General features: G+C 34.8%; 59 protein-coding genes, 1 pseudogene and 1 riboswitch (1 of these 61 running past the window's edge). Of the genes and pseudogenes, 35 read left to right on the forward strand and 25 right to left on the reverse strand.

Annotated features, from left to right (window positions below; all coding sequences use genetic code 11):
- Positions 1-14: 14 nt before the first annotated feature.
- From IV57_RS03720 to IV57_RS03755, 8 genes are all read right to left on the reverse strand, one after another.
- Positions 15-596: a TMEM175 family protein gene (locus tag IV57_RS03720; RefSeq protein ID WP_057880158.1), complete on the reverse strand. Its 582-nt coding sequence runs from the start codon at positions 594-596 to the stop codon at positions 15-17.
- A 646-nt stretch (positions 597-1242) separates the two neighbouring features.
- Positions 1243-2169: an ABC transporter ATP-binding protein gene (locus IV57_RS03725; RefSeq protein WP_057880159.1), complete on the reverse strand. Its 927-nt coding sequence runs from the start codon at positions 2167-2169 to the stop codon at positions 1243-1245.
- The gene (locus IV57_RS03730) at positions 2169-3215 is read right to left on the reverse strand and encodes an ABC transporter ATP-binding protein (protein ID WP_057880160.1); all 1047 of its coding nucleotides are present in this window, start codon (positions 3213-3215) and stop codon (positions 2169-2171) included. Before IV57_RS03730 ends, IV57_RS03725 begins: the two co-directional genes overlap by 1 nt.
- A gap of 16 nt (positions 3216-3231) precedes the next feature.
- Positions 3232-4257, reverse strand: a complete 1026-nt coding sequence (locus IV57_RS03735; RefSeq protein WP_057880161.1) for an ABC transporter permease — start codon at positions 4255-4257, stop codon at positions 3232-3234.
- Complete coding sequence (gene opp3b, locus IV57_RS03740; RefSeq protein ID WP_057880162.1) at positions 4257-5189, reverse strand: oligopeptide ABC transporter permease; 933 nt, start codon at positions 5187-5189, stop codon at positions 4257-4259. The genes IV57_RS03735 and opp3b overlap by 1 nt, the downstream gene beginning before the upstream one ends.
- 23 nt (positions 5190-5212) lie before the next feature.
- Positions 5213-6847, reverse strand: a complete 1635-nt coding sequence (locus tag IV57_RS03745) for a peptide ABC transporter substrate-binding protein (protein WP_057880163.1) — start codon at positions 6845-6847, stop codon at positions 5213-5215.
- A gap of 236 nt (positions 6848-7083) precedes the next feature.
- Positions 7084-8379, reverse strand: a complete 1296-nt coding sequence (gene hflX / locus IV57_RS03750) for a GTPase HflX (RefSeq protein WP_057880164.1) — start codon at positions 8377-8379, stop codon at positions 7084-7086.
- A 537-nt stretch (positions 8380-8916) separates the two neighbouring features.
- Positions 8917-9126 (reverse strand): hypothetical protein, encoded by a 210-nt coding sequence (locus tag IV57_RS03755; RefSeq protein WP_057880165.1) that lies wholly within the window; start codon positions 9124-9126, stop codon positions 8917-8919.
- Between the two features lie 135 nt (positions 9127-9261).
- Here IV57_RS03755 and IV57_RS03760 point away from each other — a divergent pair, with 135 nt between their 5' ends.
- Positions 9262-9612 carry a hypothetical protein gene (locus tag IV57_RS03760; RefSeq protein ID WP_157051894.1) on the forward strand — a complete coding sequence of 117 codons (351 nt, stop codon included), beginning with the start codon at positions 9262-9264 and terminating at the stop codon, positions 9610-9612.
- A gap of 12 nt (positions 9613-9624) precedes the next feature.
- On the opposite strand, the gene IV57_RS03765 is transcribed toward IV57_RS03760, so the two are convergent.
- The 7 genes from IV57_RS03765 to IV57_RS03795 form a co-directional block, all read right to left on the reverse strand.
- Positions 9625-9945 (reverse strand): bacteriocin immunity family protein, encoded by a 321-nt coding sequence (locus IV57_RS03765; RefSeq protein WP_057880167.1) that lies wholly within the window; start codon positions 9943-9945, stop codon positions 9625-9627.
- Between the two features lie 31 nt (positions 9946-9976).
- A complete protein-coding gene (locus IV57_RS03770) occupies positions 9977-10552 on the reverse strand; it encodes a hypothetical protein (protein WP_057880168.1) in 576 nt (191 codons plus the stop codon).
- A gap of 21 nt (positions 10553-10573) precedes the next feature.
- Positions 10574-11122, reverse strand: coding sequence for a hypothetical protein (locus IV57_RS03775; RefSeq protein ID WP_057880169.1), 549 nt, complete (start codon positions 11120-11122; stop codon positions 10574-10576).
- Positions 11123-11232: 110 nt separating this feature from the next.
- Positions 11233-11823, reverse strand: a complete 591-nt coding sequence (locus IV57_RS03780) for a hypothetical protein (RefSeq protein ID WP_057880170.1) — start codon at positions 11821-11823, stop codon at positions 11233-11235.
- A gap of 173 nt (positions 11824-11996) precedes the next feature.
- Complete coding sequence (locus IV57_RS03785; protein ID WP_057880171.1) at positions 11997-12746, reverse strand: response regulator transcription factor; 750 nt, start codon at positions 12744-12746, stop codon at positions 11997-11999.
- A gap of 5 nt (positions 12747-12751) precedes the next feature.
- Complete coding sequence (locus IV57_RS03790; protein WP_057880172.1) at positions 12752-14026, reverse strand: GHKL domain-containing protein; 1275 nt, start codon at positions 14024-14026, stop codon at positions 12752-12754.
- 18 nt (positions 14027-14044) lie between these two features.
- Complete coding sequence (locus tag IV57_RS03795) at positions 14045-15340, reverse strand: sensor histidine kinase (RefSeq protein WP_057880173.1); 1296 nt, start codon at positions 15338-15340, stop codon at positions 14045-14047.
- A 418-nt stretch (positions 15341-15758) separates the two neighbouring features.
- Between IV57_RS03795 and IV57_RS03805 the strand changes: the two genes are divergently transcribed.
- Together IV57_RS03805 and IV57_RS03810 are read left to right on the forward strand one after the other, a co-directional pair.
- Positions 15759-16100 carry a bacteriocin immunity protein gene (locus IV57_RS03805; protein WP_057880175.1) on the forward strand — a complete coding sequence of 114 codons (342 nt, stop codon included), beginning with the start codon at positions 15759-15761 and terminating at the stop codon, positions 16098-16100.
- 112 nt (positions 16101-16212) lie between these two features.
- Positions 16213-16515: a bacteriocin immunity family protein gene (locus IV57_RS03810; protein WP_057880176.1), complete on the forward strand. Its 303-nt coding sequence runs from the start codon at positions 16213-16215 to the stop codon at positions 16513-16515.
- 47 nt (positions 16516-16562) lie between these two features.
- Here the strand turns inward: IV57_RS03810 and IV57_RS03815 are convergent, their stop codons facing one another.
- Complete coding sequence (locus IV57_RS03815; protein ID WP_057880177.1) at positions 16563-17159, reverse strand: hypothetical protein; 597 nt, start codon at positions 17157-17159, stop codon at positions 16563-16565.
- 192 nt (positions 17160-17351) lie between these two features.
- Between IV57_RS03815 and IV57_RS03820 the strand changes: the two genes are divergently transcribed.
- From IV57_RS03820 to IV57_RS03865, 9 genes are all read left to right on the forward strand, one after another.
- Positions 17352-17726 carry a GntR family transcriptional regulator gene (locus IV57_RS03820; RefSeq protein WP_057880178.1) on the forward strand — a complete coding sequence of 125 codons (375 nt, stop codon included), beginning with the start codon at positions 17352-17354 and terminating at the stop codon, positions 17724-17726.
- Positions 17719-18459, forward strand: coding sequence for an ATP-binding cassette domain-containing protein (locus tag IV57_RS03825; RefSeq protein ID WP_057880179.1), 741 nt, complete (start codon positions 17719-17721; stop codon positions 18457-18459). The genes IV57_RS03820 and IV57_RS03825 overlap by 8 nt, the downstream gene beginning before the upstream one ends.
- Complete coding sequence (locus IV57_RS03830) at positions 18452-19207, forward strand: hypothetical protein (RefSeq protein WP_057880180.1); 756 nt, start codon at positions 18452-18454, stop codon at positions 19205-19207. The genes IV57_RS03825 and IV57_RS03830 overlap by 8 nt, the downstream gene beginning before the upstream one ends.
- A gap of 15 nt (positions 19208-19222) precedes the next feature.
- Positions 19223-19933 carry an ATP-binding cassette domain-containing protein gene (locus IV57_RS03835; protein ID WP_057880181.1) on the forward strand — a complete coding sequence of 237 codons (711 nt, stop codon included), beginning with the start codon at positions 19223-19225 and terminating at the stop codon, positions 19931-19933.
- The gene (locus IV57_RS03840) at positions 19930-20712 is read left to right on the forward strand and encodes a hypothetical protein (RefSeq protein WP_057880182.1); all 783 of its coding nucleotides are present in this window, start codon (positions 19930-19932) and stop codon (positions 20710-20712) included. The genes IV57_RS03835 and IV57_RS03840 overlap by 4 nt, the downstream gene beginning before the upstream one ends.
- A gap of 71 nt (positions 20713-20783) precedes the next feature.
- Entirely contained in the window at positions 20784-21497 is a 714-nt protein-coding gene (locus tag IV57_RS03845) for a hypothetical protein (RefSeq protein ID WP_057880183.1), read from the forward strand.
- A 762-nt stretch (positions 21498-22259) separates the two neighbouring features.
- Positions 22260-22448 (forward strand): hypothetical protein, encoded by a 189-nt coding sequence (locus IV57_RS03855; protein WP_057880185.1) that lies wholly within the window; start codon positions 22260-22262, stop codon positions 22446-22448.
- 436 nt (positions 22449-22884) lie between these two features.
- Positions 22885-23730, forward strand: coding sequence for a helix-turn-helix domain-containing protein (locus tag IV57_RS03860; protein WP_057880186.1), 846 nt, complete (start codon positions 22885-22887; stop codon positions 23728-23730).
- Between the two features lie 85 nt (positions 23731-23815).
- On the forward strand, positions 23816-24376 hold the full coding sequence (locus IV57_RS03865) for a hypothetical protein (RefSeq protein WP_057880187.1): 561 nt from the start codon (positions 23816-23818) through the stop codon (positions 24374-24376).
- A 42-nt stretch (positions 24377-24418) separates the two neighbouring features.
- Here IV57_RS03865 and IV57_RS03870 read toward each other — a convergent pair whose 3' ends face one another.
- Positions 24419-25909 (reverse strand): MutS-related protein, encoded by a 1491-nt coding sequence (locus tag IV57_RS03870; protein WP_057880188.1) that lies wholly within the window; start codon positions 25907-25909, stop codon positions 24419-24421.
- Positions 25906-27444, reverse strand: coding sequence for a MutS-related protein (locus IV57_RS03875; protein WP_057880189.1), 1539 nt, complete (start codon positions 27442-27444; stop codon positions 25906-25908). Before IV57_RS03875 ends, IV57_RS03870 begins: the two co-directional genes overlap by 4 nt.
- Before the next feature lie 44 nt (positions 27445-27488).
- Positions 27489-27551: riboswitch (Fluoride riboswitch) on the reverse strand.
- A gap of 143 nt (positions 27552-27694) precedes the next feature.
- Between IV57_RS03875 and IV57_RS03880 the strand changes: the two genes are divergently transcribed.
- Positions 27695-28351: a histidine phosphatase family protein gene (locus tag IV57_RS03880; protein ID WP_057880190.1), complete on the forward strand. Its 657-nt coding sequence runs from the start codon at positions 27695-27697 to the stop codon at positions 28349-28351.
- 172 nt (positions 28352-28523) lie between these two features.
- On the opposite strand, the gene IV57_RS03885 is transcribed toward IV57_RS03880, so the two are convergent.
- Positions 28524-29471, reverse strand: a complete 948-nt coding sequence (locus tag IV57_RS03885) for a DHH family phosphoesterase (RefSeq protein WP_057880191.1) — start codon at positions 29469-29471, stop codon at positions 28524-28526.
- A 55-nt stretch (positions 29472-29526) separates the two neighbouring features.
- A complete protein-coding gene (locus IV57_RS03890; RefSeq protein WP_057880192.1) occupies positions 29527-30378 on the reverse strand; it encodes a metallophosphoesterase family protein in 852 nt (283 codons plus the stop codon).
- Positions 30379-30640: 262 nt separating this feature from the next.
- Between IV57_RS03890 and IV57_RS03895 the strand changes: the two genes are divergently transcribed.
- From IV57_RS03895 to IV57_RS03950, 12 genes and pseudogenes are all read left to right on the forward strand, one after another.
- Entirely contained in the window at positions 30641-31393 is a 753-nt protein-coding gene (locus IV57_RS03895; protein WP_057880193.1) for an ABC transporter ATP-binding protein, read from the forward strand.
- Positions 31394-31403: 10 nt separating this feature from the next.
- Positions 31404-33194, forward strand: a complete 1791-nt coding sequence (locus IV57_RS03900) for an FtsX-like permease family protein (protein WP_057880194.1) — start codon at positions 31404-31406, stop codon at positions 33192-33194.
- A 398-nt stretch (positions 33195-33592) separates the two neighbouring features.
- Complete coding sequence (locus IV57_RS03905; protein WP_162261212.1) at positions 33593-34324, forward strand: amino acid ABC transporter ATP-binding protein; 732 nt, start codon at positions 33593-33595, stop codon at positions 34322-34324.
- 12 nt (positions 34325-34336) lie between these two features.
- A complete protein-coding gene (locus IV57_RS03910) occupies positions 34337-35164 on the forward strand; it encodes a glutamate ABC transporter substrate-binding protein (RefSeq protein ID WP_057880196.1) in 828 nt (275 codons plus the stop codon).
- Positions 35161-35799, forward strand: a complete 639-nt coding sequence (locus IV57_RS03915; protein WP_057880197.1) for an amino acid ABC transporter permease — start codon at positions 35161-35163, stop codon at positions 35797-35799. The genes IV57_RS03910 and IV57_RS03915 overlap by 4 nt, the downstream gene beginning before the upstream one ends.
- A 12-nt stretch (positions 35800-35811) precedes the next feature.
- Positions 35812-36465, forward strand: coding sequence for an amino acid ABC transporter permease (locus IV57_RS03920; protein ID WP_057880198.1), 654 nt, complete (start codon positions 35812-35814; stop codon positions 36463-36465).
- Positions 36466-36868: 403 nt separating this feature from the next.
- Positions 36869-38290 (forward strand): Na+/H+ antiporter NhaC, encoded by a 1422-nt coding sequence (gene nhaC, locus IV57_RS03925; protein WP_057880199.1) that lies wholly within the window; start codon positions 36869-36871, stop codon positions 38288-38290.
- Positions 38291-38570: 280 nt separating this feature from the next.
- Positions 38571-39482, forward strand: a complete 912-nt coding sequence (locus IV57_RS03930; RefSeq protein WP_057880200.1) for an efflux RND transporter periplasmic adaptor subunit — start codon at positions 38571-38573, stop codon at positions 39480-39482.
- A gap of 13 nt (positions 39483-39495) precedes the next feature.
- Positions 39496-40173, forward strand: coding sequence for an ABC transporter ATP-binding protein (locus IV57_RS03935; protein ID WP_057880201.1), 678 nt, complete (start codon positions 39496-39498; stop codon positions 40171-40173).
- A complete protein-coding gene (locus IV57_RS03940; RefSeq protein WP_057880202.1) occupies positions 40166-41317 on the forward strand; it encodes an ABC transporter permease in 1152 nt (383 codons plus the stop codon). Before IV57_RS03935 ends, IV57_RS03940 begins: the two co-directional genes overlap by 8 nt.
- Positions 41318-41325: 8 nt before the next feature.
- Complete coding sequence (locus tag IV57_RS03945) at positions 41326-41778, forward strand: hypothetical protein (RefSeq protein ID WP_057880203.1); 453 nt, start codon at positions 41326-41328, stop codon at positions 41776-41778.
- 115 nt (positions 41779-41893) lie between these two features.
- Positions 41894-42381 (forward strand): annotated as a pseudogene (locus IV57_RS03950) (prolyl-tRNA synthetase associated domain-containing protein).
- 27 nt (positions 42382-42408) lie between these two features.
- Here the strand turns inward: IV57_RS03950 and IV57_RS03955 are convergent.
- Positions 42409-43242 carry a LysR family transcriptional regulator gene (locus IV57_RS03955; RefSeq protein ID WP_057880205.1) on the reverse strand — a complete coding sequence of 278 codons (834 nt, stop codon included), beginning with the start codon at positions 43240-43242 and terminating at the stop codon, positions 42409-42411.
- A 278-nt stretch (positions 43243-43520) separates the two neighbouring features.
- Here IV57_RS03955 and IV57_RS03960 point away from each other — a divergent pair, with 278 nt between their 5' ends.
- The 6 genes from IV57_RS03960 (at position 43521) to IV57_RS03985 (ending at position 50030) form a co-directional block, all read left to right on the forward strand.
- Positions 43521-44843, forward strand: coding sequence for a YeeE/YedE family protein (locus tag IV57_RS03960; RefSeq protein ID WP_057880206.1), 1323 nt, complete (start codon positions 43521-43523; stop codon positions 44841-44843).
- An 18-nt stretch (positions 44844-44861) separates the two neighbouring features.
- Positions 44862-46568 carry an FAD-dependent oxidoreductase gene (locus IV57_RS03965; RefSeq protein WP_057880207.1) on the forward strand — a complete coding sequence of 569 codons (1707 nt, stop codon included), beginning with the start codon at positions 44862-44864 and terminating at the stop codon, positions 46566-46568.
- A 19-nt stretch (positions 46569-46587) separates the two neighbouring features.
- The gene (locus IV57_RS03970; protein WP_057880208.1) at positions 46588-47355 is read left to right on the forward strand and encodes an ABC transporter permease subunit; all 768 of its coding nucleotides are present in this window, start codon (positions 46588-46590) and stop codon (positions 47353-47355) included.
- A complete protein-coding gene (locus tag IV57_RS03975; protein WP_057880209.1) occupies positions 47355-48356 on the forward strand; it encodes a taurine ABC transporter substrate-binding protein in 1002 nt (333 codons plus the stop codon). Before IV57_RS03970 ends, IV57_RS03975 begins: the two co-directional genes overlap by 1 nt.
- A gap of 1 nt (position 48357) precedes the next feature.
- On the forward strand, positions 48358-49110 hold the full coding sequence (locus IV57_RS03980; RefSeq protein WP_057880210.1) for an ABC transporter ATP-binding protein: 753 nt from the start codon (positions 48358-48360) through the stop codon (positions 49108-49110).
- A 149-nt stretch (positions 49111-49259) separates the two neighbouring features.
- A complete protein-coding gene (locus IV57_RS03985; protein WP_057880211.1) occupies positions 49260-50030 on the forward strand; it encodes a hypothetical protein in 771 nt (256 codons plus the stop codon).
- A 407-nt stretch (positions 50031-50437) separates the two neighbouring features.
- Here IV57_RS03985 and IV57_RS03990 read toward each other — a convergent pair whose 3' ends face one another.
- The 4 genes from IV57_RS03990 to IV57_RS04005 all read right to left on the reverse strand — a co-directional run bounded on the left by IV57_RS03990 (position 50438) and on the right by IV57_RS04005 (position 55306).
- The gene (locus IV57_RS03990; RefSeq protein WP_057880212.1) at positions 50438-52132 is read right to left on the reverse strand and encodes a hypothetical protein; all 1695 of its coding nucleotides are present in this window, start codon (positions 52130-52132) and stop codon (positions 50438-50440) included.
- A gap of 256 nt (positions 52133-52388) precedes the next feature.
- Entirely contained in the window at positions 52389-53528 is a 1140-nt protein-coding gene (locus IV57_RS03995) for a trans-sulfuration enzyme family protein (RefSeq protein ID WP_057880213.1), read from the reverse strand.
- Positions 53529-53949: 421 nt separating this feature from the next.
- Positions 53950-54609, reverse strand: a complete 660-nt coding sequence (locus tag IV57_RS04000; RefSeq protein ID WP_057880214.1) for a histidine phosphatase family protein — start codon at positions 54607-54609, stop codon at positions 53950-53952.
- Between the two features lie 46 nt (positions 54610-54655).
- Positions 54656-55306 carry a histidine phosphatase family protein gene (locus tag IV57_RS04005; protein WP_057880215.1) on the reverse strand — a complete coding sequence of 217 codons (651 nt, stop codon included), beginning with the start codon at positions 55304-55306 and terminating at the stop codon, positions 54656-54658.
- Positions 55307-55418: 112 nt separating this feature from the next.
- Here IV57_RS04005 and IV57_RS04010 point away from each other — a divergent pair, with 112 nt between their 5' ends.
- The 4 genes from IV57_RS04010 to IV57_RS04025 all read left to right on the forward strand — a co-directional run.
- On the forward strand, positions 55419-56039 hold the full coding sequence (locus IV57_RS04010) for an NAD(P)-dependent oxidoreductase (RefSeq protein ID WP_057880216.1): 621 nt from the start codon (positions 55419-55421) through the stop codon (positions 56037-56039).
- Between the two features lie 7 nt (positions 56040-56046).
- Positions 56047-56487 carry a flavodoxin domain-containing protein gene (locus IV57_RS04015; protein ID WP_057880217.1) on the forward strand — a complete coding sequence of 147 codons (441 nt, stop codon included), beginning with the start codon at positions 56047-56049 and terminating at the stop codon, positions 56485-56487.
- A gap of 110 nt (positions 56488-56597) precedes the next feature.
- Positions 56598-57263, forward strand: coding sequence for a sunset domain-containing protein (locus tag IV57_RS04020; protein WP_057880218.1), 666 nt, complete (start codon positions 56598-56600; stop codon positions 57261-57263).
- Positions 57263-57671, forward strand: the beginning of a protein-coding gene (locus tag IV57_RS04025; protein ID WP_057880219.1) for a DNA/RNA non-specific endonuclease. It continues 422 nt past the right edge of the window; 409 of the gene's 831 nt are visible here — the first part of the coding sequence; the start codon lies at positions 57263-57265; the stop codon falls past the right edge of the window. The genes IV57_RS04020 and IV57_RS04025 overlap by 1 nt, the downstream gene beginning before the upstream one ends.

Consider the following 57671-nt stretch of genomic DNA (forward strand, 5'->3'; position numbering starts at 1 on the left):
TCGGTAATTAAAAATTACCTCCTACTCGATTGGGTGTTACGAATATTAGGCAATAATAATTCTAAGGCAACCCAGAAAAGTGCGGTTACACTGACACCCAAGAAGGCAATTTCAGGCCACCAAATGGCAAGAAAACTAACAATTATTTGAACTCCAATTAAGGACCAAAAGGCTAAATTACCGGCGCTAGGGATAACTCGCTTAGTAATTCCCTTATTAATTTCTGTAGAAAATAGTCGGAATGATAAATTGGTTAGCAGGAATGAAAGTCCATAAAGTATTTCTGGTGGGGCACTGTGTGGAAAACGTCCGACCCAACCAGTAGTGAAAGGAATGAAGGACATGGTCAGCAACAATAGACCATTGATCCATAACACGCGGACATTGGGTTCCTTGAGTTGAACAAGCATCCAATGGTGAGTGACCCAAAATGAAAAGATTAAAATAAAACTGACAACATAAGCGATGAAGGTTGGAATTAATGGTTGCAGTGCATTCCAAGTCGAATGTTCTGGGACCTTTAATTCTAAAACCATGATCGTCAAAATAATGGCAAAGACTCCATCTGAAAAGGCCTCTAGTCGTGATTTACTCATTTATAATTTACCCCCTCAAGTAAACATGTGAATTTCATTTATTATCTTACAATATTTATTAATAGTATGGCATTACAAGCTATTAATAAGTAGAAACTAGGTCGCAAAGTCGATTTTTCTTCACAATTAAGTACCATTTATTTCGTACTTTCCAAACGTTAAGTTCATATTTTCCCGTTATTATATAAGCATAGTCAAGAAACGAAGAGGTAACTCTTCAATGACTATATTAAATAGATAATTAACTAACTGAAAAAATCCTATGAACTAATCTTTTATATATCCTCCCCCAAAAAGACAACAAATAGAATTTAAAAATATATTTCCTCCCCAGAGATATAGTAGAATTTAAAAACGAAAGAAGATAAAGCCTATGAAAAATAATCTAAATACGAAAAGAGCTAGCCAATCGGCTAGCTCTTTTACTTTGTAAAATAATATTTTTGGTATTGGATTTTGTAGGATTTGAATTTGTATCAGATACATTGATCAATGATGTCTGCACGCATCGTTGATTTCCGTTTTCTTATTGAAACGAACTGCAATCAACAGCTTTCTGTGCTTACTACGTATTGGCAACGACTTGCTTTGCAACTCATAACCGATACTAGGTAATGCTCAAAAGCTAAACGTTGATTTCCGTTCTCTATTTCTTATACTTAGCGGCTTCTTCATTACTGCAATAAAGGAAGTGACCAGGTAATACTTCTTGAAGTCTTTGATCGTCCTTGAAAGGACTCTTGTGATCAAAGTCGATTCTTGTTCGTTGCTTTTCAATTTCTGGATCAGGAACTGGAATGGCTGACAAGAGGCTTTGAGTATAGGCATGTAATGGATTGTTGTAAATCTCATTAGATTCAGCCAGCTCAACGATTTTCCCACGATACATAACAGCGATACGATCACTGATGTATTTAACCATGGAAAGATCATGGGCGATGAAGAGGTAAGTCAAACCTTGTTTCTTTTGAATATCTTGCATCAAGTTAACAACCTGAGCTTGGATAGAAACATCAAGGGCTGAGATAGGTTCATCGGCAATGATGAATTGGGGATCAACGGCCAAAGCACGGGCAATTCCGATACGTTGACGTTGACCACCGGAGAACTCATAAGGGTAACGAGTCATATGCTCAGGATTTAAGTTAACCATGTCGAGCAATTCACGGACTCTTTGGTCACGTTCTTGGTCATTTTTGACAAGATTATGAACATCAAGACCTTCGGCGATAATATCCTTAACTTTCATTCTGGGATTCAATGAAGCGTATGGATCTTGGAAAATCATCTGCATTTCACGACGGAATTCCTTCATCTTAGGACCGTGACTCTTGATCTTACTGATGTCTTGGCCGTTGAAGAAAATGTGACCATCAGTTGGGTTGTAAAGTCTGATAATACTACGTCCAGTGGTACTTTTACCAGAACCAGATTCCCCAACGAGTCCAAAGGTTTCACCCTTATAGATGTCAAAGGAAACATCATCAACAGCTTTAACTTCATTAGGTTTACCAATGTTGAAATATTGTTTTAGATTTTTTACGGATACGATTACTTCTCTGTCATCTGCCATTATTTAGCATTGCCTCCTAATTTCTTAAACTTCTCATAACGATTGAGAATTCCTGCTGGTGGTGTAACTTTTGGTGCATCTGGATGAAGCAACCAAGTAGCAGCAAAGTGATGCTTGGATACTTGGAAAAATGGTGGTTGTTGTTCTTCATCAATTTGCATAGCGTACGCATTACGTGGTGCAAAGGCATCACCTGCTGGTGGGTCCAATAGGTTTGGTGGAGTACCAGGAATTGAGTTCAAACGAGCATCTTCGTTGGTATCTAGGGTAGGCATTGAGTCTAACAAACCCCATGTGTATGGATGTTGAGGATTGAAGAAAATATCATCAACGGAACCATATTCAACGAAACGACCGGCATACATGACAGCTACACGATCGGCGATACCAGCGACAACACCCAAGTCATGGGTGATGAAAATGATTGAAGTACCAATTTTTTGTTGTAATTCTCTTAATAGATCGATGATTTGTGCTTGAACAGTAACGTCAAGGGCAGTAGTTGGTTCATCAGCGATTAGTATTTCTGGATAATCAACGATGGCAATTGCGATAACGATACGTTGACGTTGCCCACCAGAGAATTGGTGAGGGTAGTCATTCATTCTGGCTGCAGGGTTAGGAATTCCAACCAAGCGAAGAACTTCTTCAGCACGTTTTAAGGCATCTTTTTTGGAAACGTTATTGTGAATCAAAAGAGGTTCAGCAACTTGTTTGCCAATTGTCATAGTAGGATCAAGAGATGTCATTGGATCCTGGAAGATCATCGAGATTTTGTTTCCACGAAGATTATCCATTTCCTTAGCATTCTTTTGAAGTAGATCATCACCATGATAAAGGATTTCTCCTTTAGAGATTGTGGCGTTTGAGGCCAATAATTGTAAGATTGAACGAACTGTGATGGACTTACCAGAACCAGATTCACCAACAATAGCTAAGGTTTCACCGGCATTTAAATGGAAGTTAACACCACGGATGGCATGGACGACACCATTATAGGTGTCAAAATCGACATGCAAATCTTTTACTTCTAGAATTTTATCCATTACGATTTCTCCTTAGTTAGTGTTCAGATGATTGTGGGTCAAAGGCATCACGTAAACCGTCACCTAGAAGGTTAGTGGCAATCATGATAATACTCAAGATAATAGCTGGAGCCCACATTTGATATGGTAAGAATCTGAAGGCTTTTTGACCATCTGATAAAAGTGTACCTAATGATGCGTTTGGTGCGGGAATACCAATACCAATGAAACTTAAGAAAGCTTCGAAGAAAATGGCATTGGGGATAGTGAACATTGTTTGAATGATGATTGTTGAAGAAAGGTTAGGAATTAAATGTTTAGTAGCAATCTTAGTAGATGATTCACCAAGTGTTCGAGCTGCTAAAATATATTCCTGTTCCTTCAATTGGAAAGTCTGCGCCCGGACCAGACGGGCCATGGTTACCCAACCAGTGATAGCAATCGCAATAACGATTGATGTTAAACCTGGTTTTAAGACGATCATCATCAAGATAACAACGATCAAGTTAGGAACTGATGAAACAATTTCAACGATACGTTGCATGAAGGTATCAGTTTTGCCACCTTTCCAACCAGAAACGATACCGTAAGGTACCCCGATTAGAAGGTCAACTAATGTAGCAAGAACGGCAACGATTAATGAAAGTCTAGTACCATAGATAATTCTTGAAAGAAGATCACGTCCAAGGTAATCAGTACCAAGGATAAATGAAGTTCCCTTAGGTGCACCGGCCTGCTTGTAAGCATCGACCATTTTGCCACCCATATTTTGATATCCATTCATACCAGGGATATTCAAATTACCTAATTTAGGAGGGAGGTTAGACATGGTAACATTTTGAGCATTAGGATTATGTGGAGCAATGATTGGGGCAAAGATTGAAATTAAGACAATGATTGAAATTAAGGTTAAACAAACAACCGCAACCTTGTTTTTAAACAAACGACGACGAACATCTTGCATGTATGTAAGTGCCGGTGTGCTGATTTTTTCTTGTTCAGCATTATTTTCATCATGAACTAATTTAAATTTTTCCTTGGGAGTTTGAGGAATCTGTTCCATTATTCTTTACCTCCATTTCCTAGTCTAATTCTTGGATCGATTAGTCCGTAAAGGATATCGACGATCAAGTAAACTATGATTAATAAGAATGAATAGAAAATTGTAAGACCCATGATTGTAGGGTAATCATTTGTTGTAATAGATTTAACGAATTGTTCACCAATACCAGGAATTGAGAAGATGTTCTCAACAACCATTGAACCAGTCATAACTGAAACAGCCATAGGACCAATGATAGTAACAACTGGAATCAACGAGTTACGAAGTGCATGTTTAGTAACTACTTTCCAAGAAGAGTTACCTTTGGCTTTGGCTAACTCGATGTAATCACTACTCATAACATCGACCATCTCAGTTCTCATGAACCGGGCGACAGTACCTAATGGTAAAGCTGCCAAGGCGATTGTTGGTAGGATACTTGATTGGAAGTTATCCCAAAGAGCAACTGGGAAAATTCTCCATTTGTAAGCTAGGTAGAATTGAAGTAGTACGGCTAAAACGAAAGATGGAATTGATAGTCCAAGGATTGATACGAAAGTTGCCAAGGTATCAGCCCATGTGTTCTTACGAATAGCAGCAACGGCACCTAGTAGGATACCGAAAACAGTACCAACGACCATTGCTTGGGCACCAATTTGCATTGATGGAGCAAGTCTTTGACCGATTAGAGCTGTAACAGGTTCATTGTTAAATTGGAAAGAAGTTCCAAGGTTACCTTGTAATAATCCACCCATATAACGAACATATTGAACAAATACCGATTGATCTAATCCATACTGCGCTTTAACGATCTTCAATTGATCCGGTGACATCCGGTTCTGGTTAGAGAACGGAGTACCAGGAAGCAACTTCATTAAGAAGAATGTTAATGAGGCAATAATGAAAAGGGTCAAAAAGAGGTAAAAAATTCTTTTGAGAATATATTTAGTCATTATTTAATCTCCCTCGCCTTTGATTATTTTTTGAAAGTAGTAACAAGGTTATAACTACCATTTGGTGTAATTGTGTAGTTCTTAACGTTAGTTCTAGTTAAGTTAGCTTGACTAGATTGATACAAAGGAATGGCACCTTGTTCATCGTTCAAAATCTTAGTTGCTTGTAACATATCTTGCCATCTAGCTTCTTCGTTAGTGGCATCAGTTGTAGCGGATTTATTAACTAAATCGTCATATTGTTTATTTGAGTACTTACCATTATTTTGAGGATTACCAGTTGTGAAGATACCTAAGAATGTGTATGGATCTGGGTAATCAGCATTCCAACCGGTAACAACCATGTCGAAAGCACCTGATGTAGATTTATCTAGACGTGATTTAAATGGTACGTTTGATAAGGTGATGTTAATACCAGGAAGATTTTTCTCCATTTCACCTTGTAAGTATTCGTTTTGTTTCTTAGAACCGTCAGTATCATCACCTAGAAGTGTGAAATTGAGATTCTTTTGACCGGTTTCAGCGATACCTTCCTTCCAAAGCTTCTTAGCTTCGGTTGGGTTGTAGGTTGAATACTTGCTAGTTGATTGAAGAGCTTTTTCCTTAGTGAAATCAACCTTAGTCTTAGGATTGTATGACATACCTTCAGGAATAATAGTATTTTCAATACTACCAGTCTTACCAAGCACATTATTTGTTAATTGATCACGATTGATCGACATTGAAATAGCCTGTCTGATTTTGGCATTTTGGAAGAATTTGTATTTCTTTTGGTTAAGTTCGATATAGAAGTTAGCTGCTTGTTTATCAATAGAGAAAGTCTTGTAATTGGAAACTTGACGAGCAGTGTCACCACTGATTTTTTCAAGACGGTTGATACGGTTAGCATCGTAAAGGTTTAAACCAGTATTAGCATCCTTAACAACGTAGTATTGAACCTTGTGTAGTTTAACTGCTTTAGCATTCCAATACTTGTTATTCTTAACTTCAGTCCAACTGTTATTTGAAACAGTCCAGTTAACTAGTTTGTAAGGTCCGTTGAAGACCATACCAGCGCTCTTTAGACCATATTGTTTGCCGGCCTTTTCTACAGCTGGTTTGTATTGAGGGTAGAATGTTGAATTACCCATTAAACTATTGAAATATGGGATAGGATCTTCAAGAGTAACTTGAAGTTTGTAAGGTCCTAAGGCTTTGATCCCCAAAGTATCTACGGGCTTCTTACCAGCATTGATCTTATCAGCGTTGAGAATACCAGAATAGATGTAGGCATATTGAGAAGCTGTTTTAGGATCAACAGTTCTGCGCCATGCGTAAACGAAATCGTTAGCTGTAACGGGTTTACCATTTGACCAGTTAGTATGTTTCAAGTCGAAGGTATAAGTTTTACCGTTATTAGTAGGCTTAACAATCTTCTTAGCTATGGCAGGTTTTAATTCTTTACCATCAAATCGGTAGAGACCTTCCATAGTGTTGGTAATATTTTGAGCCCCGATAACATCGGTGTTCATAGATGAATCCATTGTTGCAATAACATCACTGGAACTGATTGATAGGGTGTCTTTGCTATCTTTTTCAGAAGCGGAACCACAACCACTCAGAACTAAAGCTAATAGAAATATCGGTAACAATGTAAGTAAATACTTCTTGTATTTCATTGTTCAACCTCCCTAAAATAATTATTATTAGAATACACTAATGAATATTAAAAACAAGTGCCCTTAATTAGAAAAAATCTAATGTTTATAAAAGAATAATACATTTTGGGATAAATTGCAAAGAAAAACGTGGTTAAAGTGAGATTCATTCAACATTATTATAACAGCAAAAAAAAGACATCCAACCCAATTTTGGATTAGATGCCTTAAAATTAAGATTATTTAATTAGAAAAAATTAATTCTGTTCCAAATCAGTTTGGACGTATTTATTAAATCTTTCTAATTCTTCGGGACTGAGGTTGGCCTTGATTAAGGAACCATCATTTGTAAACTCCTTTGTGAGCACTTGTGAGTTTCTAAGAACTTCTTCAGCAAGTTTTTGATCACTATAAGGAATCAATAGTTTAGTTTCTTGGTAATGAGCGAAAACCCTTTGTTTGATCAACCCAACTAGCTTACTGATTGAATCTTTGTCGATAGCTGAGTAATAGATATTATCTCCCTCAATAGAAGGGAATTCTTGACCAGGTTTCAAATCAGCTTTGTTGAAAGCATAAATCATTGGCTTATCAACGACACCGACTTCCTTCAAGGTCTTCTCTGTAACTTCGATCATATTTTGCCAATGTTCATCAGAAACATCGATAACTTGAATTAAGAGATCAGCATTTTGAGCCTCTTGCAAAGTAGTTTTAAATGATTCAACTAAATTGTGAGGTAGTTTGCTAACAAAACCAACAGTATCAGATAATAGGAAACTTGAATTATCCTCAAGATCTATTCGGCGAACACTAGTGTCAAGGGTAGCGAAGAGCATATCTTTTTCAAAAACCTTACGATCTTGAGAGTCTTCTTTATTGAAGTTCAAGATACCGTTCATTGTAGTTGATTTACCAGCATTGGTATAACCAACTAATGAAACTAGAGGCAAAGTCGTATTAGTTCGACGTCTACTTTGAATATCCACAGTTGTATCGACCGTTTTGAGTTCGTTACGTAAAAGGGTAATTCTATTTCTGATAACACGGCGATCCAATTCTAGTTTAGATTCACCAGCACCACGGTTAGCTAATCCACCGGAGGCAGATTGTTGATCCAATGGGTTACCTGATGGATGAATTCTAGGTAATTGATATTTTAATTTAGCAATTTCTACTTGTAACTTAGCTTGCTTAGTTTGAGCACGATTAGAGAAGACTTGGAGAATCAATTCTGTTCGGTCCATGAAGATCAGACCAGTTTCTTTTTCAAGATTTCTGATTTGTGAAGGGGTCAATTCATCGTTTAAAACGATAATTTGAATGTCGTCAGCATTGGCGATTTCCTTGATTTCAGTAACTTTACCAGAACCAAAGTAAGTTTTACCACTGACACTGTTCACATTTTGGACAATTGTGTCGGCAACTTCCATATTATTTGCTTCCACTAGGGCAGCTAGTTCTTGCATCGTATATTCAAAGTCAGGCTGTAGATGGCTGACACCGGCAACGATGACGCGTGTTTTTTCAAAGGTTAATTTAGATTCTTTCATGTATCCTCCTGGTGGCACTTATTACCCCGGGGATAAGAAATGCCATTTTATTATATAGTTGTTGAAATGATATTAGTCTTTAAGCGCATGATGAAAATACCATCCTTTCATAAGCTGTAATAAATAATAACATGTAAGAGTTTGAAACGCCATATAATAGGTAGGAAGCGATTTCTAACGTTGTTAAGAATTCCGCCTTCTCCAAAATTGGGATTTGGCTGGAACGTAGTGGGCACAACTTGAAGGCTCTTGTCCCAAGAGTCTTCAAGCTTGGTCTTATGCTAAGCCAGCAGAGTTCACTGACCAAGAATAATTTCACTACTGAGCCAATCCCAGTTTTTGCTCCAGGCTAGTGTCTTAGTATTTATGAAATATATTTAAGGATATAAAAAGGGTTATTCCGATTAATTTATCTAATTAGAATAACCTGATATTTTCCTTTAAAATGACTACATAAGTTAAATTGAATTCAAATATCTTTTAATTTAAACAATAATTTCGATTTTTGTGGAAGACGGCAGTGAATAATCCAAAAAATTACAAAATAGGAGTTTGGTCATCTTCTGATTTTTTAGGCTTTGGTGTGTGGAACAGGCTCAACAAAAAGAACACAACGGCTGAAATGATAAAAATAGCATCAACTAAGATCCAAGTTGATTTGATTGAATGGTTGATAAAAATTAATCCAACAACGAGCATGGTAACGCCGTACCAGAAGTTGATAGTTTTATAAAATTGCTTATTCATATAATTAATCTCCAAATATATTTCTCAAAAATGTATACGTTTTATTATACACCATGGAGCATTTGAAAAATGTTTCACTTAGTCGTATCTATTATTGAAAAAATCAGTTATATTTGTATATGGGTGAAAAGACAAATGGATTATTCAAAACAAAAGTTACTACTATCAATATTAATTGAATTCAAAATTTCGTTTAACAAACAAATTAATGAATCAATAATTAATCAAGAGATTGATGGATTTATCAAACAGTCAGTTGATGAACTCGCTGACAAACAATTTCGAGGTTCATTGTTTGATAAGGAAGTTGATAAAATAATTACCAAAGTTAATCAAGCAAGGACTGAGGATGAATTGGTCTTTAATGATTATACTGGTCGTCTCTGGGAAGCTATTCTCAAAATAACTGAACGGACAACTAGTTTTGAAACAGCTTATTCTTTGATTGATATCTTGGGTTCAAAAAATGCTTCTCTTAAATTATAAGAGAGGCATTTTTTAATTGAGTGATCCAAAGGTAATATGAGTTGCAATCAAACCATAACCAAGGTTTAAATCACGTAGGCGTTTACGATCCATTGTTTTTAATTTTCCTTTGATATATGAATAAAGAGTTCGATTGGCCGTTGGTAATGACATCGGTGCTATAAAATTATCATGATAATTTTTGTAAATCTCAACACAAACGTCTATTTCATCGGTACCATTTAATAGCCTTTGAGCACTTTTGAAAAGGTCTTTTTTGTATTCCTGAGGTTGATTGGAAAGGTCTTCTTTGTATGAAGCATCGATTAAATCGAACAATTGTGAATTTTCCAATTAAAAGCATCTCCTTAAATATTATTTTGACCTAGAATTTTTCCTTAACTAAATTAACTTTTGTATTAGTGTTGGTTTCCAATAAACTAATTACTTGTTTAATACTCGTTTTATCCTTTGCATTTTTTGATAAATCCAAAGCTACTTCTTGATTATTATTTAATTTAAATGCCAAATAATAAGGGCTTTCGAAATGTTCTACCATTGAACCAACAACATAAAAGCTAGCTGAAATGGGACCATTAGGACCAATTCCCTCAGGAACAGTCATTCCTTCTCCGACAACTAATGAAATTGACTTAATTGTCGGATATTTTACTAATGATTCCTTAGTAACAATAGGTAATAAAATTGCTTTGATTTTTTTACCTATCGTGGTGTAATCATAATAATGCAGTCCTTGATCATCCACTTTCCAGTAACCATAGGAACTACCAATATTTAGAGAATAAATAATTGGTACTATTATCAGAGCAAAAACCCCAAATACTGTTGCTATAGTCAGTTGATGTGATACTAAAAACATTATATAACCAACGATTAGACTAATAATTAGGCATAATAGTAAAGGAAAATAATTAATCTTTCGACCAAATTGTAAACTCATATCAATCACTATCCTTAATTTTTATTCTTGACCTAAAACTTTGAGTAATAGATTCAATTTATCAATTGTTTTGTTGCGACTGTAGGTATAATCACGAGCAATGCTCATATTAACGGTTGAACCATCAATCAGATTTAATCTGACAAAATCAGGATGATGCGCCATGGAAATTGCACCGGTAAAGACCCCGACAGCAGCTGTGTAAGGCAAAGCCATTGGTATTTCAAAGCGGTTGTCTAGATCACCAATGAAGGTAATCGATTTGATAGAATTTTTGTTAATCGTGGTATATTTTGATAATGGTGGCACCAACATACTTAAGAGACGATTGTTCCATTTATCAACATCGTAATATCTAATTCCATCACTATTGACGTCCCAATAAACGAAGAGAATGGGAACATTTAGAAAATAGTAGCCAAAGAAAACGATACAGAAAAAGACAAAGCCGACGCCTAATCCATAGAGACCAGAGTTAAGTACATCAGCGGTTGGATAACCAGCGATTAAACCAATTAACAAACTAATTATTAATGGACGATAAGAAACTCTTTTACCAAACTTCAACATAATATGACCCTCTTTTAAATTCAAGTTTTATTATCCGTACCAGTTAAGAATAACCTGTTTGAGAACTGGTAAATGTATAACATCTTGAATGCCTATTTTTTATTCCTGAATTAACTTAAACTGACGTTATGATTGTTGTGGTAGTTGATTTTAATCTGAGTATTATCAAGACTGTCGAAGAATTGATCTAATTTTTCGAGGGTCTTTTTAGAGCCGTAAACATAGTCACGAGCAATACTTAATTCGATTGTCTTGCCATCATTCATAGTTAGAACTAAAGTGACAGGTTTTTTGATCATTGAAAGAACAGGTGTTAAAACAGCATAGAAAGCTGAATACTGGGCGGCATAGGTAACTTGTTCGGGTTTTACCAACTTACCAGTAACGGTGATTGATTGAATGTCCTTTTTATTGATGGTTATCAATTGATTTTTGAATGGTAAGAAAATCATTGAGAGACGATGAGAAATACTAGTCATATCGTTATATTTGATAATATCTTGATCGGCTTCCCAATAGTTAAAGGTGACAGGTAAACTAGGTAAATAATAACCAAATAATACGATTGAAAAGACTGCTAAACCAATTAATAATCCTAGACCTAAATCGTTAGTTACTCCAAGTGCAATGATAGGAATCAAAGCATAATAGAAGCTAATTAAAATAGGTCTGTATGAAACTTTTTTTCCAAATTTAAACATAAGATTACCTTCTTTGAAATTTTAATTAATAGTTTTAAATCAAAATCCAATCAGTGAAAAGGCCTTTTCGTTTCCCTCTTGCACCTTGAGTATAGTTGCTGTATCAAGGGAAATGCACGCACTTAATGGTTGCAAAATTCCAAACAAAAAGCACACCGTTATAACGGTGTGTTTTAAAGTGTCTGCTGAATAATATTTTTAAGCTTCTTGGATTTACCAATTGAGAACTTCCGAGAACTACCATCAGCAAAACCAACTTCTCTAATTGAGAAATCGACATGGTGGATATTTTCAGGATTGATCAAACAGGAACGACTGATTCGGAATAAGAACGTATATTTAGTTTCTAGTTCACTCAGTTTGCCGTAAAATTCAAATTTGCCATTAGTTGTATAAAGATTCAGGCGATGGGGGATATCAGATGCTTCTAAGAAAACCACCTCTGATTTATCTAAATTAAAAACTTGTGTCCCAACTTCAAAGGAGAAGCCTTTCTTTTGAACGGTTCTGGTCTCATCAATGATTTGCTTAGCGTAATCTAAAGTATCGTAAATCTCTTTGCGATAATCATCTAGTGGTTGGTCCTTGGCAATGAAATCGAGGGCAGCCACTTTTCTTTTTAAGGTCAAAGGGGCTAATTCATCATGAGTGGTTACAAAAATAATTTCGGCTTGAACGTCTTTTTTACGAATGATCTCCGCTAATTGAATACCATCAATCTCAGACTTTAAGTCGATATCTAAGAAATAAATACCATTTTGTGGTTCAGCTTCATTGAGATAGTTGCTGACTTGTTCTGGTTTGGAAGCTTGTAATTCAACTTTAAAGAGGTCGCTATGAAATAGGATATAATTTTCTACTAAAGTATCCAGTTGTTCTAATTGAATCGGATCGTCTTCGCACATGATGATAGGATAACTCATAATAATTAATCTCCTTTGGTGATTAGTGTGATATGAAATCTAAACCACTTGTCATTTTTACTATATTGGATAAAAATATTGGAATACTTTTTTTTCAAATTTTTAATATGTAATTTTTCTAAACCATCAGTTTCCTTCTTAGTTGTCGGTACCTTGCTGACGGTGTTATTGATTAAAAAGGCCAACTGTTGATCTTCTTTAGTGATGGATAATTGAATTGCACCATGTTCTTGATCCTTAGTGTACTCGATAGCATTGTCGATTGCCTGACTTAGCAGATTGATCAAATCAAGGATATTGATCGGAACATCGGTTAATTCATCGTAGCAATTGAAGTAACTGACAATATTATTTTTATTGATAGTATTTAATTTACTAATAAAAAGACTCTTTAAATACGGATTTTTGACGTTATTCAAATCTTTATAAAGATCCATCGAGAGGTTGTTGAGATAGTCGTCGGAGTAATTTTCCAGATTATCTAAAGCTTGGTTCATCGCGTCATAATCTTGTTCATCCGCAACTGTTCGCAAACTAAAGAGTAAATTTTTATAATCGTGTTTAAAATGACGTAATTTTAATTGATCTTTCTCGAGACGGTCAGTATATGACTTGAGATTTTCAACCTGTTCCTCAGTAAATTTATCTTGATAAACTTTCTTTTGGCGCCGACGAGAAATGAAGAAAATAATGATGATAAAAAAGGCCTGAATTAATATAAAAAGTAGAATTCCTGCAATCAAGATGGCATATCTAAGATTGAAATGTTGTAGGAATAAATACATCATGTCGAAAGTTATATAGATATAACCCAAAATAATACCGGTAATAGCTGACTTTCGAGTTTGGAAGTAATTAGTTAGTTTAAAGTAATTGAAAAAATAGACAAAAGCTGAAGCAATGACAAAATACATTAGATTAATTACCAAAGAAATCTCATAAGATCCTGACAAATTAGTAGAATAAAAATGAATTAAAATCGCTATTGATATCATTGTGATGAGAAATCTAATCAAAACACTTAGAACGATGATATTAATCAAATAATAATCGGTTCGTTTGTGATTCCCAAAGCTAAAGTACATCAGAATCATAATGAAGAAAATCCCATAATCTCGTAAAAAAACATTTAAAATAATCGAAATAATTAAGAGTATCAAGGAAGTGATGATTCTTCGTTGGGCTGATATTTTGGCATGATAAAGTAAATTAAAAATGTAATAAAAAATTGACCATGATAAAAACATTACTAATAAATTTGGTCCAATAATAGATGGCATCGGATATCCTCCTCTCGATTATTTGATAATGATGATACTCAAGTTAAACCATTTATTATTATTGTGATATTGCACAAACAGGCTGGGATACTTTTTCTTGATATCTTGAACGTTAACTAAACCAAAACCGGAATGATGTCGCTTAGTTGTAAAACCTTCCTGCATGATTTCTTTAACATCTGTTTTAACAGCAATCGTATTATTAATAATGAAAGAAAGTTGTTTCTCTTCTTGAATGATTGCGATTTGAATTTGACTATTAGCTTGTCCCTTAGTTGCTTCCAAAGCATTATCCAGTGAAATTCCCAGCAGACGAACTAAATCAAAGATATTGATAGGAATTTCGTTGACGACATCACGACATTCAAAGTGGCAATCGATATTGTTTTGGTTAATCAAGGTTAATTTACTAATGAAAAGACTTTTTAAATAAGGATTTTGAACATTGTTGAGATCTTTAAATAGTTGCATCGAAATATTATCAAAATAACTATTGGAATAATCTTCCAAAGTACCTAATGAATCCTTCATTTTCTGATAATCACCAGCATGAGCAATCGTTCGAAGGCCTGAAATAGTTCCTTTATAATTTTGTTCAAAAGCCCGTAATTTAATCTGATCATGTTCTAATTGGTCAGTATACATTTTGAGATTTTTCAATTGTTCCTTAGTAAGATCACGTGAATAGGCTTCTTTTTGATTTTGATTACTCTTCAAAAAGATGATTACGATGAAGGTGCATTGAATCAAAATAAACATTAAAATCCCCGAAATTAAATCAGAATAAGCTTGGTCGTGTTGAATGATACGCATGAAGATGTACAGGACAATAAATAAATAACCTGATAAAAGACTAAAAAGACCAGACTTTTTCAAACCCCAATTTTCTTCGATATTGAAATATTTGTATAAAACTACAAAAATAATGGCAAAAAATAGTTTGATTAGGGCATTTGTTAGGACAAACATTAAACTACCGGCGATATTATGTGTTGAAATATTATGAGCGTAGAAAATAATAATCGCAACGTTAGCCAAGGTTTCAGAAATTAGCCTAACTAGTGAGGTTAAGAGAATCGTATTGATCAAAAGTAAATTTAATTTTTGATGATGCTCGAAAGCAAAGTAGATCATTAAAGCAACGATTGGATATGATAGGTCATTTAAAAACATATCTGCCAGAACAGATAGAATAAAGAGAATTATTAGAGGATAGAATTTTTGTGGCCGATAGAGTGATTTAAAGACAAAATAAAAAATCACCCATGTCAAAAGACGTCCCAGAGCGTAAACACCCGGATCAATGTAAATCATTTTTATCCCCCTATGATAATTAATATATTAATTATCACATATTTTACTAATGAAAAAGTAAGGACATCATGAATCCGATTAAATTTCGTCTTGAATTTGTATTCAGGAAGAGAAATCCACCAGTTCAGGATATTTTGATATCGCTTTATTCAGTAGATGGTACATTAGGGTCAGAAATAGAAGGGGAGCGTTTAAGATGATCTTGAAATATATAGTTGGTATTTTAGCGGTTCTATTTGGAATTTATCAAATGGTGAATTCATACAAGTACGTGAAAGTTGAGCAACATTATGGCAATAAAACGACTTCTAATTTTACAGCGTTTACCGTTTGGTACAGTTTTTTATTTGGATTATTTTTTTTCATTTTTGGAGTAGCCTTTCTTTTGACTAAAGGTACGCTATTTTAAGGAGAAATTATGGATATCAGAGAAGACGCTAAGTTACACATTCACAATTTATATAACTCATTGAACCAACGTCAGGAAAAACCCTCTTATCTGTTAAATATTACTGATGTTTTAGCACAGGTTTATCTAAAAATGGATACAGCTAAGAATCCAGAAGTATGGCTTAATCGTTTGGCCAATTATATTTATAATGAAGAATTTAATCGGATTCATTTAACCCGAGAAGAAGATAAAGATTTAATGGCATTAGGTAATTTATCTAAGAGTGCTGGATGGAACGGGATGAATCGTGGTAATTTCAATGATAAATCACAGTTTTATAGCATTTTTGAAAGGATGCCACGACGTTAAAAGACGGTTCGTCTAATTAGGACGGATAGTTGATGGTTAAAATATTTTGATTGTAGACTGAATTTGGTAGCAAACCTATTTTATGTATCGTTTTGTGAAGGAAGAATAAAAGATGAAACGTGAAGAGAAAGTAACATTATTAATGGATCAAATGAGTGAAGCATACGCTGATCCAGAAGTTAAAAAAAATCCTGAACTAGCACAATCCATTTTGAACTCAGCTAAGGAATTAGAAAAAAATGGTAACGTCGATTTAGTCTCAACCAGACTTTGTAAAAAAATTTGGTTGAGTGATATTGGAAATAATAATAAAATCCCTAAGGCAGCACTTGTTTTATACAATCAATGCAAAGGTAAAGAAATGAAGTACGATGGTATTGCAACAGCAGCAATTATGTCAGGATTTTGGTTCTAAAATAACCTAAGTTCATTTGATTTTAAAAATGAATTTAGGTTATTTTTTTAGTATTGATAAATATTAATGGCCTTTCTAGTTGCATTGGATAAATGGATTATTTCAGGATTAAATTCATTTAAAAATAAATTTAATTTACCAATGGTTTCATCTTGATGTGCAACGTAATCGCGGGATAAGTCGAGATCAATATGACTGTTATCAGTCATAATTAATCTAATTTTAACTGGATCATTGATCATCAAAATTAGATTATATATAAAGCCGCCTTCTTCAGAAACGATTAATTCTGAAGATAAACTAGGATTATGTTGGGGCAATCCCAAAATAGAAATAGAGATGATTTTGGCCTTATCGATAGTGTGTATAGGCAAGGTGATTGGTAAGAAGATAGCTAAGAAGCGATGGTTTAACTTTTTGATATCGCTGTAATGGATGCTAGTTTTATCTGAATCCCAATAATTAAAAAGCACTGGTAAAACCAAGAGGTAATGTCCCAAAATCATTAGTAAAAACATGATGGCGCCAATTTTTAGACCGAGGGATTTAGAAATATTCAATCCAAAGAGTGCTCCGATGACTAAAGCAGTGCTCAGACTGATTAGGAGCGGTCGATAATTAACTTTTTTTCCGAATTTTAACATGACATATCAGTTCTTCCATTTCATATCCAATCCCAATTCATTCTAAATTTAGCATGAATTGGGATTGATAATGTGAAAGATAGATTGACGTTTAGTATAAGAAATATTTAAAAGTAATCACTAGAAATGATTGCTTTTTTATTCCGCCTGTTATACTGTATTAGTGTACTAGAACAGTAAGAAGGTGAAGAAATGGAATATATAGACAACATTCCCATTTATCTCCAAATCAAGGACATTTTATATCGTAAAATAATTAGCAACGAATATGAACTAGGATCTCAGTTGCCCTCAGTACGACAACTAGCAGTTCAATTTTCAGCTAACTCAAATACGGTTCAAAAGGCACTCAAAGAGATGACCGAAGAGGATGTCATTATTCCTCAACGTGGTAAGGGAAATTACGTAACTGAGGATGATGCTATCGTGAATAAATTAAAAGATCATATCGTGACTGAGATGTTTGATACAACTTACGACAAGCTGCATTCGTTGAATATGAACGATACCGAGATAACCAATAGTTTTAGCGAATATGTCAAACAGCGGGAGGACAATCATGAGTAAGGTATTGGAAATTAACAATTTAAGATACAAAAAGAACAATAAGTTAATTTTGAATAATATTAATCTTGATTTAGAAACTGGCAAAATCATCGGCCTATTAGGAGCTAATGGTGCTGGTAAAACGACTCTGATGCGTTTGATTGCGGGAGTAAATTCTAGAACATCTGGTAAAATCACTGTTTCTGGAGTCGATAGTAAAGCTGCTATTAAGTCATGTGTCAGTATGACCTATTCGTTAAAAAGTTTTAAAAGCTTAGCTGGTGGTGGTTGGTCCAAGCGTTCCGACCGAGTAAAAGATGTTATCAAATTTTATTTAGAAGTTTATCCTGATTTTTCATTGGAAAAGTATCAACAGATGGCTAAATTTTTGACAATTGATAATAATCAAAAAATTGAGGCTCTTTCAACCGGTGGACAAGAGAAGTTGATGATTGCCTTAACTTTAGCTAGACAGGTTTCATTGTATTTGTTGGATGAACCGTTGAACGGGGTCGATATTATGACTCGCAAAAAGATCATCAAAAGTATTATTCAATGGAAAAGTGATGATTCAACTATTATCATTAGTTCACATTATGTGACTGAAATTGCTAGTCTGTTAGATGACGTGGTGATTATCAAAGATCAGACTGTTAACCAAGTGATTTCCGTCGAAGAAATTCAAACTAAGTATCGCTTAGGCGTTGAAGATTATTACGAAAAAATTTATGAAGGAGGGCTGAAAGATGAGTAGTTTAGGGCGTATCAGCAAAGGTTTAATGCGAGAAAGATTCCGAATAATTAGTCTCATTTTAGGCCTCCACATTGTGATAATCGTGGCTTCAAAACTATGGACGACTTTATTTTCACATAATTCGGAGCCGGTCAGTTACATCGGTGGAAGTTTTATCGCGCTAGTTTTGGGAATAGTTATTTTAACGGTAATGAATGAGGGCATTTATAGTCGTGATAAATATCGTTTGATTCCAGTGACTGATGGAACTCTGTATTTCGGCAGCATGTTAACAGCCATTGTTTCATTTGTTTATCTGATGGCGGGAGAAATCGTAATTTACATAGTATCTTATAAAATTGCCCCCAATCCTTACGACAAAATAATGATTGGTGATTTCAATTCCGTTCAACAATATCTCTTTAAATTTGAAGCTTTAGTAGCTTTTATTTTAGGCGTGATCTTAGTTTGGTCAGGAATCACACTCTTGCATTTATTGGTTGAAGGAATCAACGATTTCTTGCCATTTAGAAATCAAAGTTTTGTAAAAATTATTTTGGCAATCGTAATTATTTGGATCTTTATGATTCCTTTTAATTTCATTACTGAAAATGTTTTAAGACTAATGGGTATTAATAATTTGGATAGTAGTTTCAGTGCAGTTACGCATGTAATGTATGCCAGCATGGGAATGATGGTTATCTGGACTATCATCTTTACTATTATCAATCTGTATTTATTAAATAAATGGTCTGAAACAACTAAATAAAGAGGGGAGAAAATTATGACAGAAATTCTCAAAATAAATAATTTGAACTATAAAAAGAACAATAAAACTATCTTAGCTGATATTAATTTGAATATAGATAGCGGCAAAATAATTGGTCTCCTTGGTGAAAATGGAGCCGGTAAAACAACCTTGATGCGATTGATTGCTGGTATTAATTCAGTGCCTGAAGGCGTTATAACGGTTAATGATATGACTAAAAAATCTGCAATCAAGCAGAATGTCAGTTTTAGTGATCATTTGGATGGTTTTGGTAAGAGCGTTAAATTGAGTGAGATCGTGCGTTTTTATCAAAATGTTTATCCTGATTTTTCGCAAGCTAAATATGTCGAAATATCCGAATACTTGGGATTAGATGAAACGAAACGTTTGTCAGCACTCTCAACTGGTACTCGCGGTAAATTGATTGTGGCATTAGCATTATCACGTGAAACTAAATTGTATCTTCTCGATGAGCCACTTAGTGGAATTGATAGTATGTCACGTAAAAAAATTATCAGCAGTATAATTCGCTGGAAAGATGATGATTCAACTATCATCATTAGTGATCATTATGTGACTGAGATTGCTAGTCTGTTAGATGATGTCATTATTATCAAAGATGAAACCGTCTATGAAGTTAGTTCAGTGGAAGATATCCAAGAGAAACATCATTTGGGTGTTGAAGAATACTATGAACAGATTTATGAAGGAAGTGTTACGAAATGACCGAATTTATGGGCTTAAGTAGAAATTTAATCCATGAAAAATGGAAAACAATGAACTGGATCGTCGGAATTGAATTAATTGCCTTTGTAGTTATTTATTTACTTAGATTAGTTACTGGTGGTTGGAATGGCTCAATTATGCCGGGATATTTTGTCGGTATTTATGCCTTTGAAGCGGGGATCGTCAGTCTGGTAGGGTTTGTTATGTTGTCACGGAGTAACGAACAAGTTTTTACTAGTAATAATTATCGTTTGATACCAGCATCAGATACAAAGTTATATTTCAGCAATATTTTAACAACTGTCGTAGCTTATCTTTATCTCCAAATTTTGGAAGCTATCTTGGGAAATATCGTCATGTTTGCTAGTGGAATGGGCAAAAGTTTAATGATGAGTCCTGAATTTGGTGGGTCAAACTTTTTAATGGGATTTGAATTGTTTTTAGTTCTTGTTCTAGGCGCATTGCTCTTATGGACAGGTATTACCGTAATTCATTTTCTAATTAATTGGATTAGTGGCTTTTTACCATTTGGTCGCCAAAAACTAGTAACATTTATTCTTTATTTTGTAGTAACTTGGATAGCTTTAGTGATTTTTAATTTCACAACTGGAAAAGTTATTTCATTCCTTTACAAGAATATCAGTTTACAAGGAATTTCTAATATGGCTCAATTCAGTAGAATTATGTGGCTCAGTATCGCCATTACTTTTGTTTGGGTTGCTATTTTCACAGCGGCAAATATCTATCTTTTAAAGAGATGGACAGAAACAACTCGTTAATAGCACTACAAAATAAAGACTATGGGATGGTCCGAGAAATGAGTAGCGTACTGGGTATAAGTAGGGATTTAATGAAAGATAAGATCAAATCCATCAATTTGGTCTTACTGATTCAAGTAGTAGCAGTTTTAATGATTGAAACTATTAGAAGGAATAATAAATATTTCCTTTATTCAGAAGGGAAAGTAACTTTCAGCACGATGTTGATGTTATTGTTAGCAGTTGTTTTATTGGTTCGAAAGAATGAACAAATTTTTAATAACAGTAAATATCGTTTGATACCAATGAGTGAAACACGATTATATTTTGGGAATTTAGTGACATCATGTTTGACCTATTTATATGTAGTGTTTGGAGAATTTATCATTTTTAATATTGCCTTTTATATGGTGACTGATGGGCAGAGATATGCCTTTACCGTCGCTAATTTAACTGATACGAGGCTGTTAGCTTATCGTCTTAAACTTGTTTTGATTGTTAGTTTAGGTGTGGTATTAGTTTTGACCATTAGTACCATGTTTCATTTCTTGACTAATATGCTGAGTAATTTTATAGTTTGGAAAAATTTAAAAATAATGATGACGATGTTTTATAGTGTTATTTTGGTAATTACATTTTTGACTTTTTATCAAACCATAAGATTTGTTTCCCGATTGTCACTGGAACAGTATGGGGGAATGTCTGATTCATTTATAAAAATAATCTTAATTTATCTAATACCAATAATTATTTTGACAGTTGTAAATATTTATTCACTGAATCGCTGGTCAGAAACAATTCGTTAAATTACGTTCATGACGAAAAAATGGACGTTCATGATTTAGTTGGCACGTAAATAATTTTTAGGAGTATCATCAAGTCAATGACAGAGTAAAGAGGGAATCGTTGTGAGATTTAATAATGATTTTTATAGAGGAAAATACTTTTGGTTAGGCGTTGTAGGAATGTCGTTTGTAATAGATTTCCCGTGGAATAATGTCTGTACGGTCAGTGGCATTATCTCCTCAATAATGATTGTTATTGGTTTTGTTTCGATTATTGGTTCGATGTTTAGCTTTTCGAAGTATTTTTCTTGAGATGAGTTTAATTTAATAAATATATTTTTTTAATATTAATAACATTAAAATAGCTCTATATTGATTGGGTATTTAAAAGACAATTAATATAGGGCTATTTGTATATAATGATTTTTTAGTAGGACTTTTTCTTATCCTAAAATAGGTATCAGGCTTTAAAATAAGGTAAGAAATCAAGATAAAGAAGTGTGAGTGTTATGAAATATTTCATTGCGCTGATTACTTTGGCACTAGGAGGCGGACAGATATTTGTCACAATTAAAGCTTTACGGAATTTGAAATATCGTGACAAAAGGATAGTACCTAGATTTGTTTATTTTGCTTTGGCATATGGTTCGCTTTTTGGTCTGCTATTAGTATTTTCAGGATTTGATATTATTTTTAAATGGATATAAATAATTAGGGACGAATTTGATTTTAAGATCAAATTCGTTTTTTAGTTTATGATGGAATAAGAAAGAAGCTGGTCTGATGACAACTGAAATTTTTGGAATTTGTATAATTTTAATCGGGATTCTCCAAATTTATACTGGTCGAAAAATGTACTTTAATATCAAGAAAAATGTTAAAAATACTCAATCCTATATGTTCATGGGTGTTTATGTCTCTCTAATTATCGGAATCGTCTTTTTAGTTTGGGGAGCATTTTTGATTAAATAACAGTTTTTGCTCATGATTGGTTAAAGCGTAAATCAACGAAGTTGTTATTATATTGCCGTCTTCCACAAAAATTGAAATTTGGCTGGAGCGTAGTGGGCACGACTTGGAGCCAACAAGAACCATGTTGTCTTCAAGCTCGGCCTTGTTCTAAGTGGGTTCCCCACTAAGAACAACTTCACTACTGAGCCAATTTCAATTTTTGTTCCAGACTGGATAGCTGTTTCTATTTTTAGTAATTTGAATCCAATTTAGTAGATTTTTTGTTTATTCAAATTTACATCAGTTAATATGGGAACTTACTTTAAAAGTAATCATATAAAACAAATTATTCAGCAACCAATCATGAGCAAGAGCCAAATAGTGACAAAACTAATAAGTGCGTGCATTCTTGACTAACTAGTATCTATAATTTAGGTAGTAAAGGGGTGTGTGTTAAATGGCTTTAGCAACTAATATTGTTAAATATCGTAAAAAAAACCAGCTGTCACAGGAACAATTGGGCAAAGCTCTTAATATTTCTAGACAATCAATTTCAAAATGGGAGACGGGGGAAAATCTGCCTAGTATTGATAATCTGATTTCTTTAAGTGGTTTATTGGATATTTCTTTGGATGAGTTGATCACAGGGGAACCATATCTACATTTCCCATTTAACTATGGTAAGCCAAAGAGCAAGGGGCCAGTCATCTTTTTGATAATTATGATTCTATTGGGAATTATATTAGGTTCATTTGGCAATATTCTGATTGGTTTGGTGGTTGGATTGGGGATTTATGTTGCAATAGTCTGGGCATATCCAATCGATTATAAGAAATACTATAATTATTGGAACCTGGAAAAGAATGGTATTAGATATTTAGCTAAGAGTACTAATGTGGATAGTGCTGGTCAAAACCTGATCATACCAATCAAAGCTCTATTACATCTTCGCAAAACTCAGTTTATTACCTACAAACAAATGAAAAAAATTGAAATTAAAGTTGATCTCTTTGGTTATCAACCGACTAAATCGGACTATAATGCTAACACTCTACAAATGATGACTGAACCATTTTATTTTGAGATCACGACTGCTGATGGACAGATAATTTATCTTAATCTCAAAGAATTTTATTGGAAAAATTCTCGGGAACGAAAAATGTTACCAACGATTATTTCTTTTTTAAAACGAAAAAATATGGAATATGTTGATCGACAAGGTATCTCTGATTTGGTAACTGATCCAGAAATTCGCTTGGTTGAAAAATTGTATCAACTAAGAGAACAGAGTCGACAAGTCTAATTAGAATTGCATAGCTTTTCTTAAAAGCTGTATGATGGAATTACAAAAATATTTTTAAAGTTAATTACGGAGGATATTTATTAGTATGAGTTTAAGATTCGGTCGTAAAATCAGTTATTTACCATTTTTAGTTTGTTTATTTGCTGGAGTTGTCATTGGATTTTGTCTTTATTTTTTGTCAGGTAATGTTGTTATTGGGATATTATTTGGAATTCTTGGATTTATTGTGGGTGCTTATATTTATTCAATTAATTTATCTAGCTATTATGGTTATTGGGAAGTGGATAATGACGGCGTCCACTATTATGATTATGGGACAACTAGTAAAAGAGTTAGAGCCATTTTGTTACCAACATTTGCTAAAAAAATGATCATGCAATTTGATGATATCAAGTCTTCAGCGTTAGTTGTGGGCAAAGGAATTCAAGCTCCTAAAGGTACGTTTGGGGGCGTTAACTATGCACCTGATGTAGTTCTATCACGATTTCCAACAGCCTACTTTTTAACTATTACCTTAAGTAACGGGCAAGAAGTTGATCTTGATTTGGCAGAACAATCTAATAGCAAAGCTGATATTCAAGAAATGGTGAAAGTATTTAATGAAAAAACTGGTAGTAAAGTAAAATTTTTAGAACAAAAAGCTTAATAAAAAGACACTTAATTCGTAATTTGAATTAAGTGTCTTTTGTTATTTAGTATTAGTTCCGAAAACACGATCGTAAATATCAATGCCAAAACTAGTTTTTAATGGAGTACCTTTGAGTAATTTGAAGCTGCGATGACCATTTTGATCTCGTTCGGGTCTCAGAAAGATGGGTTCAATATCATCATTCAAAGATAACATCTTAGAGAATTCGAATTGATGAGTAACAGAAATCACAGTAGTGCCACTGTTGACTAGGCCAGAAACAACTTGGGCATTGATTTGGGAACCTTCGTGTTCATTAGTTGAAGAGAATGATTCATTCATCAAGACTAAACTCTTGGACTTGATGTTTTTAACGATATTAGACATCCGAGATAATTCGTTATCTAATTTACCGCTAGTCAATCTGGAGTCCTCCTCGCGTTTAAAGTGAGTACAAATTTGATCATAAAGTGGTGCCTGATAGTTGTCGGCGAAGACATACATACCAGCATCCATCATTAATTGTGCTTGGCCGATACTTCTCAAGGTAGTAGTTTTACCGCCTTGGTTGGTTCCGGAAATAATTACTAATGACATGTTAGGACCTTCAAGATCATTACCGACTACCATACTAGGACTGTCTTCACTGATTAATAAGACTACATTTTTTAAACCAGTGATAGCAGTTTTAGAATTGACAGTTGGGTAGGAGATATTAATATTAGGTAAGGAATTTTTAAGACGTACGCTACCAAGTAAAAAGCCTACTTGAAATTGTAATTCATTAAAGAATTTTTCCAATTCGTATTTGGTGTTAACTACCTTGGTAGCTAAGCTCAGGTCGGCCACGTTATTGTAATGTCCCAAAGCATTGCTACTGTCATCATCACGTTCAGGAATCATAAAATTAGCTTCCTTTTTATCAAAGCGGGTCATAACGGACCCCATCATGCCACTAAAACGCCCAGCTTTTTTGTTAAAATCTAAATCTGATATGTCGCTACCAAAATTTTTATTTAGTTTAACAGGATAACTATAAGTGCTATTGGTGACAATGTTGTCAATCAAAGCATGCATTGTATTTAAGGCATCAGGTGGGAAGATTTGAGTCAAACGAGTAAAAAATTCTTGGAAATTTTTTGATTGCCAATCAGTATTAGAAAATTCTTTGAGTTTGGCAATGTAGTTCAAATAAATATCGATTTGGCGGGAAAAACTATGCAATTTATAGGATGCCGAACCAGAATCCAAGGACCAAAACTCACTTCTAACGGTCTTGATCGTGTCGATTACTACTTGATAGAGATCATGAATTTCTTGGGGATGAGTTACTGCATCTTTGACAGCGGCTTGGCGATAAAGCAATTCTTCGTTAGTTTTTAGTGGTGTAAACCAAGTTTTTAAAATTGTATTGTTAAGAAATTTATCTTTATCAGACATGGTTTCTAAAATAGGCTTTAACTCAAGATCTTCGAAGACATCTTCTTGAAGGTCACTTAATTCAAATTTGGATAAATCGAGATCAGTGGGTGAAATCAAGGTGGTTTTCATTTTGATAACTTCCCTTCAATATCAGCTTGGCTAAGTTGATATTTCTTTAATAGAATATCTGTGTAGGCTTTACCATTTAAATCTTCAGGGATAACTTTGAAGGTTCTTTCAGCGTCTTTAGTAACTTGACTCATTAATGGTTGAACGTGGGAATTGTTACCTAATGATTCTAGGAAGGTAACGTAAATTCCTGAAGCTTGACGGTCATTTAAGGCATTGAGGACGCGGTTGCCTAATTCAGTTGCATCCTCTTCTGAAGTTGAAGAAAAGAGTTCGTTTAAGATAATAAAACTATTATTATCGACTTTTTCAATGATTTGATGAATTCTTTCAACGTCGGTTTCGAGTAAACCACTAAGTTTATTGCTAGATTCTTGTCGGTCGAAATGGGTGAAGATGGCTGAACGTGTCCTAATTTTGGCTGAAGTTCCGGCAATGGCAATACCTAAGGTGGCCAAGTATAAATTTTGACCAACCATGCGGGCATAGGTCGTTTTACCACCTTGATTAGGTCCGGAGATGACTAAAAATGGCTTGTCTGGTTCCAGTTTGAATTGGTTAGTAACAATTTTGGGATTGTCATGACCGTGATCCAATTTAAGTGCTAAACGAAAGTCAAAACTATTATCGATTCGTTCAGAACCAGAATCTACAAGGATTGGGATAGTAAAAGCCAAATTTGTATCTTTTTGAATCAAATGTTCAATCTTTTGCCAAGCTAGAAAAAAAGTTAATTCTTGAACAGTGTTTTCAATCAACAAATTAGTATAGTCAGCGTACTTTTGATAAAAGTCGCTTAACTCGGCGAATTGCTCTGGATATAATTTTGCCAATTCAGAAATAATTGAAACTTGTAAATTATTCATATTATAAGCAGCGTGAATATCTTCCATTTTGACGGGAGCGGTCATGTCATTTAAACTGTCGAAAATTGGGGCGAAGATTTCTCTAAAGTTATCGTCCATACTTTCCTTATGTTCTGGTAAAGCTTCGACAGTGACGGAACGTCCATTGAGGTATAACCGATAATAAATATCACCAAAATCTTTATCGATTTTATCGATATAAGTTTTGATTTCTTTAACTTTGTCAGAATTGTCATATTGTTCTAAATAATCGATAAATTTAACTAATCCCTTAGAATCAAGCGATTCATTCGTTAAAGTGCTCAATAATTCATGGATAGCATTAAATTCACTGTCTAAAATATTAACCAATTTATGTTCTTTATATGCTTGAGGGTCTAAATGGCTTAACTCTTGATGATCTTTGAATGAATAAAGCATTTGTTTAGTAAATTTTTCAAAGGCTTGATAAATTATGCCATTTTGAAAATCTTTAAAGGTTTCCTGTCGATATCTAATTTCATCATTATCAATTAATGGTTGGTGGTTAAATTTGGTGATATTGTAACCAGTTAATTGATTTACTTGAGTAAAAAGATCTTCCAAATCAAGATCCTGAAAAATGGGATCACTTGTTAATAATTCTTTAGGTTGGTTATTCGTGTCTTTAAACAGTAAGCTGTCAAACATCATAAATACCTCCTGAAATATAAAAAAACGACGTCTACCTTTATTTAAAGGTAGACGTCGTCAAATTCTCACGAATTTTTACGGTGAACGTCATCACCGGTTCTCTGGTGTTAATAATATTACTAATTTCTTTTTACGACAATTAATTTGAATTATCGATAATTTATTTTGAAATTCTAAAAAATTGTCTTTTAATTCTAGCAAGTCTACACTTATTTTGAAATAGATTTTAATCTAGGAGTGATAAATTATGGATGTATATTTCATTCGTCATGGAGAAACATATTTTAATAAACTTGGTAAAATGCAAGGTTGGTCTGATACTCCGCTAACTAAAGCAGGTCACGAAGAAGCCTATCGTATGGGCCGAACATTGGGTAATTTAGGTGAAGTAGCTGATACGATTTATTCAAGCGATATGAATCGATCTGTCCAAACGGTTACTGAGTTAAATAATGGAATTAAGGCTGCTGGTGGCAAACCACTCAAGATGTTAACAATGCCAGAATTAAGAGAACAATTTTATGGCAGCTTTGAAGGTCAATCTAAAAAAGATACTTATGCTAAAATTTCTGGAAAATCAGTTGAAGATACGCTTAAAGAAATGAGTGCCAATGATATGCAAGATAAACTGGCTAAGTTGGATCCAACACATTTGGCTGAAACTAGTAAACAATTCTGGAATAGATTTGCTAGTGGAATTAAAAAAATTAGTGAAGTTCAAACTAAACCAGTAATCGTGGTAACTCATAGTGCCATTTTGACAGCGCTAGTTAATACCTACGCACCATTTTTATTAGATCAAGTTGAACCTAATAATTTGTCATTAACTAAAGTACATTTTGATGGCGATAAATTTGAACCTAAAATTGTTTATTACAATGAACAGGTGGAGCAAGATATTTAAACTTATAGGATACTGATTTCATCAAGAAAAAATTATTCTTCTGATATTTTGTTGGAATGATGTGAATTTTAGCGCCTTTAAGTTGGCCTACTGTGTTCCAGATAAATCAGATTTACTCTCAAACAACATAAAAACAGGTCATTACATTAAATTGTAATGACCTGTTTTGGTATTAAATATTTTCTTTTTGTTTATTCAAATTATCCATATCGTCCATCAAAGCATGAACATCATTCATACTGCAGACGTAAGCGCCACTGGCAAGGGGATGACCGCCACCGCCAAATTTTTCAGCAACTCCATTGATAGAAACATTTTTAGAACGTAAATTGACACGGAAACGATTTAAATCTTTTTCGCTGACAACAATCCAATTATTGACACTGTTGATTCTACCAATCAATGGGACTACATGATCCAATTCACCATCGGCTAAATGGAATTTTTCCAAAGTATCTTTGCGAATTATGATATAACCGAATCCGGAATCGGTAACTTTGAAATTGTCTAAAATGTAGGCTTCCAAACGAGCCACGTGAGAAGACATTTCATCTTCATGTAGGCTAATCTCCGAGATGTCGATACCTGTTTTGGCCAATTGAGCGGCAATGTTTAAAGTTTGATAAGTCGTTTCAGCATACAAGAAACGGTTTGTATCACCGATAATACCAGAATAAAGACTATAAGCACTCTTTTTAGAGAGTTTGAAAGTTGAAATTTTTTCGATTAGGGTGTAAATCATTTCAGCACAGCTGGAGAAAGTTTCATCAACCCAATTCACATCGCCAAATGGATCAACATTGGGATGATGGTCGATTTTAACAATTTTGGCAGCTGTTTTATATTCACCGTTGTTATCAATTCTGCGAGCATTAGCAGTATCAACCGCAATAACTAAAGAATTTTGATATGTTTCAGGTGAAACATTTTGCATATTACCAATCCAATCGAGAACTGGTAAGTCAATTCCTGTAATGTAAACATTTTTTTGAGGGTAGGCCTCACGTATCATGGTCGCTAAGGCAGTTTGTGAACCAATCGCATCTGGATCTGGATTTTGATGTCTGAGAATAATAATCGTATCGTATTGCTCAATATTCTTTTGAATTTCATCAATCATAAGACTACTCCCCAATATTATTAATTTATTTATAGCGTTATCTTAAAATTAACCTTTATTTACTTGATAAGTCAATAAGAAACTCTTTGGCCTTTTGACGATAGTTTCGATCAAGATTGATTTTTTTTAACTTCTCTCTATCATGAGTTGATGCGTGACCAGTAGTTAAAAGTTCTTTATACAATGCTGGATATGGAAAACCAAGTTGGTCAGCATTATTAAGTTCAGCCTGAATATCATATTTAACGCGACGGAAATCAACATCCTCAACGTTCCCATCGGAAAGTGTTAATAACATATAACTAGCATCACGATTTTTCATAAGTTTTTGTCGACTGTACCAAGGTTGCCCAACTGAACCAGGATTTAAGATCATTTGTCCCTCAGTAGTATAGCGCCACAGTGGAGTGTGTGTATGGGCATAGATGGCCACATCTATGTCTGTTCCAATATTTAATTCATCAAAATTTGCTTGGGTTTGATAAGCAAATAATTCATGACCACGATTAGTGGTTGGTAAATTATGTGTTAGAGAAAAGGTTATATTTTCTATAGTTTTTCTACTCGTCAAAGGGAGTTCCTTAACTTGTTTTATTCGTCCTGGTGTTAAATGTTCGTAATCATATTGAACCAAATTAGCAAAATAAACCTGACTAGGATTATCAAGGTCAACGCTTTGAGTCGCAATTACCGATAGAAAAGCAGTTTCCCAATTTCCCATCAAATATTGAGTCGTATTAACCTCTCCTAGTAGTTGAAAACATTCTTCCATGGAAGAACCACCAATAGCAATATCACCCATTGACCAAACTTCTTGGGCGTTATTTTTTTCGGCATCTTTTAGGACTGCTTTTAGAGCCGTGATATTACCATGAACATCAGATAGTACCGCAATTTTTTGTTTCATAAAGGATCACTCCTAAATCTTTTCTTTTAGTGTACAACAAAAGCAGAGTTAGTTAATTTCTTTTGATCGTTGATATTTAGCAATTAAAGGTAAAATTACTCCGACCGCAATCATTAATAAATATAACAATGACTTACAAAAATGTAAGAAAACGTAAGGAGAATCCAACGACCCAAAATAGACTTCCAGTTATGATAGATATATCGAATGAAGAGGAAAAGCGAATATCGCTTGAATCTATTTTTCATGGAGGGAAGTACAAATGCAAAAAATCGTTGAAGTTCAAAACGTTGAAAAGATTTATGGAAAGGCTAGCGAAAAACAATTCAAGGCCTTATCAGATGTTAACTTTGAAGTTAAACCCGGCGAATTCGTAGGAATTATGGGTGCCTCAGGTTCTGGTAAAACAACGCTATTAAATATTCTATCTACTCTAGATACACCAACTAGTGGTCAAGTTAAGATTGCTGGTGAAGACATTACTAAATTAAATAATAACCAAATGGCTGATTTTCGGGCCAATAAAATTGGCTTTATTTTTCAAGATTTTAACCTCTTGGAAAATTTAACAGCTTATGAAAATATTGCTTTGCCATTGGCACTACAAAATCGTCCAGTAAAAACAATCAAACCAGCAGTAATGAGTATTGCTGAAAAACTTGGTTTGGAAGAAATCCTCAATCATTACCCAACTGAATTATCTGGTGGTCAAAAGCAACGTGTCGCTGCGGCTCGAGCTTTGGTACACGAACCATCAATCGTCTTTGGGGATGAACCTACTGGGGCCTTAGATTCCAAGAGTGCTAGAGCCTTGATGGATACGTTAACTAAGATCAATCGTGAAGATAATGTTTCAATTTTATTGGTAACACATGATCCGTTTTCAGCCAGTTTTTGTGACCGGATCCTCTTCATTAAAGATGGTGAAATTGGTCAAGAATTGAAGAAAGAAGACGTTTCACGTGCCGAATATTATCAAGAAATTTTAGATTCTTTAGGAACATTTGCAGAATAGGGAGGAAATTATGTTAAATAAATTAGCCTTGAGTGGCATTAGACATCGAATTCGTGATTACAGTGTGTTGTTTTCGGGATTGATGATTGCTTCAGCTATTTTCTATATGTTTATGTCACTAGCAACTAATCAGACCTTCTTGAGTTCCAATTCTCCGGCTGCAGCGACTAGTTTTATCTTTGGCTTTGGAATCGTACTTTTAGCTATTATTACAATTGTCTATGTAAATTACGCAAATACTTTCTTGTTGAGTATGCGTCAAAAAGAATATGGGATGTTCATGATGCTCGGCGCTAAGAGCAGTAAAATCTCACGCATGATTTTTGTGGAAACTTTTACTATTGGTGCTATTTCAACGGTAATTGGTTCAATTATTGGAATCTTTGCGACAGGACTTGTTAGTCGTTGGATTATCAGTGCTATGGATATGCAAGTTAAGCATTTCAACAGTTTTTATCTACCAGCATTACTTTGGACATTTGTATTCTTTATCGTCATCTTCATGTTCTCAGCTATTCGCAATTCAATTTCATTACGTAGAAGTAAGGTTTTAACTTTACTAAAACGTGACAGTCAACCAGTGAAAATTAAACGTAACGGCGTTTTAAAATCTATTCAAGCTGTTTTAGGCTTAATTCTTTTGGCAATTGGCTACTTTGCTCTCTGGTATGCTGGAACTAACCCTGGGTTCATTTACTTAGGGATTCCAGTTGCCTTAGTAACAATTGTTTTAGGAACTTATCTGACAATTAATTCTTTTGTGACAGCTGTTATTGTCATGTTAAAACGGAATACTAACTATTCTCAAAAGGGCTTAAATAACTTTACACTTTCACAATTGAGTTTCCGAATTAACGACTATACTAAAATCCTTTCAATGGTTTCAATGATGTTCGCGTTGGCTTTAGGTGCTATCACTGTTGGTCTTGGCTTCAATAATCAGATTGACAACGTTGTTAATGGTCAAAACTATTACGATGTACAAGTAATTAATCCAGATGCTGCACAACAGAAGCGAATGAAGAGTTTGAGTATCAAAACTAAGGATGTTTATAATTACAAAACTGATGGTAAAAAAGTTTACTACCGTGCTAGTGAATTTAAAAAACAACCAGTTGGATATTCACAAATTGATACTAAAACAATGATATCTTCAACTAAAACTACTAACAATCCAAGTAAAAATACTAATGCTGGTTATGAACTAATGAATACTCGTTTGCCAGATCAACGAACTATGGAAGTTGGTTTTGTCAGTGATAGTGCTTATGCAGCAATGAATGGTAAAGAAACAACGACTGTACTTGTTAAAACTAATTCATTTAAGAATAATTTGGCTACTATCAAATCTATTTCTAAGGCCGAAATTAAACGTTATCCAGCTTTGAAAAATGCCGGTGGCGACAAATACAGTGCTTATACATTAATCAATGGTTTCTTCTCTGGGTTAGAGTTCATGGGCTTCTTCTTAGGAATTGCTTTTCTAGCAATGTTAGCTAGTTGTCTGATGTTCAAAATCCTTTCAGGAGCTAATGGTGACGTCAAGCGTTACAACATGCTTTATAAGATCGGTACTAAGCAAAAAGTCTTACGGACTACTATTAACAAAGAAATTGCCGTTCTTTTCTCAGTACCAGCTATTTTAGGAATTATCCACGTACTTATGGGTCTACAATTATTTACTAAGATTTTGTATAAACCTTATGCAAATATTGAAATACCATTTGCTATCTTCATTGTTTTATATCTCGGTTATTACTTCCTAACTAGATATCTTTACAAGAAAATCGTTTTAAAATAATGATTCACAATCCCTTCCGAGGGACTGCGCACATCGGGTGATCACCTTGTGTGCGCAGCTTCTCGGAAACGAGAAGCACTTCCCCCCTTAATAATTTAAAATATTTTGAAATCCTCAACAATTTTTCAAAAATTAAAAAAGCCCAAATAATTTCTAATTATTTGGGCTTTTGCTTGTTCGGAAAAATTATTTTTCGATTCAAATGTTTAGATTATTAACCTAATAACATTGGTGTTATAGTTTTCAGGGACCTTGGTCGGTCGTGATAAAACCGAACAATAATTTCACAAAATGTTTTTTTGTTGCCAAACCACCAATTAAACATTAAAATTTTCTTAATATAAATTTTATGGGAAAATTTTCCAAGAGTAGGGAAGGGAGTAGTGAATATGTCATCAATGATTGAATTCCGTAATGTGCAAAAATATTATGGAGAATTTCACGCTTTAAAAGATATTAACCTTGAGATCGACAAGGGCGAAACAGTTGTTTTAATTGGACCTTCAGGATCAGGTAAGAGTACCTTGTCTAGAACGGTTAATGGGTTGGAAACAATTCAAGAGGGACAATTGATCGTCAATGGACGTGATATTGCTGATAGATCAACTGATATCAACCGAATTAGAAGAGATGTGGGGATGGTTTTCCAACATTTTAACTTATATGCTAATAAGGATGTTTTGGAGAATGTTATGTTAGCACCAAGAATCGTCCTTAAGATGAGCGAAGAAGAAAATAAAAAACAAGCCATGGCTTTGTTGGATCAAGTTGGATTGGCTGATAAAGCTCATAATATGCCATCACAGATTTCTGGTGGTCAACAACAACGTGTTGCGATTGCTAGATCTTTAGCTATGAAACCACGTTGCATGCTCTTTGATGAACCAACTAGTGCGCTTGATCCCGAAATGATCGATGATGTTTTGAAAGTTATCAAGTACGTTACTAGCCAAAGTGATATGACTTCATTAATTGTTACCCACGAAATGGGCTTTGCTCAAGAAGTAGCCAACCGAGTTATTTTTATGGCTGACGGGCAAATTCTTGAGGATGATTCTAAGGATAAATTCTTTGATCACCCAACTAATGAACGTGCTACACAGTTCCTAAGTAAAATTATTAAACACTAGGGGGATACGGATATGAAACGATTAAAATATTTAGCGTTAGTCATCACTTCCTTACTCCTAGTCTTTACTTTGACGGCCTGTGGTTCACAACCATTGTCATCACAAAATATTTTGGAGAATGACAAGAAATCAAAGACAGTTACTTGGGGTGTAAAAGCTGATACTAAATTACTTGGTTTAACTGATGTTAAGGATGGCCAAGAAAAGGGTTTTGAAATCGATCTTGCTAAAGCTATTACCAAGAAAATGTTAGGTAAAGATGCTAAGGCTAAGTTCGTTACCGTTACATCACAGTCACGTATTCCATTGCTGAAGAACGGTAACATTGATGCCATCATCGCTACAATGACTGTAACGCCGCAACGTCAAAAGACAATTGATTTTTCTAATTCATACTTTGATGCTGGACAATCAATTTTGGTTAAAGATGGTTCACCAATTAAGCGAGTACAAGATTTGAATAATCGGACTATCATTGGGGTTGTTGGTTCTAACTCAGTTGAAAACGTTAAAAAATTTGCACCAAAAGCTAGAGTTTTACAATTACCAGATTATGCGCAAGCCTTAACAGCTTTGAAGTCTGGTCAAGGTGATGCTTTGACAACTGATAATGTTATTTTAGCTGGTATGGCCATTAATAATCCTGGTTACAAATTACAAGGGAAAGCCTTTACGACTGAACCTTATGGTATCGGGATCAATAAGGGACAACCTGCCTTTAAGGAAGCTGTTAACAAATCACTTAGAGAGCTTGAAAAAGATGGTACTTATAACAAATTGATCATCAAATGGTTTGGTAATGTGCCTGGATTTAACTACAAGGAGGTGTTACGCAAATGATTCATTTACTAACAAGTAATTGGAGTGCCTTCATTAGTGGCTTTGGCTGGACACTTTTATCAAGTGTTTTAGCACTATTCTTTAGTTTGATTATTGGGTCGCTGTTTGCCATTCTAGAAGTTGTTCCTAATAAAGCTTTACGTATTATCGGAAATGTTTATGTTGAAATCTTTCGTAACATTCCGTTATTAGTTATTACTATGTTTTTCTATTTAGTAATTCCACTGTATATCGTTAAAATTAATGGTTTCGCAGCCGGAACAGTTGGATTGACGATTTACACTTCAGCCTTTATTGCTGAAACTGTTCGTGCCGGTATCAATTCTGTTGATCCAGGACAGATGGAAGCTGCTCGTTCTCAAGGAATGACTTTCTGGCAAGCAATGCGTCACATCGTGTTGCCTCAAGCCTTTAAGTATGTTCTTCCACCTTTGGGGAACCAATTTGTCAACTTGGTCAAGAACTCGTCAGTCCTAGCTTTTGTGGCCGGATTTGATTTGATGTATCAAGGTAATGCGATTGCTTCACAAACCTTTGATACAGTTAATACATACGTAATTGTTGGTATTTTCTACTTGATTATTACTTTACCAATCAGTTATTACATGCAACATCTAGAAAAGAAATTGGCTTAGGGGGAGTAAATTATGCAAAATTGGATAAATGCTTATTCATGGATAAATATTAGATTTCTTCTCCAAGGCCTCTGGATCACGATTTTGATCTCCGTTATCTCGGTGATTTTAAGTTTTGTCATTGGTTCGGTCTTAGGGATTATTAGATATGCTAAAGTTCCATATTTTTCAAAAATAGTTGGTTTTATTATTGATGTTATTCGTAATTTACCATTACTATTGATTATCTTCTTCGTTTACTTTGGATTGCCTGCATTCGGTTTTAAACCGGATACGATTCCCGCCGCAATTTTGGCAATGACTGTTTTTGAATCAATGATGATTGCTGAAATCATTCGTTCTGGGATAAATGCAGTCGATGTGGGTCAAATGGAGGCTTCACGGGCAATGGGGATGAAGTTACCTCAAGCGATGTGGCACATTGTGTTACCACAAGCTTATAAAAAAATGATTCCAGCACTAGTTAGTCAATTTATTTCATTGATCAAGGATACATCATTAGCCACAATTATCGTGGTGCCTGAATTGATGCAACATGGTCAAGTTGTTTATGGACAAGATCCAAACTACATCATTCCTGTCTTTGTGATGATGGCTATCATGTACTTTGTGGTCTGCTATGCGTTGTCATTGTTATCTAGATTCATTGATCACCGGATGGCCTAAAAAATATTTATAGGTTGACGGATGAAAAATAACCTGTTATTGTTGGTGTCATTCAAATAAACAAATGTAAGTATCTGAATTAATTAGTAATGCATCTGGGCGTAAGAAAGCCGGTGGTTAATGCGAACCGGTCAGGGTGTAATTATGAAATACCAGATACGACTTGGTTTTCCAAGCGGAATGAGAGGGCCGTTATCCTCGAGAGTGGAGTAATAGTTTATTTAGACTAAACTATTCTCAAGCTGGGTGGTACCACGGTAAACTAATCGTCCCTGTTGCAATTTTTTGCAGCGGGGACTTTTTTTATACTTAAGGGGTAGGAATATGATGATAAATACTTGTGGTGGCAATCCCCGATATTTGTTTTTCGCGTAATAGATAAAAACAAATCGGAGGAATCGTAATGAATAAAAAAGTAAAAACAGTCAGTTTTAGAGAAGCAATTTTAATTTTAGTAATGATGTTGATCGTCCTAGGTTTTGGGGTTATCAAATTTGGACTATCACCTCAAACACCAGTCTTAGTAGTTATCGGTCTGTTGATGTTATGGGCCAAAGTTCGTGGTAGTGAATGGGATGATATTTTTGACGGTATTATCGATGGAGTTAAAAACGGAATTATCCCAATCTTCATTTTTATCTTAATTGGTGCCTTGATTGGTACTTGGATTGCAGCCGGTATTATTCCATCAATGATGGTGGCGGGTTTCCATATGATTTCAGCTCAATGGTTCGTGCCTTCAGTTTTCTTGGTTTGTGCTTTGATCGGAACATCAATTGGTAGTGCCTTTACCATTATTTCAACTATCGGGATCGCTCTTTTCGGAATGGGTCAAACTTTAGGAATGAACCCAGCCTTAGTTGCTGGAGCTATTATCTCCGGTGCTATCTTCGGTGATAAGACTTCACCACTTTCAGATTCAACTAACTTGGCCTCAGCTATTGCCGAATCTGACTTGTTCGCTCATATTAAAAATTTGATGTGGACGACGATTCCAGCCTTTATCATTTCATTAATTCTTTACGCAATTTTAGGTAATGCTGGTTCTGGCGCTAGTTTGGGGAAAATTGATACAACTTTGAATGTTTTGAATAGTAATTTCGTCATTTCATGGTGGTCAATTTTACCAATTGTCTTGTTGTTTGCTTGTTCGATTATGAAGATACCGGCCATTGCTACTTTGATTTTAAATATCACTGTTACTATTGGTATGATTTTCATCGAAAAACCAAGTACTTCAGTCAAAAGTATCGCTGGGTTTATCGAAACAGGTTTCGTTTCAAAAACTGGTAATGCCAGTGTCGATGCCTTGCTTACGCGTGGTGGGATTAGTTCCATGATGGGTACAGTCTCATTGATTTTCCTAACTTTGTCATTAGGTGGTCTTTTAATGAAGTTTGACATCATTCAAACAGCCATGACACCATTGGCACAACGTTTAAAGACACCGGGATCAGTCGTAACAGCCACAATTCTTTCTGGTATTGGAGTTAATATCTTCGTTGGTGAACAATACCTCTCAGTTATCCTTCCTGGTAAAGCTTTCAAGGAAACTTTCAACAAACGCGGTTTGGATAACTTAGCCTTGAGTCGTGTTCTTGAAGATGGTGGAACCGTAATTAACTACTTGATTCCTTGGGGTGTTGCTGGTGCTTTTGCTGCCAATACCTTAGGCGTACCAACTTTGGCCTTCTTACCATTCTGTTTCTTCAGTTTACTTTCACCACTTCTTTCCATTATTAGTGGCTTCACAGGAATTGGGTTGAAACGAATTGTGAAAAATGATGATTCAGATACTGAAAATAAAAAAACAGTCACAGTTTAGTAGAACTAGACATTATTATAGGTAAGAACCGGACTTTATCAGTTCAGCTTGAGTTAGTAATAGGGGGCTGATCGAACAGTTGAATAAATGGAGAAAAATATTATTGTGTCTCTACAAATGAGTTTGTAAACGCTAACGATGTTGGTATCATTTAATTTAAGTAAAAAAATAGAGCAGAAATGCTCTTTTTTTTCGTTTTCAAGCATTGACAGTACGCCAAATTTTGTCTAGTTTAAGACTGTTATGCTATTTAAGATAAGCAAATTTAGGGAGACTATTTATGAAGAGAATTAAAATTGCCATTTGGAGTATTAATGTTATTTTAATTGCCGTTATTCTGTTTCTAGTTTTGGGAAACGGTTTCAAGAATGATAATAATAAAGTAGATTATCAAACTTATACGGTTCAACGTGATAATACTAATTATTTCAACGGTATTGTTCAAGAAAACGACAAACAAGCTGTTAGTGATCAACCAAAAACTGAGGATGAAACTTTAGCTTCAACACACGTCATCAGTGGTCAACAAGTTACTAAGGGTGAAGTGCTATTCACATTCTATCGTGATATGAGTAGTGACCTAGCTAGTGCTAATGCTGAAATTCAACAAGCTCAATTAGCTATCCAAGCTTATGACTCATCTGACAAGCAAACTGCTGACAAGATTGAATTAAGCAAGGATCAAGAAGCACTTGCTGAGGCACAAGCTAAGGTTATTAAGATTAATAAGGTGCAAAGTCGAACAGTTGTTGCACCGATTGCAGGTACTTACTTTAAGGATGATGCTGGTAGAGGTTATATTTACGGGGCTCCAGTTATCCAAGGTAATGTTAATGAGTACAGTATTGATAAGATTAAACTTGGTGCTGACGTTACAGTAATCAAGAACAATGGTACAAAAATTTCTGGTAACTATGAACAAAAAGATGCTATTCCTTATAGCACACACAATGTTTCTTATTATCATTTCCGTGTTGCTACAGAAGATAAACTTCCATATGGTATGCACGTTCAAATCAAGACTGAATCAGACGGATACAAGATTCCTTCAAAGGCCGTTTGGAGTAAGAACACAGTTTATGTCTTAAAGAATGACAAGAAGCATAAGAAACACGTAACTATGACTAAAAAAGATCAAGACTATTACGTGATCGACGGGCTTAAAGCTGGCGACAAGCTAGTTTTAAAATAAGGCGGTGAAATAAATGCTTAAAGTTACTGATGTAAAAAAGGCTTATGGCAAATTCACTGTTTTAGAGGATATCAATTTGGAAGTTGCTGATGGAGAATTTTTAGCTATCATGGGACCTTCCGGATCTGGTAAATCAACTTTGATCAATATCTTAGGATTGTTGGATCAAAGTTATACTGGTGAATATTTGCTCGAAGATAAAAATTATCAAAACGTTAGTGACAATGAGTTATCACGAATTCGTGGTGACCAATTGGGATTTGTTTTCCAAAATTTCAAGTTGCTAACAACTTACAATGTTTATGAAAATATTGAAATTCCACTTATTTATAGTAAAAAAGCTCAAAATAACAAACAAGAATTGATTGCTGATGTGATTGATAAAGTTGGTTTGACGGGCAAAGAAAAAAATCGTCCATCTGAATTATCTGGTGGTCAACAACAAAGAGTTGCCATTGCTCGAGCAATCGTTAATCGTCCAAAATTAATTATTGCTGATGAACCAACGGGTGCGCTTGATTCAAAAACTAGTAAAGAAATCATGGATATCTTCACGAAGTTAAATAAAGCTGGCACAACGGTAATTATGGTTACCCATGATAGCGAAGTGGCAGAATATGCAATGCGAACTGTTTATATTCGTGATGGACATTTATATAACGATGAAAAGAGCGTGAAAAATCATGACTGATAAAATTTTGATCGCTTTTAAATCAATTGGTAAAAACAAAAATAGAAACTTCCTAACAATGCTTGGAATTATTATTGGTATTGCTAGTGTTATCTGTATCTTAGCAATCGGGGATGGCTTTGCTCACACCGTTACTAAGGGTATGGGAAATCACAATACTCGTAATAAAGTTATCTTACAGTGGGAACCAACGTCTGATTACAATACTGATGGTGGTTTTACTCAAAATGATGCTTCAGTACTGGAAAAAGTACCGGGTGTCGATCATGTTAAATTAGCTAGTAGTATTGCTGAAGCAGGTGCTAAAGTTTCATACAAAACTAAAACTGCTTCAATTGGTTTGAACAAACAACCAAAGAACTTAAAGCTGGTTAAAGGTACCTACTTTACAATGACTGGGGCTTCCAACGGGATTTATATTTCGGAAGATTTGGCCCATAAGTTATTCAAAGAAAATGCTATCAATCGTTTGATTTCAGTTGATGGAACCATCTTTGTTGTTCAAGGAATTTATCATATTAGTAATATGAATTATCGTCCGGATGCCTATGTTTCTAAGACGATTTTTAAACAATTATTTGCTAGTCAAATTTCTCGAGACCAAGCTAAATTGTACGTTCAACCTGATGCTAATAAGAAACAAGTTGGTAAGACAGCCGTTAAACGGATGAAAGCTATGGGTGAACAGAAGCAAACTGGTAAATACTCAGTTTCTAATCCAGATGCTATTAGTAAACAATTTACGAGAATTTTAAATGATATTACTTACTTCATCGCCTTTATTGCTGGAATTTCACTCTTGATTGCTGGTATTGGGGTTATGAATGTGATGTATATTACTGTTTCCGAACGTCGCAAAGAAATTGGGATTCGTCGGGCCTTTGGTGCTACATCAAGTGATATTAGAAACCAATTTTTGATTGAAAGTGTTGTTCTCTGTATTATCGGTGGTGTCATCGGAATTATCTTAGGATACATTCTCGTTTCAATCATCAATGCATTCTTACCATTCAAAGCTGATATAACGTCATATGCAATTATCTTGTCGTTGTCAGTTTCAACGGCAGTTGGTTTGATCTTCGGATTTATTCCATCTAATAAAGCTGCTAAATCAGAATTAGTTGGATTATTGAAAGAAGAATAGGGGAAAATATGAAGAATTTATATAAAATAGATAAACTTTCTGCTTTGGGAGTAATCTTAATCAGTATTTTTATGGAAGTTATTCAAATGATCGTTTCAGATCCAGATGTTGCTAATATGCCACAAATGGGGAAATGGCTAAAGCTATTGATCTATGTAGTTGGATCAGTTCTTTCGTTTGCTATCGGTTATTGGGTGTTTACATTATTGTTGAGAAACAATGATAATTACAAGCTTAAACTGATCGTTAATATAGCAATTGGTTTAACAATTGATGCTTTGCTGATTATAATCGTTGTCCTAATTGCTGGTAAAACAGATATTTGGGCTAATGGTATTGCTGGGGTTATTGGATTCGGTGCATTAGCTGCATTGAACTGGAGATTCCTAGAAGTGTCACAATCAGATAAAATCAAAATCAGTGTCTTAACTGCTATTTGGTTCATTTTGACACTAGTTTAAAAAGAGTCTGTAAATAAACTAACTGATAATTAAATTTCAGTTGGTTTATTTTTTTATCTTTAGGTCAGGGGTAGAATAAAGATAAATATTCTTATTTTAACGGAAGAGGCGTCTTATGAGTCCATATGAGCAGGTTAAAACAGAGTTAGATAGTTAGATGTGCCATTTGATATCGTTGAGCATCCGGCTGTATTTACCACTGATGTAGCTGATGAATATATTAAAGGGAAAGTCGGAGTTAGAACTAAATCACTTTTTCTAACTGACAAAAAGAAACATAATTTCTATTTAGTTTTTATGGATGACGACAAGCGACTTGATATGAAGCACTTCGCTGAAATAGTTGGTGAAAAACATGTTAAATTCGCTTCGGAAGTCAGTCTGATGGAGAAATTAGGCTTAAAACCGGGCGTTGTTTCGATTTTTGGTTTGATGAATAATAAGGAAAAAGATGTTCAAGTTTATTTTGAAAAAGATATTGTAGGTGATATTCCTTTGACATTTCATCCGAATGACAATACAAAGACTATTTTTGTAGGGATGACGGGATTAGAAAAATTTTTGAAAGATTTAGGATTTGAATATCAAATTATTACAATGTAAAAGCTAGAGCAATTTGCTCTAGCTTTTTTAAAATCTTAATTGTGGTAATAATGTTTTTACTAATGCAATTAATTTTTGGATTTCATTTGAATTCGCTGTTTTAGGATTGATCAGATAAAATTGATTACAAAAATCATTCGACAATTGCTCATAAGGTAAGAGCGTATCTGTAATTGAGCGTTTGGAAACGATAGCTCTACCAATACCACGTGAAACTAATTTGATGATCATATTATTATCGTTAACTTTGATAACTTTTGTCGGCCGAATATGATGTTCGTTGAAGTACTTATCAGTATATTCCCGTTGAGTAGAACCGGGTTTACCAATGATCCATTCTGGATTATCGGCATCACCAGCCAGAACTAATTCATCTGAGGCAAAAGGAACTTGTTCAATTAAGTGCGTGACAATAGGCTTTTCAACGATTCCAAAGTCTATTTCTCGTTTAGTAATTTCCTCCAAAATTTTTTCAGAATCGGCAGTTATTAATTCAAAATCAAAACGATCAAAATAATTTTTTAGGCTGTTCATTAATGGAGGTAAAACATGATTAGCGGTTGTCGGTGAGGCACCGATGACACATTTAACTCGATTGCTTCGATGTTTTTTGACTAGATGATTAAGGGAATTCTCCCAACCATTTAAAACCAATTGAGAATCACGATAAAAACGATTGGCATTTTCAGTTGGAATTAACCCTTTATTACCATTGCGTTTAAATAACTGAACTCCTAGATCCTCTTCCAGACGTTTTATTTGAAGTGAGACAGTTGGTTGAGTGACATAGAGATCTTTAGCGGCACGGGTAATACTACGTGTTTCATAGACCTTTTGGAAAGCGATAATATCACGAAACATAAGCGTTTTCTCCATTATAAATAATATTTATGAACATATATATATAAATAATAACGATAAAACTTTGTGAGTAAATTAATAAATATATTTGTGATTGCACCAGGGTAGATATAACAAATAAAAAACTACATCTGTAACATATTAACTTTTTCACAATTGAAATATAAGCTATCGCTCTTACAAACAATTACATATTAATATAATTTATGCTAAATTAACATCATAAACACGCGTGGTATTAGTAATTATTCATTTAATAATGAAAGGGGCTGAAACTAATGATTGGAAAGAGTATGAAAAAGTATGGTTTAGATGCCAAACAACCAATTATTGGACTAATTGTTTTTGCTTTAATTATTTTTTGGGCATTTTATTTAAATACACAGGTAAGTAAGTTACCAATGGCGCTTTTTGCGGGTCTGTTAATTGGTTATGTTCTAACAAGATCTAGATTTGGATTTGCCGGAGGTATTAAAAGAGTTTTTTATCGCGGGGAGGCAAGTTTAACTAATGCATTATTAGTTATGTTTGCAATTACAGCGATAGTTAATGTAGGTATTCAATGGGCAGCAGCAAGTAAGGGAGCATTACCAGCATGGACTGTAACAAGTGATGCTCAGTCAATTATACCTGGCACACAGAATGTTAGGATTGGTAATATTTCCACGGCCTTAGGTGGATTTTTATTCGGAATCGGAATGATGCTTGCCGGAGGATGTGCTAGTGGAACTTTGTCAGATTTTGGGGAAGGTGAAGGACATTCATGGATAGCACTTCCATTCTTTGTTTTGGCAGCAGCTCCAGGACAAAAATTAGGTTATGATCTTGATCAAACGGCTATTGGACAAATTGGTATTAAAGCTTGGATGCCACAATACATTGGTTATGGTGGTTCCATAGTCGTAACATTACTGATTTTCTTAGGATTGTATTATCTAGCAAAGAAGTATGAAAATCATAAGAAAGAAATGGGGATGTATTCAGAACCAAAATCTGATTATTTGGAATATGAAAAACCAATTAAGGATAGTGGGGAACCTGTAAAATTCTTATCATGGGAAACATATCATAAATTTTTCGTTGAAAGATGGAGTTTTATAACCGGCGCAATTGGTATTTCCATTGGAGCAATATTTATTCTTATAACAACTGGAAAGGCATGGGGTGTAACTACACCGTTTGTATCATTAGATCAAAAATTTCTTGGATTATTTGGTGCTAAATTTACATCACCCGCATTTGATGAAACTGCTGAGGCCATGAAAGGAAGTCTTTTGGTAGATGGAGGAACAATTCGTAATATTGGCCTCGTGCTAGGAGCATTTTTAGCCTTTTTAATGGCAGGTAGATTTTCAATGAAGTTCCACTTTACTAAGAAAGATATTTTAGTTTATGCAACAGGTGGATTATTAATGGGCCTAGGTAGCCGTTGTGCACGTGGATGTAACATTGGGGCATTATATTCTTCAATTTGTAATTTCTCAGTACATGGATATATTTTTATGTTATTCCTTGTTTTAGGTGGAATGGCAGGCATTAAATTATTTGAAGGTAAAGTTGATCTACTTCCTAAGTATCTAACTTCAGAAAATATTGATTAATAGAGGAGATTTTAAATTATGGATAACAAAAAAATCGTAGTAGTCGGAGGAGTTGCTGGTGGTGCATCTGCCGCTGCTCGTGCCCGTCGTTTAGATGAATTTGCTGATATTACAATGTTTGAAAAGGGACCTAATGTATCATTCTCCAACTGTTCATTGCCTTACCACTTGAGTGGCTTGGTACCAGATGCTGACAGTATCGTCCTGATGACACCAGATCAATTCAAGAATCAATATAATATTGATGCTGAAGTTAACTCAGAAGTTATCAATGTTGATCCCGATAAAAAGGAAGTTGAAGTTAAAAATACTCAGACGGGTGAGTTGAAGCGTGTAGCCTATGATGAACTGATTTTGTCACCAGGTGCTAATCCAATTATGCCAAGCTGTATTAAAGGCATTGATCACGATAATGTTTTCTCAGTTAGAAACGTCGTCGATATTAAGAAAATCCAAACTTATTTAGATGTAAACAAAGTAACTGATGTGGCCATTATTGGTGGTGGTTTTATCGGTTTGGAAGTCTGTGAGAATCTAGCTCAAACTGATAAAAATGTATCATTGATTGAAGCATCAAGTCACGTTATGGGTACGATCGACGATGATTTTGCCGAAATGGTCCACAAAGAATTGTTCGATCATGGTGTAAATGTTGTTTTAGATGATGGTTTAGCAGAAATTACTGACGAGAATGTAAAGTTAGGCTCAGGTCGTGAAATTAAAGCTCAAGCGGTTATCGTTGCTATTGGGGTTAAACCAGACACAGCTTTAGCAAGTAAAATTGGTTGCAAATTAGGCCTAACTGGTGGGATTGCCGTTGATCAACATTATCAAACAACAATCCCTAATATCTACGCTGTTGGTGATGCGATTGAAGTCAGTCATATGATAACTCGTAAAAAGACTCGTTTAGCCTTAGCTTTCCCAGCTCAAATGGAAGCTCGTGATGCAATTGATCATATCTATGATCGTACAGTTGAAAATAGAGGCGTTATTGGTTCACAAGCAATTCATATCTTTGATATCAATGTTGCTTCAACTGGTTTAACAGAAGTTGAATGTCAAAAAGATGGTATCGATTATCGTGCAGTAACAGTTATTCCGAAGAGTCGAGTTGGTTTGATGCCAGATGCCACACCACTTTATATGAAATTAATCTTTGGATATCCAAGTGGAGAAGTATTAGGTGCTCAAGCTCTTGGTAAATCTGATGTTGATAAGCAAGTTGATATTGTAGCCACTATGATTTCAATGCACGGTCATATTTCTGATTTAACACATCTTGAAGTTTGTTACTCACCATGGTTCAGTACTGCTAAAAACGCGGTTGATATGGCTGCTTTAGTGGCTGAAAATGTTTTGAATGGTGAATATCAACAAGTTCAAGTTAGTGAAGTTCGTAAGTTAATTGAAAAAGGTGCCTTCATTATTGATGCCCGTGAACCTGCTGAATATGCAGAAGGTCACATTACTTCAGCTATTAATATTCCATTGAGCCAATTCCGTCAACGCTTAGAGGAAATTCCAACTGATCGTCCGGTTTATGTTCACTGCTTGTCAGGTCAACGTAGCTACAACATGGTTCGAGCTTTAAATAACCGTGGCTACAAGAATGTTATCAATATTTCTGGATCATATTTGGAAATTTGTGAATATGAATACTTCAAAGATCAAACAACTGACCGCAAACCTATCGTGACAAATTATCGTTTTGATCTATTGTAATAAGTAGGGAGGTGATGGGATGAAGAAGAGATCGCTACTAATAACAACTTGTGTTTGGATCGTTTTGTTGGCAATTTGGTTCTTGGTAACTAATTTGAAATTAGTTTCACCAATTCTTTTTCCGTCACCACAAGCAGTTTGGTCAACTTTTATCAGCATTCTGCAACATGGCTATAATAATATTTCGTTTTGGCAACATTTAGGAATTACCCTATTTCGATTATTCTCAGCCTTGATATTAGCAATTTTAACAGCGGTACCGTTGGGGCTAGCTTCAGGAATGTCAGAGTTAGTTCATTCGTTAGTAGACTCGTTGATTCAATTTTATCGTCCTATTCCGCCACTGGCTTATTACACAATTTTAATTCTGTGGATTGGAATTGGTGAAGGTTCCAAGATAATTCTTTTGTATCTGGCAGCTTTTGCACCGATTTATCTAGCTTGTGTTGAAGGGGTAAAACATATTAATCAGGATTATATTTTGAGCGCTAAGTCGTTAGGTGCTAATAAGTGGTTCATTTTTAAATGGGTAATTTTTCCGGGAGCTTTACCAGATATTTTTACTGGGATCAGAACGGCGATGGGAGTTTCGTTTTCTACTTTGGTAGCGGCTGAAATGGTTGCTTCAACTTCAGGAATTGGTTGGATGGTAATAGATGCATCAAAATATTTGAAGAGTAGTGTGATGTTTTTAGGTATATTTATCTTAGGGGGACTAGGATTATTATTAGATTGGTTGCTTCAATTACTCGAGAAGAAGTGGATTTTTTGGAAGGGTAAAAACTGATGAAAAGATTTATCCGTTTTATTCTAGTGGATTTGTTGATGATTTTAACATTCAGTCTGGTTAGTTGTTCTTCCAATGATAACCTTCAAACTAATGAAATTCGTATTGGAATTTTGAATACACCAAATGATGTGGCTGTAGCACGAAATAAAAATTATTTTCAAAAAGCCTTTCCTAATAAAAAAATCACTTTTATCACTTTCGATTCTGGAGTCGATGCTAATAAAGCATTGATGTCTGGAGGAGTCGATTTTGCAACAATGGGGGATACAAATGGGATTGTCGCTTTAACAGCGGGGATTCCAGTTAAACTTCTTTGGATTAATGAGATCTGTGGTAGTAATGAGTGTTTAATCGTTAGAAAAAATTCTGGCATTAAATCGATAGCAGATTTAAAAGGTAAAAAAATTGCTACACCGTTTGCTTCGACGTCGCATTATAGTTTGATGATAACTTTAAGAAATGCTGGTCTGGAAAATAAAGTTAAATTATTGGATATGGATACTCAAAATATAGTAGCAGCTTGGAAACGTGGAAACATTGACGCTGCATACACTTGGCAGCCAACTTTATCGCAATTACAAAATAATGGTCAAGTTTTGACGGATAGTTCTGATTTGTTCAAAAAAGGGTACTCGACGGCTAATATTACCCTAGTCAGCAAAGTGTTTTTGAAGGCACATCCGAATGAGGTTAGAAAAGTTGTTCAAGTATTGGCAAAAACACATCGATTACGAAAAGATAATTATCAGATGACAGTTGAATCGGCGGCTAAACAAACTGGTATTAGTCAAAGTGATGCGGCTAAACAAATAAAGGGTACGAAGTGGATTTCTTTGAATGAAGAATACTCCAAGGATTATTTAGGAAATGAACAAGAACCAGGACAATTTATACTGGCAATGCAACGGGCTGGAAAATTTATGTATGGTCAACAAACCATCAGTTATGCCCCTAGTTTGAAGCAATTTCAGGAATTTGTTTATGCAGGAGGTAATTAGAATGGAATTAGTTAGAGCTGAGAATCTTTCAATTAAATATCCTAATTCTGATGAAACTGTGATTAAAGACACTAATTTCACGATTGCCGATAATGAAATATTTGTCCTAGTGGGCCCTTCCGGTTGTGGCAAGAGCACTATCCTACAAGCCTTGGCTGGTTTTATTCAGGCGGATGGATTGTTGACGATGAATAATGAAACTATAACTGGTCCTGATTGGCGCCGCGGAGTTGTTTTTCAGAATTCTTCACTATATCCTTGGTTTACTGTTAAAGAAAATGTCGGTTTCGGTTTAAAAGCTCGTAAATTTTCATCAGTAGAGATTGATCAGAGAGTCAAATATTTATTGGATTTGATTGGTTTAAGTAATCAAAATAATATGAAAACTTTTGAATTATCTGGTGGAATGAGACAACGTGTGGCTATTGCTCGTGTTTTAGCTAATAAGTCGCCCTTGCTATTAATGGATGAACCTTTCGGGGCCTTGGATGCTTTCACTAGAGCCAAAATGCAGAAGTTGATTTTGGATATTTGGCAACAAGAGAAAACCAGTATCTTTATGATTACCCATGATTTAAATGAAGCGATTCGTTGTGGCAATAAAATTGCCATTATGAATGCACATGATAAAAAAATTACTAAGATTCAAGATAATCCCTTTCAGAATATTAATTTGGAAGAATTAAATGATTTTGAACTAGAGAAGAAAATTGATAATTATCGAAAAGATATTTTGAAATTGATTAATAAATAAATGAAAACACCTATAAAAATGGTTTTAATACTATTTTTGTGGGTGTTTTTTTGTTAAGCTGACCACAAAAAAATCTCTAATTTATATAAAATAATCGCGGTACAACAATCTTGTAACACGTGCGATAATGGCAAACGAGGAGAACTGCGATGAGAAAAACACTAATGATTTTAGCTTTATTAGTATTTGTATTACCGTTATCCGCATACAGTGTGAATGCACTGAAAAGTACGACAGTGCAGCAGAAACAGACGAGTAACGTTCAGAAGTCGGCTACAATAATTAAAAAGAATCAGAATCTTTGGAACAAACAGCTACGTAAAGCCGATGTAATTCATAGGGATGGCTTTGACAGTGATGATGGCTATGTAGGAACGTCCATGGATCAGTTGAAAAATCATAATAAGGCTTTTATTAAGGGAACTGTTTACAATCTTCAAAAAATGAATAGTCCAAAAAATATGGCGTATACAAAGGCAACAATCCATATCGATAAAGTTTTAAGTGGGGATAAATCGCTTCAAGGGAAAAATATTTATGTCGTTTTTGATGGTGGATTAGTTTCTTTTGACCATTGGTACGCCAATATGAGCAAACCGAAAGATTTTGATCATGAAATGTTAGTCAAGAACGATGAATTTCCGTTGCCCAGCATTGGAACTAAAATAATTACAGGCTTAGTTCCCAATCAATTGGATCAACCGTTGGAGTACAACGATTCTTTGAAACAAAGTGGTTTTACAGTGAAGAATTCTTATGCTTTAGATGTTCCTAAATATAATTTCTGGGTAAAAAAGACAGGTACTGAAAAGTATATTTTGAATAATCCTAAAGTTCGTAAGAAAACTGATTCATTGTCAAAAGATTTACAAAAATTAACAGTTGAAATTAATCAAAAGTATAATTCAATCAAGAAATAGAAGTGTAAATTTTTAATCCAAAAAGACCCATACTGATATCTCGGTTAGAGTGTAAATTAATGGAGTTATTATTATACTGCCATCTTCCGTTAACCTAGCCAAGTATGCTAGGTAAGAGAACTCGCACTGCTGAGCCCCCAAATTTTTGTCGCCACATACTAGATATTCATCCTTTATTTTTAAAATATATCGATGATAAAAGCCATACCAATTTAAATTTTGGTATGGCTTTTAATATAACTTGAAATAAATTTAATGTCGTCATATTATTTTTGACTAACTAACGAATAATAGAAACTCTAGTCGGTAGCCCAATCAGAATTTATGCGAACGACGGCGTTTAATCAATCATGAGTAAGAAACGATATTTATTGGTCTTTATTAATTTATAGGGCACGCTCCATTTTTTAGTTATTCATTAATTCATTCAATAATTCTTGTGCAGATTCATGTAAGCTATCTTTGGATTTGTCATAGCCCAAATGAGTATAAATTTCACCAACATAGATTTTATCTTGATAGAGTTTATTAAATACTTTATCGATAATTGGACGAGTCATTGCTTCCTCTTGAACAGGACCAAATGGATTGGCGAAGAATGTGGTACTCATACCAACTTCATCAGTTGTTCCAAGAGCTTTACGTTTTCCGGAGATAAAGGTTTCCTTAGCATGATTTTCATCAGGGAATTGATGCAAACCTATTTTAGCATCATAGTTATTAGCATAAACCCACATATCGATTTCATGATGTTCAACTACATGCTTGTAAGTGTTGGCTGGCAAGATGACTCGGGCATTTTTTAATTCTGGATTCAAGTAAATACCACGATCCATATTATTGAAGGCCACGGAACTACTCAAATCATCTAGGCGAACGAAAGCACCCGTTTCAGTACCTTGAGCATAGACGTTTCCCTCATCATCAAAAGCAAAACTACCCATATCATCAAAGATAGTTTCAATATTGATGATTTTTTCATCGGCAATTTCTTGTAGAGCTTCAATTGATTCAGACTTTCCAGCACCAGAATCACCGAAGAAAACGACTGACTTAGTTTTTCCATTGGAGAAACTTATTCTAACCATTGAACCATGGATTGGCAAACGATTCTCATAAATCATGTGAAGGTTATGGACGGTCAAGCACATCTTCTTCATATAACCGAAGTAAGTTGTTTTGTCATTATAAGGAACTTCACCGACCCAGATATCATTTTCTTCATCATGATAATAATGACTGACGTCGCCTTCAGTTTTCTTGAGACCAAAGAGAATGATTTCATCGGGCTTTTGACCGGCGATACTGGCTTCATCAGCGACTTCAAATAAGTTGGCTAGTGCAATACCACTGACAAAATAATCACGTTGGAAGTAGATGAAAGCCAAACTTTCACCAATTTTAGCGGGGAAACAGTACCAGTCATTTTGAGTACCATCGAATTTAGCGATTGGATTGTCGGCAACGGCACTGAAGACACCTTCACGCTTGTTACTCTTAGTGTGCATCATCATTGGTGGACGTAACATGATTGTATCCAAGAAACGAATGTTTTCCAGAGCCTGATATTTTTTTGGAGTATTCCATTTAATTGATTGTGTTAAAACGCAGGCATTAGTACCGGCGTTGATTTGACGATAAGTCCGATTAGGGAAACCTTGCAGTTTTTCCTCAATGGCCCGATATAAATGAAGGACGACTTCGTTATAACGGTTATCAATATTCATGAAATTACCTTTAACGATGTCACTGTTGTGTTTGTTGATCAGAGAAACTCTAAAGTATGACCGGTAGTATGAATAAAAATCTTCAATACTTTTAAGAATTAATTCTTTACCGTATTTTTCATAGGTAGGTTTATCATCAATTAGGATAGCCTTCAGGATATTGATGTAAGTATCACTTGATAGTCCCTCAACTTTGTTGGTTACAGCAAGTTGGCTTTCAGACAAATAAAGGTCAACTAGGTTATGAAAACCTTGGCTGTTGACTAACTGAAAAATATCTTGAATATATTCCTCGTTATAGTTAATAACGGCAACTGATCGATTAGGATTAGCATAAAATGCCTTTGATTCAATAGCTTTGGATGAGTTTGACATACGTTAAAGATCTCCTTTCAAATTTGAACTTAGGTATCAGTTTATAGTATTTTTCAGTAAATCGGTAGTATAAATTAGAGATTATTTAATCTTTGAATTATTTAAAATTCTGCGGTTATTGACATATGGACATTTTAAAATGATTATTTAAAATTTTTCAAATAAAAAAATTATTTCATTAAATTATTTGTAATAATATAAAATGCAAAAAAATAACATCTTTGAAAGTTTATTTTCAAGGATGTTATTTTTGTTTTTAAATTTGAGCAAAAGCTTGTTTCAAATCAGCTAATAGATCTTCTTCGTCTTCCAAACCAACGGATAGTCGAATCAGTTCATCAGTGATCCCATTTTGTAGACGAATTTCTCGAGGAATGGCAGCGTGAGTCATAACAGCAGGAACCTCAATCAAACTCTCAATACCACCAAGGCTTTCGGCTAAGTCAATTAATTGTAAACTTTCAACAAATTTTTTGGCATCAAGACCAGGTTGTAACTCAAAAGAGATCATGGCTCCAAAACCACGCATTTGTTTTTTAGCAATGTCATAACCAATGGAATCAGGATTACCAGGATAGTAAACTTTGGCAACTTTATCGTTTGAGGTTAAGTAGTCATAAACCAGCTTAGCGTTTTCGTGGTGAACACGCATTCTGACACCAAGAGTTTTGATACCACGCATCAATAACCAGCTATCATCAGGGCCCAAGACACTACCAATAGAATTTTGGAGAAAGGCTAGGTCGTCAGCAATTTTCTCGTCATTGGTTACGGCTAAACCAGCAACAACGTCACTGTGTCCACCAAGGTATTTAGTAGCACTGTGGACCACGATATCAACTCCCAATGATAAAGGATTTTGATTGTATGGTGTAGCAAAAGTATTATCAACGATAGTCTTCAAATCGTGTTCCTTAGCAATTTTGGCGACAGCAGCGATATCAGTGATTTTGAGTAATGGATTAGTGGGTGTTTCAAAATAAATAGCTTTAGTATTTGCTTGGATAGCATTTTCAACAGCAGTTAAATCTCTCGTGTCAACAACAGTGAATTCTAATCCAAAGCGTTTAAGAACTTTGTTAGCTAATCGGAAAGTACCACCATAAACATCGTTACCGATGATAATATGATCTCCACTTGAGAAGAGCGAGAAGGTAGCGTGAATAGCAGCTGATCCAGAGGCAAAAGCAAAACCACGCTTACCATTTTCAATGTCAGCAATTAAATCTTCTAGAGCTTGGCGAGTGGGATTACCAGTACGAGCATATTCCCATTTAGGCTCAGCACCAAGTTTGTGTTGATGGAAAGTTGATGAACGGTAGACAGGAATTGAAACAGCACCAGTTGTTTGATCTTCACTGATACCACCATGAATAAGTTTTGTATTAAATTTCATAATTGTTCTCCTTTGTTTTTAGGCGTAAAAAAGGGTGCAAATCAAATTTGATTTGCACCCTACGCGTGAATTACTAACAGTCTAGCTTGATTTTAAATACTCAAACTGACAGCACGCATAGAATGCGAACTGCAACAACATGATGATGTTTGAGTTGTAAATAAAATCATAGCATTGTCCTCCAAGTAATTGATGAATTGAGAATATATTAATTTCTTTATTTTGTCAAATAAATTTTCTCGCCGTGTTGACTGAATAAAGGTTCTTTCTGATGTTCGGTTAAAAATCCCGCCTTCCACAACAAAGTTGATTTTACTGCTGAGCCAATCGGCTTTGTTGTTCCAGACTAGATAGCTGGTTGATTGTTATTAATTTAAAATAAAAATCACACCACATTATTGTGAATCCCTTAATTGCTGTTTTAATTCAACATTTGGTTGTAGCTAGTGACAGTGTTTTTGCCGTTATCACGAGTCATCTTTGTTAGACTAGAGTTTCTGGGGCTGACCGTTACGTCAAAGTTACCGTCGTTATAACGGTCAGTAATTGAACGAATTGTTGTTCCATGGGAAACTAGTAAGATTTTATCACCATCTTTGGCGATTTTATCCAATTTAGCGAAACCACTATCAACACGGGTCCAGTATTCTTCAGCATTTTCAGCATCGTGGAATGGATCAGCTTCTTTCATGAAATCTTTGGTAGCGTCCATGCCGTGTTTGGCGATGATTTCTGCAAATGTTTTGGCACCATGTGGTTGTCCCACCATGAACCAGGCTTCAGGAGAATTCATACCTTCGTAATAACCGTAGAATTCTTCTCGAAATTCCATCATTTTTTGGGGCACTAGTTTATCGTGGTTGATGTTTTCATCAACAATCATTTTACAAGTGTCAATTGCTCGTCTGGCATCTGATGAAAAAGCAGCAGCAAAGTCAACATCTTTCAAAGCCTTAGCAGCTTGTTGGGCTACTTCAACACCTTCTGGAGCAAGGGGAGTATCAGACCAACCTTGCATTTTGTTGTAACGATTGAACCAAGTCCGTCCATGACGAACTAAGTAAATTTGGTATTTTGCCATCAGTAAATGAAATCCTCCTCAATGTATGTAATTTAATCTTACTACACTAAATAAGTGATTGATTGTACTTGGTAACTTTATTGACACCATTGTCGCGTTCCAAAAGCGTCAAACTAGCATTTGCAGGAATATCATTTAATTCAATATCATCGGTTTTGTAGCGATAGGCTAGACCTAAAATAGTAATACTATGGGTGACTAATAAAATTTTGTCACCATCTTTAGCAACTTGATCGATTTTCTTAAAACCACGTTCAATGCGATTCCAATACTCTTCAGCATTTTCGGCGTCATGAAGTGGATCGGCATCCTTAACGAAATCCATCGTGGCATCAAAACCATATTTTTTAACAATATCTCCAAAATTTCTGGCGTGATGTGGTTTACCAATAGCAAACCATGATTCATCAATACTACGACCCTCAAAATAACCATAGAATTGTTCCCTGAATTCAGCCAATTCTTGAGGAGCTAGATGATTTTTATTTCTTCTGGTAATAATTCGGCAAGTGTCGACAGCTCGCTTCATGTCGGAAGTCATTGCTGCAGCAAAATCAACGTTTTTCAAAGCTTCGGCAGCTTTTTGAGCGACCTCAACACCCTCATTAGTTAAAGGAGTATCGGACCAACCTTGCATTTTTTCATATTCGTTGTACCAAGTTCTACCATGTCTCACTAAATAAATTTGATATGCCATTAAATTACGCCTCCTAGTAGGATCAGTTTACTATAAAAGTAAGCGTATCCTTAGGGATTTGGCTTACGATTGTGTAAAGTAATCTTATTGAGAGAATTTGGAGGTAGTTATTATGAAAGTAGCTGTTATTGGTGCCAATGGTAAAGAGGGTTCTTTGATTGTTAAAGAGGCTTTGAGTCGGGGTCTAGACGTAACTTCAATTGTTCGTGATGCTAAAAAATCACCTACCGAAAAATATTTGGTAAGAGATATTTATAGTTTAAAAGCTGAGGATATTAAGGATTTTGATGTCTTAGTGGATGCTTTAGGATTCTTTGGCCCAATGGTTAAGGAATACGTTCCTGCCACAGAGCATTTAATTGAGATTTTAAAAGATAGTCAAACTAGATTGTTAGTTGTTGGTGGCGCTGGTTCATTGTTTGTTGATGAAGCTCAGACAAAACAACTTTACCAACAATCTGATTTCCCTGAAGCGGTTAAACCTTTAAGTGAAGAAATGGGTAAATCATTGGATATTTTGCGGGACAGTACACTTGATTGGACTTTTATCAGCCCTGCAGCAATGTTTGATGCAACAGGTGCTAGAACAGGTAAGTATGTCTTAGCAGGCGAAGTATTAACTTTTGACGCTAACGGTAAGAGTGAGATCAGTTATGCTGACTTTGCCATTGCGATGGTTGATGAAATTGTTGATGCTAAACATTCGAAAGAGCGCATTAGCGTCAGATGGTAGGTAGAATATGAAGATACTTTTAACATATACCAGTATGACTGGTCGTAATAAAAAGCTTGCCAAATACTTGGCTGATTATTTAGAAAAAAATGGGGCTGAAGTTACCTTGCAAGAGATGATTGATGCTGATGCTTTTGAATTAGTGAATTATGATGCTTTGATCGTTGATACGTATACTTATCACGATGGTGAAGTGCCTGATGAAGCACAGGATTTCTTTGATGATCTAAAAGACGTTGATTTAGAGGGTACTAAATTTGCTGTTTTAGGATCAAGTTCGAAGGATCATTTACACTTTGGTCGTGCAGTTGATTACTTTACGATGGAATTAAATTCTAGCAATGGTGAGCAAGTTGCCGATTCTGTGAAAATCGATAAGGATCCTGATGCTGATGATTTGAAGCGAGTGGATATGCTTGGCGATAATGTTTTGAAGAGTTTGAAATAAAATATTGATGGTTTGAGTTGGTTAGTCCAGTTCAAACCATTTTTTTGTCTTGTTTGGGAACAAAATATTCGATAACATTAGTGTGAAAACAATTACAGGGGGTCAAGGGGATGACTGGATTTATTGGACTATTGTCCTTGATTGCGATTATTTATTATGCAGTCAAATTGTTCAAGAAACGTAAGATTGCAACTTTGAAAAAACGCTATCGAATTGGATTGATTATTAGTGCTGTGATATTTATTTTTGCTGTGGGGATTGATAGTGGTCATAAGAAGACTGAGAAACAAGCTGACAGTTCTAATACAACAAAGGTAGTAAAAAAGACAGAGTATGTAGGTAAAGAGAAGTACAATATTGCTAAAAAGGAAAATGTCGCTCTAATAGCTAAGAAGAAAAAGTTAGTTAAACAAGAGGACAAGCTCCAAGAACAAAAGGATCAAATTACAGTTGATGCCGCCGCCGCTCAACAAAAAGCCAAGGATGATCAAGCTGCCGCTCAGAAACAACAAGAAGAGCAGGCTAAAGCGGCCAAAAAGCAACAGGAACAAGCGCAACAAACCCAAGCACAGTCGTCACAAGCAACATCACAAACAACATCACAAACTAAGGGTGATATGAATACTGGTGATACTGGGACTGTTGTTGGGAATTCGCAATCTCATATTTATCATGTACCAGGTCAACGGGGATATAATATGAATTCATCAAATGCGGTTTATTTCAATAATGAACAAGATGCTATCAATGCAGGCTATAGGAGGTCAAAAGTATAATGAAAAAGTTAGCAAGATTAATGGTACTTTTAGCCGTAGTTCCTTCTATGGCATTGGTAAATGATTCTGGTTCAGTAGTAGCTAGTGAAAAAAGCGAAACCGTTAAGAATTATTCATACCAAACAAAAACCAAGAAGATAGTAACTAAGAATAAAAAATTAAAGAAGTCTATTACCAAACTACAACAACAGATTGCTGATGATCAAAAGTATATCGATGAACATACCAACAAACAGAATCAAACAGCTAGTAATACTGATGTAGCGAACCTTGATTACAATGGTACTCAAGAGATTATTGTTAATAATAATGATCCCAAGTTTAGTCAGGATGATTTGAGTACAACAAAAGGTGCTTGGCAACAATATGGTGAGTTGGATAATCTAAATCGAGTCAGTGCTGCGAATG

It is taken from the genome of Companilactobacillus kimchiensis, assembly GCF_001438805.1.
Classification (GTDB): Bacteria; Bacillota; Bacilli; order Lactobacillales; family Lactobacillaceae; genus Companilactobacillus; species Companilactobacillus kimchiensis.

What these genes read in the sequence shown, in the direction of transcription:
- IV57_RS03720 (WP_057880158.1), bottom strand. Translation starts at nt 596, where the DNA reads ATGAGTAAATCACGACTAGAGGCCTTTTCAGATGGAGTCTTTGCCATT.
- IV57_RS03725 (WP_057880159.1), bottom strand. Translation starts at nt 2,169, where the DNA reads ATGGCAGATGACAGAGAAGTAATCGTATCCGTAAAAAATCTAAAACAA.
- IV57_RS03730 (WP_057880160.1), bottom strand. Translation starts at nt 3,215, where the DNA reads ATGGATAAAATTCTAGAAGTAAAAGATTTGCATGTCGATTTTGACACC.
- IV57_RS03735 (WP_057880161.1), bottom strand. Translation starts at nt 4,257, where the DNA reads ATGGAACAGATTCCTCAAACTCCCAAGGAAAAATTTAAATTAGTTCAT.
- opp3b (WP_057880162.1), bottom strand. Translation starts at nt 5,189, where the DNA reads ATGACTAAATATATTCTCAAAAGAATTTTTTACCTCTTTTTGACCCTT.
- IV57_RS03745 (WP_057880163.1), bottom strand. Translation starts at nt 6,847, where the DNA reads ATGAAATACAAGAAGTATTTACTTACATTGTTACCGATATTTCTATTA.
- hflX (WP_057880164.1), bottom strand. Translation starts at nt 8,379, where the DNA reads ATGAAAGAATCTAAATTAACCTTTGAAAAAACACGCGTCATCGTTGCC.
- IV57_RS03755 (WP_057880165.1), bottom strand. Translation starts at nt 9,126, where the DNA reads ATGAATAAGCAATTTTATAAAACTATCAACTTCTGGTACGGCGTTACC.
- IV57_RS03760 (WP_157051894.1), top strand. Translation starts at nt 9,262, where the DNA reads ATGGATTATTCAAAACAAAAGTTACTACTATCAATATTAATTGAATTC.
- IV57_RS03770 (WP_057880168.1), bottom strand. Translation starts at nt 10,552, where the DNA reads ATGAGTTTACAATTTGGTCGAAAGATTAATTATTTTCCTTTACTATTA.
- IV57_RS03775 (WP_057880169.1), bottom strand. Translation starts at nt 11,122, where the DNA reads ATGTTGAAGTTTGGTAAAAGAGTTTCTTATCGTCCATTAATAATTAGT.
- IV57_RS03780 (WP_057880170.1), bottom strand. Translation starts at nt 11,823, where the DNA reads ATGTTTAAATTTGGAAAAAAAGTTTCATACAGACCTATTTTAATTAGC.
- IV57_RS03785 (WP_057880171.1), bottom strand. Translation starts at nt 12,746, where the DNA reads ATGAGTTATCCTATCATCATGTGCGAAGACGATCCGATTCAATTAGAA.
- IV57_RS03790 (WP_057880172.1), bottom strand. Translation starts at nt 14,026, where the DNA reads ATGCCATCTATTATTGGACCAAATTTATTAGTAATGTTTTTATCATGG.
- IV57_RS03795 (WP_057880173.1), bottom strand. Translation starts at nt 15,340, where the DNA reads ATGATTTACATTGATCCGGGTGTTTACGCTCTGGGACGTCTTTTGACA.
- IV57_RS03805 (WP_057880175.1), top strand. Translation starts at nt 15,759, where the DNA reads ATGGATATCAGAGAAGACGCTAAGTTACACATTCACAATTTATATAAC.
- IV57_RS03810 (WP_057880176.1), top strand. Translation starts at nt 16,213, where the DNA reads ATGAAACGTGAAGAGAAAGTAACATTATTAATGGATCAAATGAGTGAA.
- IV57_RS03815 (WP_057880177.1), bottom strand. Translation starts at nt 17,159, where the DNA reads ATGTTAAAATTCGGAAAAAAAGTTAATTATCGACCGCTCCTAATCAGT.
- IV57_RS03820 (WP_057880178.1), top strand. Translation starts at nt 17,352, where the DNA reads ATGGAATATATAGACAACATTCCCATTTATCTCCAAATCAAGGACATT.
- IV57_RS03825 (WP_057880179.1), top strand. Translation starts at nt 17,719, where the DNA reads ATGAGTAAGGTATTGGAAATTAACAATTTAAGATACAAAAAGAACAAT.
- IV57_RS03830 (WP_057880180.1), top strand. Translation starts at nt 18,452, where the DNA reads ATGAGTAGTTTAGGGCGTATCAGCAAAGGTTTAATGCGAGAAAGATTC.
- IV57_RS03835 (WP_057880181.1), top strand. Translation starts at nt 19,223, where the DNA reads ATGACAGAAATTCTCAAAATAAATAATTTGAACTATAAAAAGAACAAT.
- IV57_RS03840 (WP_057880182.1), top strand. Translation starts at nt 19,930, where the DNA reads ATGACCGAATTTATGGGCTTAAGTAGAAATTTAATCCATGAAAAATGG.
- IV57_RS03845 (WP_057880183.1), top strand. Translation starts at nt 20,784, where the DNA reads ATGAAAGATAAGATCAAATCCATCAATTTGGTCTTACTGATTCAAGTA.
- IV57_RS03855 (WP_057880185.1), top strand. Translation starts at nt 22,260, where the DNA reads ATGACAACTGAAATTTTTGGAATTTGTATAATTTTAATCGGGATTCTC.
- IV57_RS03860 (WP_057880186.1), top strand. Translation starts at nt 22,885, where the DNA reads ATGGCTTTAGCAACTAATATTGTTAAATATCGTAAAAAAAACCAGCTG.
- IV57_RS03865 (WP_057880187.1), top strand. Translation starts at nt 23,816, where the DNA reads ATGAGTTTAAGATTCGGTCGTAAAATCAGTTATTTACCATTTTTAGTT.
- IV57_RS03870 (WP_057880188.1), bottom strand. Translation starts at nt 25,909, where the DNA reads ATGAAAACCACCTTGATTTCACCCACTGATCTCGATTTATCCAAATTT.
- IV57_RS03875 (WP_057880189.1), bottom strand. Translation starts at nt 27,444, where the DNA reads ATGTTTGACAGCTTACTGTTTAAAGACACGAATAACCAACCTAAAGAA.
- IV57_RS03880 (WP_057880190.1), top strand. Translation starts at nt 27,695, where the DNA reads ATGGATGTATATTTCATTCGTCATGGAGAAACATATTTTAATAAACTT.
- IV57_RS03885 (WP_057880191.1), bottom strand. Translation starts at nt 29,471, where the DNA reads ATGATTGATGAAATTCAAAAGAATATTGAGCAATACGATACGATTATT.
- IV57_RS03890 (WP_057880192.1), bottom strand. Translation starts at nt 30,378, where the DNA reads ATGAAACAAAAAATTGCGGTACTATCTGATGTTCATGGTAATATCACG.
- IV57_RS03895 (WP_057880193.1), top strand. Translation starts at nt 30,641, where the DNA reads ATGCAAAAAATCGTTGAAGTTCAAAACGTTGAAAAGATTTATGGAAAG.
- IV57_RS03900 (WP_057880194.1), top strand. Translation starts at nt 31,404, where the DNA reads ATGTTAAATAAATTAGCCTTGAGTGGCATTAGACATCGAATTCGTGAT.
- IV57_RS03905 (WP_162261212.1), top strand. Translation starts at nt 33,593, where the DNA reads ATGATTGAATTCCGTAATGTGCAAAAATATTATGGAGAATTTCACGCT.
- IV57_RS03910 (WP_057880196.1), top strand. Translation starts at nt 34,337, where the DNA reads ATGAAACGATTAAAATATTTAGCGTTAGTCATCACTTCCTTACTCCTA.
- IV57_RS03915 (WP_057880197.1), top strand. Translation starts at nt 35,161, where the DNA reads ATGATTCATTTACTAACAAGTAATTGGAGTGCCTTCATTAGTGGCTTT.
- IV57_RS03920 (WP_057880198.1), top strand. Translation starts at nt 35,812, where the DNA reads ATGCAAAATTGGATAAATGCTTATTCATGGATAAATATTAGATTTCTT.
- nhaC (WP_057880199.1), top strand. Translation starts at nt 36,869, where the DNA reads ATGAATAAAAAAGTAAAAACAGTCAGTTTTAGAGAAGCAATTTTAATT.
- IV57_RS03930 (WP_057880200.1), top strand. Translation starts at nt 38,571, where the DNA reads ATGAAGAGAATTAAAATTGCCATTTGGAGTATTAATGTTATTTTAATT.
- IV57_RS03935 (WP_057880201.1), top strand. Translation starts at nt 39,496, where the DNA reads ATGCTTAAAGTTACTGATGTAAAAAAGGCTTATGGCAAATTCACTGTT.
- IV57_RS03940 (WP_057880202.1), top strand. Translation starts at nt 40,166, where the DNA reads ATGACTGATAAAATTTTGATCGCTTTTAAATCAATTGGTAAAAACAAA.
- IV57_RS03945 (WP_057880203.1), top strand. Translation starts at nt 41,326, where the DNA reads ATGAAGAATTTATATAAAATAGATAAACTTTCTGCTTTGGGAGTAATC.
- IV57_RS03955 (WP_057880205.1), bottom strand. Translation starts at nt 43,242, where the DNA reads ATGTTTCGTGATATTATCGCTTTCCAAAAGGTCTATGAAACACGTAGT.
- IV57_RS03960 (WP_057880206.1), top strand. Translation starts at nt 43,521, where the DNA reads ATGATTGGAAAGAGTATGAAAAAGTATGGTTTAGATGCCAAACAACCA.
- IV57_RS03965 (WP_057880207.1), top strand. Translation starts at nt 44,862, where the DNA reads ATGGATAACAAAAAAATCGTAGTAGTCGGAGGAGTTGCTGGTGGTGCA.
- IV57_RS03970 (WP_057880208.1), top strand. Translation starts at nt 46,588, where the DNA reads ATGAAGAAGAGATCGCTACTAATAACAACTTGTGTTTGGATCGTTTTG.
- IV57_RS03975 (WP_057880209.1), top strand. Translation starts at nt 47,355, where the DNA reads ATGAAAAGATTTATCCGTTTTATTCTAGTGGATTTGTTGATGATTTTA.
- IV57_RS03980 (WP_057880210.1), top strand. Translation starts at nt 48,358, where the DNA reads ATGGAATTAGTTAGAGCTGAGAATCTTTCAATTAAATATCCTAATTCT.
- IV57_RS03985 (WP_057880211.1), top strand. Translation starts at nt 49,260, where the DNA reads ATGAGAAAAACACTAATGATTTTAGCTTTATTAGTATTTGTATTACCG.
- IV57_RS03990 (WP_057880212.1), bottom strand. Translation starts at nt 52,132, where the DNA reads ATGTCAAACTCATCCAAAGCTATTGAATCAAAGGCATTTTATGCTAAT.
- IV57_RS03995 (WP_057880213.1), bottom strand. Translation starts at nt 53,528, where the DNA reads ATGAAATTTAATACAAAACTTATTCATGGTGGTATCAGTGAAGATCAA.
- IV57_RS04000 (WP_057880214.1), bottom strand. Translation starts at nt 54,609, where the DNA reads ATGGCAAAATACCAAATTTACTTAGTTCGTCATGGACGGACTTGGTTC.
- IV57_RS04005 (WP_057880215.1), bottom strand. Translation starts at nt 55,306, where the DNA reads ATGGCATATCAAATTTATTTAGTGAGACATGGTAGAACTTGGTACAAC.
- IV57_RS04010 (WP_057880216.1), top strand. Translation starts at nt 55,419, where the DNA reads ATGAAAGTAGCTGTTATTGGTGCCAATGGTAAAGAGGGTTCTTTGATT.
- IV57_RS04015 (WP_057880217.1), top strand. Translation starts at nt 56,047, where the DNA reads ATGAAGATACTTTTAACATATACCAGTATGACTGGTCGTAATAAAAAG.
- IV57_RS04020 (WP_057880218.1), top strand. Translation starts at nt 56,598, where the DNA reads ATGACTGGATTTATTGGACTATTGTCCTTGATTGCGATTATTTATTAT.